This window comes from Brevundimonas sp. Leaf280, from assembly GCF_001422455.1.
Lineage (GTDB): Bacteria > Pseudomonadota > Alphaproteobacteria > Caulobacterales > Caulobacteraceae > Brevundimonas.
Window position 1 is genome coordinate 221,730 of the sequence record NZ_LMNC01000002.1, and the last position, 54,370, is coordinate 276,099.

58 protein-coding genes and 3 tRNA genes (1 of these 61 running past the window's edge) are annotated in these 54,370 nt (G+C 62.7%); 28 read left to right on the plus strand and 33 right to left on the minus strand.

Features of this window, described 5'->3' with window-relative positions:
- Together ASF31_RS04580 and ASF31_RS04585 are read left to right on the plus strand one after the other, a co-directional pair.
- Nucleotides 1-57, plus strand: partial view of an NfeD family protein gene (locus tag ASF31_RS04580; protein WP_055753552.1) — the 3' end only. It extends 402 nt beyond the left edge of the window; the window shows 57 of its 459 coding nt (coding positions 403-459); its start codon lies beyond the left edge, outside the window; the stop codon is at nt 55-57.
- A gap of 30 nt (nt 58-87) precedes the next feature.
- Nucleotides 88-1,485, plus strand: a complete 1,398-nt coding sequence (locus ASF31_RS04585) for an MFS transporter (RefSeq protein ID WP_055753553.1) — start codon at nt 88-90, stop codon at nt 1,483-1,485.
- On the opposite strand, the gene rnhA is transcribed toward ASF31_RS04585, so the two are convergent.
- Entirely contained in the window at nt 1,482-1,934 is a 453-nt protein-coding gene (gene rnhA / locus ASF31_RS04590; RefSeq protein ID WP_055753554.1) for a ribonuclease HI, read from the minus strand. The two genes, ASF31_RS04585 and rnhA, sit on opposite strands and share 4 nt — an antisense overlap.
- Nucleotides 1,935-2,044: 110 nt before the next feature.
- Here rnhA and ASF31_RS04595 point away from each other — a divergent pair, with 110 nt between their 5' ends.
- From ASF31_RS04595 to tatC, 3 genes are read left to right on the plus strand one after another with little or no spacing between them, the layout of a single operon-like run.
- Nucleotides 2,045-2,263, plus strand: a complete 219-nt coding sequence (locus tag ASF31_RS04595; RefSeq protein ID WP_017503863.1) for a twin-arginine translocase TatA/TatE family subunit — start codon at nt 2,045-2,047, stop codon at nt 2,261-2,263.
- A gap of 23 nt (nt 2,264-2,286) precedes the next feature.
- Nucleotides 2,287-2,865, plus strand: coding sequence for a Sec-independent protein translocase protein TatB (tatB, locus tag ASF31_RS04600; protein ID WP_055753555.1), 579 nt, complete (start codon nt 2,287-2,289; stop codon nt 2,863-2,865).
- Nucleotides 2,862-3,752: a twin-arginine translocase subunit TatC gene (tatC, locus tag ASF31_RS04605; RefSeq protein ID WP_055753556.1), complete on the plus strand. Its 891-nt coding sequence runs from the start codon at nt 2,862-2,864 to the stop codon at nt 3,750-3,752. The genes tatB and tatC overlap by 4 nt, the downstream gene beginning before the upstream one ends.
- Nucleotides 3,753-3,851: 99 nt before the next feature.
- Here tatC and glnA read toward each other — a convergent pair whose 3' ends face one another.
- Nucleotides 3,852-5,258, minus strand: a complete 1,407-nt coding sequence (gene glnA, locus ASF31_RS04610; protein WP_055753557.1) for a type I glutamate--ammonia ligase — start codon at nt 5,256-5,258, stop codon at nt 3,852-3,854.
- Nucleotides 5,259-5,339: 81 nt separating this feature from the next.
- A complete protein-coding gene (locus tag ASF31_RS04615; protein ID WP_008261682.1) occupies nt 5,340-5,678 on the minus strand; it encodes a P-II family nitrogen regulator in 339 nt (112 codons plus the stop codon).
- 114 nt (nt 5,679-5,792) lie between these two features.
- Here ASF31_RS04615 and ASF31_RS04620 point away from each other — a divergent pair, with 114 nt between their 5' ends.
- Nucleotides 5,793-6,626 (plus strand): NAD(P)H-hydrate dehydratase, encoded by an 834-nt coding sequence (locus ASF31_RS04620; RefSeq protein ID WP_055753558.1) that lies wholly within the window; start codon nt 5,793-5,795, stop codon nt 6,624-6,626.
- A gap of 773 nt (nt 6,627-7,399) precedes the next feature.
- Here the strand turns inward: ASF31_RS04620 and ASF31_RS04625 are convergent.
- Complete coding sequence (locus ASF31_RS04625) at nt 7,400-7,609, minus strand: dodecin family protein (protein ID WP_055753559.1); 210 nt, start codon at nt 7,607-7,609, stop codon at nt 7,400-7,402.
- A 263-nt stretch (nt 7,610-7,872) separates the two neighbouring features.
- Here ASF31_RS04625 and ASF31_RS04630 point away from each other — a divergent pair, with 263 nt between their 5' ends.
- The 3 genes from ASF31_RS04630 (at nt 7,873) to ASF31_RS04640 (ending at nt 10,091) form a co-directional block, all read left to right on the plus strand.
- Nucleotides 7,873-8,307 carry a cytochrome c gene (locus tag ASF31_RS04630; RefSeq protein WP_235551265.1) on the plus strand — a complete coding sequence of 145 codons (435 nt, stop codon included), beginning with the start codon at nt 7,873-7,875 and terminating at the stop codon, nt 8,305-8,307.
- 100 nt (nt 8,308-8,407) lie between these two features.
- Nucleotides 8,408-9,274: a universal stress protein gene (locus ASF31_RS04635; protein WP_055753561.1), complete on the plus strand. Its 867-nt coding sequence runs from the start codon at nt 8,408-8,410 to the stop codon at nt 9,272-9,274.
- A 1-nt stretch (nt 9,275) separates the two neighbouring features.
- On the plus strand, nt 9,276-10,091 hold the full coding sequence (locus tag ASF31_RS04640; RefSeq protein WP_055753562.1) for a universal stress protein: 816 nt from the start codon (nt 9,276-9,278) through the stop codon (nt 10,089-10,091).
- On the opposite strand, the gene ASF31_RS04645 is transcribed toward ASF31_RS04640, so the two are convergent.
- Nucleotides 10,039-11,412, minus strand: coding sequence for a cyclopropane-fatty-acyl-phospholipid synthase family protein (locus ASF31_RS04645; RefSeq protein ID WP_235551243.1), 1,374 nt, complete (start codon nt 11,410-11,412; stop codon nt 10,039-10,041). The genes ASF31_RS04640 and ASF31_RS04645 overlap by 53 nt on opposite strands.
- A 678-nt stretch (nt 11,413-12,090) precedes the next feature.
- On the opposite strand from ASF31_RS04645, the gene ASF31_RS04650 reads away from it, so the two are divergent.
- Together ASF31_RS04650 and ASF31_RS04655 are read left to right on the plus strand one after the other, a co-directional pair.
- Nucleotides 12,091-12,741, plus strand: coding sequence for a BON domain-containing protein (locus ASF31_RS04650; RefSeq protein WP_055753564.1), 651 nt, complete (start codon nt 12,091-12,093; stop codon nt 12,739-12,741).
- Nucleotides 12,742-12,782: 41 nt separating this feature from the next.
- Nucleotides 12,783-13,382 (plus strand): NAD(P)H-dependent oxidoreductase, encoded by a 600-nt coding sequence (locus ASF31_RS04655; RefSeq protein WP_055753565.1) that lies wholly within the window; start codon nt 12,783-12,785, stop codon nt 13,380-13,382.
- Between the two features lie 40 nt (nt 13,383-13,422).
- Here the strand turns inward: ASF31_RS04655 and ASF31_RS04660 are convergent, their stop codons facing one another.
- The 4 genes from ASF31_RS04660 to ASF31_RS04675 form a co-directional block, all read right to left on the minus strand.
- Nucleotides 13,423-14,016, minus strand: a complete 594-nt coding sequence (locus ASF31_RS04660; RefSeq protein WP_055753566.1) for a response regulator transcription factor — start codon at nt 14,014-14,016, stop codon at nt 13,423-13,425.
- The gene (locus ASF31_RS04665; RefSeq protein ID WP_235551244.1) at nt 14,006-15,502 is read right to left on the minus strand and encodes a PAS domain S-box protein; all 1,497 of its coding nucleotides are present in this window, start codon (nt 15,500-15,502) and stop codon (nt 14,006-14,008) included. Before ASF31_RS04665 ends, ASF31_RS04660 begins: the two co-directional genes overlap by 11 nt.
- A 116-nt stretch (nt 15,503-15,618) precedes the next feature.
- Complete coding sequence (locus tag ASF31_RS04670) at nt 15,619-16,266, minus strand: helix-turn-helix domain-containing protein (protein WP_055753567.1); 648 nt, start codon at nt 16,264-16,266, stop codon at nt 15,619-15,621.
- Nucleotides 16,267-16,366: 100 nt separating this feature from the next.
- The gene (locus tag ASF31_RS04675; RefSeq protein WP_156355862.1) at nt 16,367-17,197 is read right to left on the minus strand and encodes a universal stress protein; all 831 of its coding nucleotides are present in this window, start codon (nt 17,195-17,197) and stop codon (nt 16,367-16,369) included.
- Nucleotides 17,198-17,362: 165 nt separating this feature from the next.
- On the opposite strand from ASF31_RS04675, the gene ASF31_RS04680 reads away from it, so the two are divergent.
- Nucleotides 17,363-17,938, plus strand: a complete 576-nt coding sequence (locus ASF31_RS04680; protein ID WP_082465016.1) for a pyridoxamine 5'-phosphate oxidase family protein — start codon at nt 17,363-17,365, stop codon at nt 17,936-17,938.
- A gap of 123 nt (nt 17,939-18,061) precedes the next feature.
- Here ASF31_RS04680 and ASF31_RS04685 read toward each other — a convergent pair whose 3' ends face one another.
- On the minus strand, nt 18,062-19,066 hold the full coding sequence (locus ASF31_RS04685; protein WP_235551245.1) for a zinc-dependent alcohol dehydrogenase family protein: 1,005 nt from the start codon (nt 19,064-19,066) through the stop codon (nt 18,062-18,064).
- 813 nt (nt 19,067-19,879) lie between these two features.
- Between ASF31_RS04685 and ASF31_RS04690 the strand changes: the two genes are divergently transcribed.
- From ASF31_RS04690 to ASF31_RS04705, 4 genes are all read left to right on the plus strand, one after another.
- Nucleotides 19,880-21,346, plus strand: coding sequence for a CYTH and CHAD domain-containing protein (locus tag ASF31_RS04690; RefSeq protein WP_055753569.1), 1,467 nt, complete (start codon nt 19,880-19,882; stop codon nt 21,344-21,346).
- 303 nt (nt 21,347-21,649) lie between these two features.
- The gene (locus ASF31_RS14550; protein ID WP_162233931.1) at nt 21,650-22,180 is read left to right on the plus strand and encodes a hypothetical protein; all 531 of its coding nucleotides are present in this window, start codon (nt 21,650-21,652) and stop codon (nt 22,178-22,180) included.
- Nucleotides 22,181-22,479: 299 nt separating this feature from the next.
- On the plus strand, nt 22,480-22,857 hold the full coding sequence (locus ASF31_RS04700) for a hypothetical protein (protein ID WP_055753571.1): 378 nt from the start codon (nt 22,480-22,482) through the stop codon (nt 22,855-22,857).
- A gap of 478 nt (nt 22,858-23,335) precedes the next feature.
- Nucleotides 23,336-24,025 carry a LuxR C-terminal-related transcriptional regulator gene (locus tag ASF31_RS04705; protein ID WP_055753572.1) on the plus strand — a complete coding sequence of 230 codons (690 nt, stop codon included), beginning with the start codon at nt 23,336-23,338 and terminating at the stop codon, nt 24,023-24,025.
- A 113-nt stretch (nt 24,026-24,138) separates the two neighbouring features.
- On the opposite strand, the gene ASF31_RS04710 is transcribed toward ASF31_RS04705, so the two are convergent.
- The 4 genes from ASF31_RS04710 to ASF31_RS04725 form a co-directional block, all read right to left on the minus strand.
- Nucleotides 24,139-24,981 carry a hypothetical protein gene (locus tag ASF31_RS04710; protein WP_156355863.1) on the minus strand — a complete coding sequence of 281 codons (843 nt, stop codon included), beginning with the start codon at nt 24,979-24,981 and terminating at the stop codon, nt 24,139-24,141.
- Nucleotides 24,982-25,075: 94 nt separating this feature from the next.
- The gene (locus ASF31_RS04715) at nt 25,076-27,697 is read right to left on the minus strand and encodes a fimbria/pilus outer membrane usher protein (protein ID WP_156355864.1); all 2,622 of its coding nucleotides are present in this window, start codon (nt 27,695-27,697) and stop codon (nt 25,076-25,078) included.
- A gap of 9 nt (nt 27,698-27,706) precedes the next feature.
- Nucleotides 27,707-28,369, minus strand: a complete 663-nt coding sequence (locus ASF31_RS04720; RefSeq protein WP_055753575.1) for a fimbria/pilus periplasmic chaperone — start codon at nt 28,367-28,369, stop codon at nt 27,707-27,709.
- A gap of 165 nt (nt 28,370-28,534) precedes the next feature.
- The gene (locus tag ASF31_RS04725; protein WP_055753576.1) at nt 28,535-29,125 is read right to left on the minus strand and encodes a hypothetical protein; all 591 of its coding nucleotides are present in this window, start codon (nt 29,123-29,125) and stop codon (nt 28,535-28,537) included.
- A gap of 384 nt (nt 29,126-29,509) precedes the next feature.
- On the opposite strand from ASF31_RS04725, the gene ASF31_RS04730 reads away from it, so the two are divergent.
- The gene (locus ASF31_RS04730) at nt 29,510-29,824 is read left to right on the plus strand and encodes a hypothetical protein (RefSeq protein WP_156355866.1); all 315 of its coding nucleotides are present in this window, start codon (nt 29,510-29,512) and stop codon (nt 29,822-29,824) included.
- A 3-nt stretch (nt 29,825-29,827) separates the two neighbouring features.
- Here the strand turns inward: ASF31_RS04730 and ASF31_RS04735 are convergent, their stop codons facing one another.
- Nucleotides 29,828-30,382 carry a hypothetical protein gene (locus tag ASF31_RS04735; RefSeq protein ID WP_055753578.1) on the minus strand — a complete coding sequence of 185 codons (555 nt, stop codon included), beginning with the start codon at nt 30,380-30,382 and terminating at the stop codon, nt 29,828-29,830.
- A 114-nt stretch (nt 30,383-30,496) separates the two neighbouring features.
- On the opposite strand from ASF31_RS04735, the gene ASF31_RS04740 reads away from it, so the two are divergent.
- Nucleotides 30,497-31,495, plus strand: a complete 999-nt coding sequence (locus ASF31_RS04740) for a L,D-transpeptidase family protein (protein ID WP_235551246.1) — start codon at nt 30,497-30,499, stop codon at nt 31,493-31,495.
- Between the two features lie 27 nt (nt 31,496-31,522).
- Here the strand turns inward: ASF31_RS04740 and ASF31_RS04745 are convergent, their stop codons facing one another.
- The 3 genes from ASF31_RS04745 to ASF31_RS04755 all read right to left on the minus strand — a co-directional run bounded on the left by ASF31_RS04745 (nt 31,523) and on the right by ASF31_RS04755 (nt 34,227).
- Nucleotides 31,523-32,221, minus strand: coding sequence for a hypothetical protein (locus ASF31_RS04745; protein ID WP_055753580.1), 699 nt, complete (start codon nt 32,219-32,221; stop codon nt 31,523-31,525).
- Nucleotides 32,222-32,371: 150 nt separating this feature from the next.
- Nucleotides 32,372-33,151: a CPBP family intramembrane glutamic endopeptidase gene (locus ASF31_RS04750; RefSeq protein WP_055753581.1), complete on the minus strand. Its 780-nt coding sequence runs from the start codon at nt 33,149-33,151 to the stop codon at nt 32,372-32,374.
- Entirely contained in the window at nt 33,148-34,227 is a 1,080-nt protein-coding gene (locus ASF31_RS04755) for a hypothetical protein (RefSeq protein WP_055753582.1), read from the minus strand. The genes ASF31_RS04750 and ASF31_RS04755 overlap by 4 nt, the downstream gene beginning before the upstream one ends.
- A 232-nt stretch (nt 34,228-34,459) precedes the next feature.
- On the opposite strand from ASF31_RS04755, the gene ASF31_RS04760 reads away from it, so the two are divergent.
- The 5 genes from ASF31_RS04760 to ASF31_RS04780 all read left to right on the plus strand — a co-directional run bounded on the left by ASF31_RS04760 (nt 34,460) and on the right by ASF31_RS04780 (nt 38,875).
- A complete protein-coding gene (locus ASF31_RS04760) occupies nt 34,460-35,119 on the plus strand; it encodes a hypothetical protein (RefSeq protein ID WP_156355869.1) in 660 nt (219 codons plus the stop codon).
- 192 nt (nt 35,120-35,311) lie between these two features.
- Nucleotides 35,312-36,022, plus strand: a complete 711-nt coding sequence (locus ASF31_RS04765; RefSeq protein ID WP_156355870.1) for a hypothetical protein — start codon at nt 35,312-35,314, stop codon at nt 36,020-36,022.
- A gap of 101 nt (nt 36,023-36,123) precedes the next feature.
- A complete protein-coding gene (locus tag ASF31_RS04770; RefSeq protein WP_055753585.1) occupies nt 36,124-36,555 on the plus strand; it encodes a hypothetical protein in 432 nt (143 codons plus the stop codon).
- 173 nt (nt 36,556-36,728) lie between these two features.
- Nucleotides 36,729-37,355, plus strand: a complete 627-nt coding sequence (locus tag ASF31_RS04775; protein ID WP_055753586.1) for a tyrosine-type recombinase/integrase — start codon at nt 36,729-36,731, stop codon at nt 37,353-37,355.
- A 293-nt stretch (nt 37,356-37,648) separates the two neighbouring features.
- Complete coding sequence (locus ASF31_RS04780; RefSeq protein ID WP_055753587.1) at nt 37,649-38,875, plus strand: S41 family peptidase; 1,227 nt, start codon at nt 37,649-37,651, stop codon at nt 38,873-38,875.
- A gap of 741 nt (nt 38,876-39,616) precedes the next feature.
- Here ASF31_RS04780 and ASF31_RS04790 read toward each other — a convergent pair.
- A complete protein-coding gene (locus ASF31_RS04790; RefSeq protein WP_082465021.1) occupies nt 39,617-40,417 on the minus strand; it encodes a DUF1365 domain-containing protein in 801 nt (266 codons plus the stop codon).
- Nucleotides 40,414-41,751 (minus strand): NAD(P)/FAD-dependent oxidoreductase, encoded by a 1,338-nt coding sequence (locus ASF31_RS04795; protein ID WP_055753589.1) that lies wholly within the window; start codon nt 41,749-41,751, stop codon nt 40,414-40,416. The genes ASF31_RS04790 and ASF31_RS04795 overlap by 4 nt, the downstream gene beginning before the upstream one ends.
- 184 nt (nt 41,752-41,935) lie before the next feature.
- Here ASF31_RS04795 and ASF31_RS04800 point away from each other — a divergent pair, with 184 nt between their 5' ends.
- Genes ASF31_RS04800 through ASF31_RS04810 form a run of 3 tightly spaced genes read left to right on the plus strand, consistent with a single transcriptional unit; the run spans nt 41,936 to nt 43,934 of the window.
- Nucleotides 41,936-42,496, plus strand: coding sequence for a sigma-70 family RNA polymerase sigma factor (locus tag ASF31_RS04800; protein WP_235551247.1), 561 nt, complete (start codon nt 41,936-41,938; stop codon nt 42,494-42,496).
- Nucleotides 42,493-43,131 (plus strand): ChrR family anti-sigma-E factor, encoded by a 639-nt coding sequence (locus ASF31_RS04805; protein ID WP_055753591.1) that lies wholly within the window; start codon nt 42,493-42,495, stop codon nt 43,129-43,131. Before ASF31_RS04800 ends, ASF31_RS04805 begins: the two co-directional genes overlap by 4 nt.
- Nucleotides 43,132-43,181: 50 nt before the next feature.
- Nucleotides 43,182-43,934, plus strand: coding sequence for a DUF1295 domain-containing protein (locus ASF31_RS04810; RefSeq protein ID WP_055753592.1), 753 nt, complete (start codon nt 43,182-43,184; stop codon nt 43,932-43,934).
- Between the two features lie 7 nt (nt 43,935-43,941).
- Here the strand turns inward: ASF31_RS04810 and ASF31_RS04815 are convergent, their stop codons facing one another.
- From ASF31_RS04815 to ASF31_RS04855, 9 genes are all read right to left on the minus strand, one after another.
- Nucleotides 43,942-44,898, minus strand: coding sequence for a rhodanese-related sulfurtransferase (locus tag ASF31_RS04815; protein ID WP_055753593.1), 957 nt, complete (start codon nt 44,896-44,898; stop codon nt 43,942-43,944).
- A gap of 27 nt (nt 44,899-44,925) precedes the next feature.
- Nucleotides 44,926-45,002 (minus strand) — tRNA-Arg (locus ASF31_RS04820).
- A gap of 12 nt (nt 45,003-45,014) precedes the next feature.
- Nucleotides 45,015-45,320, minus strand: a complete 306-nt coding sequence (locus ASF31_RS04825; protein WP_039245189.1) for an ETC complex I subunit — start codon at nt 45,318-45,320, stop codon at nt 45,015-45,017.
- Nucleotides 45,321-45,397: 77 nt separating this feature from the next.
- Nucleotides 45,398-45,474: transfer RNA gene (locus ASF31_RS04830), tRNA-Pro, on the minus strand.
- Between the two features lie 45 nt (nt 45,475-45,519).
- Nucleotides 45,520-45,999 carry a DUF192 domain-containing protein gene (locus tag ASF31_RS04835; protein ID WP_055753594.1) on the minus strand — a complete coding sequence of 160 codons (480 nt, stop codon included), beginning with the start codon at nt 45,997-45,999 and terminating at the stop codon, nt 45,520-45,522.
- A 21-nt stretch (nt 46,000-46,020) separates the two neighbouring features.
- Complete coding sequence (locus ASF31_RS04840; RefSeq protein WP_045811719.1) at nt 46,021-46,560, minus strand: cold-shock protein; 540 nt, start codon at nt 46,558-46,560, stop codon at nt 46,021-46,023.
- Between the two features lie 219 nt (nt 46,561-46,779).
- Nucleotides 46,780-46,854 (minus strand) — tRNA-Glu (locus ASF31_RS04845).
- 78 nt (nt 46,855-46,932) lie between these two features.
- Entirely contained in the window at nt 46,933-48,744 is a 1,812-nt protein-coding gene (gene recJ / locus ASF31_RS04850; protein WP_055753595.1) for a single-stranded-DNA-specific exonuclease RecJ, read from the minus strand.
- 39 nt (nt 48,745-48,783) lie between these two features.
- Nucleotides 48,784-49,209 carry a hypothetical protein gene (locus tag ASF31_RS04855; protein ID WP_200918566.1) on the minus strand — a complete coding sequence of 142 codons (426 nt, stop codon included), beginning with the start codon at nt 49,207-49,209 and terminating at the stop codon, nt 48,784-48,786.
- Nucleotides 49,210-49,317: 108 nt separating this feature from the next.
- On the opposite strand from ASF31_RS04855, the gene phaC reads away from it, so the two are divergent.
- Both phaC and ASF31_RS04865 read left to right on the plus strand, forming a co-directional pair.
- Complete coding sequence (phaC, locus tag ASF31_RS04860; protein WP_156355872.1) at nt 49,318-51,258, plus strand: class I poly(R)-hydroxyalkanoic acid synthase; 1,941 nt, start codon at nt 49,318-49,320, stop codon at nt 51,256-51,258.
- Complete coding sequence (locus ASF31_RS04865; protein ID WP_055753598.1) at nt 51,255-51,632, plus strand: hypothetical protein; 378 nt, start codon at nt 51,255-51,257, stop codon at nt 51,630-51,632. Before phaC ends, ASF31_RS04865 begins: the two co-directional genes overlap by 4 nt.
- On the opposite strand, the gene msrB is transcribed toward ASF31_RS04865, so the two are convergent.
- The 4 genes from msrB to rplM form a co-directional block, all read right to left on the minus strand.
- Entirely contained in the window at nt 51,629-52,132 is a 504-nt protein-coding gene (gene msrB, locus ASF31_RS04870; RefSeq protein WP_055753599.1) for a peptide-methionine (R)-S-oxide reductase MsrB, read from the minus strand. The genes ASF31_RS04865 and msrB overlap by 4 nt on opposite strands.
- Before the next feature lie 39 nt (nt 52,133-52,171).
- Entirely contained in the window at nt 52,172-53,122 is a 951-nt protein-coding gene (gene argC, locus ASF31_RS04875; RefSeq protein WP_055753600.1) for an N-acetyl-gamma-glutamyl-phosphate reductase, read from the minus strand.
- 101 nt (nt 53,123-53,223) lie between these two features.
- A complete protein-coding gene (rpsI, locus tag ASF31_RS04880; RefSeq protein ID WP_017503896.1) occupies nt 53,224-53,718 on the minus strand; it encodes a 30S ribosomal protein S9 in 495 nt (164 codons plus the stop codon).
- 2 nt (nt 53,719-53,720) lie between these two features.
- Nucleotides 53,721-54,197: a 50S ribosomal protein L13 gene (gene rplM / locus ASF31_RS04885; protein WP_017503897.1), complete on the minus strand. Its 477-nt coding sequence runs from the start codon at nt 54,195-54,197 to the stop codon at nt 53,721-53,723.
- Nucleotides 54,198-54,370 lie beyond the last annotated feature (173 nt).

Sequence of the window (54,370 nt, forward strand, 5' to 3'; positions counted from 1 at the left end):
GATGTCGTCGTGATGCGCGTGAACGGCTCTTTGCTGACGGTGCAATCACCCGTCTGAACGCAACGGTAGCATCGGCGTTCGTCAGGCATGACAGACAGCCAGAACGCCGTCACAGACGGCTTGCCGACACCCAGACGCTATTGGGCCATCGTGTCCATCGGCTTGGGCATCACGCTTGCCGTCCTGGATGGCGCGATCGCCAATGTCGCCCTGCCGTCGATCGCGCAGGATTTGCAGGCGTCATCGGCCGCCTCGATCTGGATCGTCAACGCTTATCAGATCGCCATCGTGGTCGCTCTTTTGCCACTGGCGTCGCTGGGCGAGATCATCGGTTATCGCCGTGTGTCGCAGGCGGGTCTGGCCGTTTTCACACTGTCCTCCATCGCGTGTGTGTTCGCCAATTCCATCGAGACGCTCAGCCTCGCGCGCGTTGTTCAGGGTTTCGGTGCAGCGGGCATCATGAGCGTCAACGGAGCCTTGGTCCGTTACACCTATCCGCAGCGACTGCTGGGTCGTGCAGTCGGAATCAATGCGGTGATCGTTTCGCTGGCGGCGGCGGCGGGGCCGACCATCGCCAGCGCCATCTTGGCTGTCGGACACTGGCGTTGGCTGTTTGCGCTAAATGTGCCGATCGGTCTGCTGGCGGTGTCGCTGGCGGGTTTCACCCTACCGCACAACCGACTTCAGCCGCGGAAGCTGAACTGGCTCGGGGCTGCGCTGAACGCAGCGGCGTTCGGCCTGCTGATCACCGGCCTTCAATCGCTGGCGCATGGCGAAGCGGCTGTTCTGGGCTTCGGTCTGACGGGGGCAGGGCTCGCAGCCGGGGTCTTGCTGATTCGCCAAGAGCGATCCCGGACTTCGCCGCTGATCCCCCTCGACCTGCTGGCGCGACCGATGTTCAGCCTGTCGGTCGCCACATCGGTCATATCCTTCACCGCTCAGATGATGGCGTTCGTGGCCTTGCCCTTCTTTCTCCAGGGAGCGTTGGGGCTTACGGCGGTCGAGACCGGCTTGCTTATGACGCCTTGGCCACTGGCGACCATGATTGCAGCGCCGCTGGCCGGCCATCTGTCTGATCGCTATTCCGCAGGCGTGCTGGGCGCCATCGGCCTGAGCCTGTTTGCTTGCGGCCTGATGGCGCTCAGTTTTCTCAATGCCGATTCGAGCCATTTCGACATCATCTGGCGCATGGCCCTTTGCGGCGCGGGCTTCGGATTTTTCCAGTCGCCCAACAATCGCGCCATGCTGTCGGAGGCCCCGAAAGATCGCGCCGGCGCAGCGGGTGGCACCCTGGGCATGGCGCGGGTCGTCGGGCAATCCCTGGGCGCCGTGGTGGTGGCTTTCCTGCTGTCGGCCGCGCCGATCAACGGCGTCGGTCACGGGTTCCAGATCGCGGCCGTCACGGCCCTGTTTGGCGCGGTGATGAGCGGATCGCGGGTCCACCGACGTCCAGCCGAGCCGGACAAGGAGGTCGAGGCGGTCTAGCGCCGAGGCAATTCCGCGACACCGCGATTCGCCAGTTGGTCGGCGCGTTCGTTCAGTTCATGGCCGGCATGACCCTTCACCCATCGCCATTTCACGTCGTGCCGCAGACGCGCCGCGTCCAGCCGCTGCCATAGATCGGCGTTCTTCACCGGCTTCTTGTCGGCGGTCAGCCAGCCACGCGCCTTCCAACCACGCATCCATTCGGTGATTCCCTGCATCACGTACTTGCTGTCGGTATGCAGTTCGACCTTGCAGGGCCGTTTCAGGGCTTCCAGCGCCATGATCGCGGCCATCAGCTCCATGCGGTTGTTGGTCGTGTTGGCCTCGCCGCCCCACAGTTCCTTTTCGTGACCGCTGCCGGCCTGAAGCACGGCGCCCCAGCCTCCGGGCCCCGGATTGCCCTTGCAGGCGCCGTCGGTGTGGATGATGACGTGATCGGAGGGACTCATGGTCGCGCAGACCTACAGCCTCCCTTGGCGCGGGGCCATCACTGCGCCTATATGCGGGTCGAATAAGAGTGGATGGGATCGGATGACCGATCCCCGCGAGGAGATTAGCCATGGGCTCCATGAGCATCTGGCACTGGGCCATCGTCATCGTCGTCATCGCGCTGCTGTTCGGCGGCCGGGGCAAGCTGTCGGGCATCATGGGCGACGCCGCCAAGGGCATCCGCGCCTTCAAGGACGGCCTGAAGGACGAAGACAAGAAGGACGGCCCGCACGAGGGCGTCAGTTCGCTGCCGCGCACCGAGGCGGAAAAGGAAGAGCTGAAGCGCTAGTTGTCGTCTGTAAGGGCTGACGCATGGGCGGGCTCGGCCCCGGTATCGGGGGTTTCGAATTAGTGGTGATCGGTCTGGTGGCCCTGCTTGTCGTGGGGCCAAAGGACCTGCCTGTCCTGATGCGTCGCGTCGGTCAGATGGTGGCCAAGGCGCGCGCCATGGCCAACGAATTCCGATCAAGTTTCGACGAGATGGCGCGTCAGTCCGAACTGGACGACCTACGCAAGGAGGTCGAGGCGCTGCGGACGGGGCAGGGGGCTATGTATCCTCTGGGCGCCGAGGCGGACGCCGCCTTCAAGGACATAAACGCCGGATTGACCGGGCCGACTGCGGCGGCTGCCCCGCCTGCACCGGAGCCGGAGGCGCCAGTCATGACGCCTGCGGTCGACGAATGGCCGGACACGCCGGCGCCTGTTGAGCCCGTCACGGCGACGAAACCTAAACGAACAGCCCCCAAGGCAAAGACGGGGACGGCTGTCGCCGGATCTGCGACGGCCAAAACTCGCTCAGCCGCCAAACCCAAGGCCGCCGCGCCTGCGGCCAAGACCAAGCCTGTAACCGCCAAGTCCAAGACCTCGCGCAAGAAAGCCGCTGACCTGTGACGCCTTCCGATCGTGACGAGGCCGAGATCGAGGCGTCGCGCGCGCCTCTGATGGATCACCTGATCGAGCTGCGCGGGCGGCTGCTCATCTGTGTGGTGGCTTTCTTCCTGGCCTTCATCCTTTGCTTCGCCTTCGCCAATCAGATTCAGATTGCGCTGATCAAGCCGTATCAGGCCGCCGTGGCGATCCATGCCGCAGCTTTGGCGACCGGCGGCCACGCCAATCCCATCGAACTGATCGCGGTGATGACGGGAATCAGACCCTATCCGCCAGGCAGCGCCGCCGTTGTCCAGCTGATTGCCACGGCGCCGCTGGAACAGCTCTTCACCAAGATGAAGATTGCGGCTTTTGGCGCGGCGGTCCTGACCTTCCCAGTCATGGCGTGGCAGATGTACCGGTTCGTGGCGCCGGGTCTCTATCGCAACGAGCGCGGGGCGTTTCTGCCGTTTCTCATCGCCGCGCCTGTGATGTTCTGCCTGGGCGGGGCGCTGGTCTATTATGTAATGCTGCCGTTCGTGATGCTGTTCTCGCTGAGCCAGCAGGTCGCCACCGACGGCATTTCGGTGGCGCAAACCACGAAGATTTCCGACTACCTCAGCCTGGTGACCTCGCTGCTGCTCGCCTTCGGTCTTTGCTTCCAGCTTCCTGTGGTGACGACGCTGCTGGGCCTCGCCGGTCTGATCAGTTCCAAGGTCATGGCGGCCGGTCGGCGCTACGCCATCGTCGCTGTCGTCGTGGTCGCAGCCGTGGTCACGCCGCCCGATCCGATCAGCCAACTGATGCTGGCTGTGCCGCTGGTCATTCTCTACGAGATTTCTATCTGGTGCGTGCGACTGATCGAGCTGCGCCGCAAGAAGGCGGACGATCTGGAAGCCGAGATCGCTTAACGCCACGATGGCTTGTCGATCGCTGCTCGAAGCAGTCAGGCCATGCAAAAAGGGCCGGGGAGCGATCCCCGGCCCTTTGTCTTGACTGCGATCAGGTGATCAGCAGCTGTAGTACATGTCGAACTCGACAGGGTGCGGATGCAGTTGCAGACGCATCACCTCTTCCATCTTCAGTTCGATGTAGCTGTCGATGAAGTCGTCATCCATGACGCCGCCCTTCTTGAGGAAGGCGCGGTCCTTGTCGAGGTTCTCGAGCGCTTCACGCAGCGAGCCGCAGACCTCGGGGATCGAGCCGCGCTCTTCCGGCGGCAGGTCGTAGAGGTTCTTGTCGGCGGGCGCGCCCGGATCGATGCGGTTCTCGATCCCGTCCAGACCGGCCATCAGCAGGGCCACGAAGGTCAGATAAGGATTGCCCATAGGGTCGGGGAAGCGGGCTTCCAGACGCTTGGCCTTGGGCGAGGAGACGTGCGGGATGCGGATCGAGGCCGAACGGTTGCGGGCCGAATAGGCCAGCTTCACCGGGGCTTCATAGCCGGGGACCAGACGCTTGTAGCTGTTGGTGGTCGAGTTGGCGAAGGCGTTGATGGCCTTGGCGTGTTTGATGATGCCGCCGATGTACCACAGACATTCCTGCGACAGACCAGCGTACTTGTCGCCGGCGAACTGGGGCTTGCCGTCCTTCCAGATCGACATGTGAACGTGCATGCCCGAACCGTTGTCCGCAAACATCGGCTTGGCCATAAAGGTCGCCGACTTGCCGTATGCGTGGGCCACATTGTGGATCACGTACTTATAGAGTTGCAGGCGGTCGGCCATGGTCAGCAGGTCCGAGAACTTCAGGCCCAGTTCGTGCTGAGCCGGAGCCACCTCGTGGTGGTGCTTCTCGGGCTGAAGGCCCAGATCGCGCATGACGCCCAGCATTTCGCCGCGCAGGTCCTGTCCGGAATCGACCGGATTGACGGGGAAATAGCCGCCCTTGGGCCCAGGGCGATGGCCCATATTGCCTTCGGAATATTCAGCACCGGTGTTGGCGGGCAACTCGGTCGAATCGTAGCTGTAGCCGGTATCGTGCGGCTGGGTGGACCAACGCACGTCGTCGAAGATGAAGAACTCGGCTTCCGGTCCGAAGAAGACCTGGTCGCCCACGCCCGATGACTGGACGTAGGACAGCGCCTTCTTGGCCATCGAGCGGCTATCGCGGTTGTAAGGCTCGCCGGTGTCCGGGTTCAGCACGTCGCAGAACAGGAACATCGTCTTCTGCTGATAGAAGGGATCGATATAGGCGGTGGTCAGGTCCGGCTTCAGCAGCATGTCGGACTCGTTGATGGCCTTCCAGCCGGCGATCGACGAGCCGTCGAACATCGTGCCTTCGTTCAGGAAGTCCTCGTCGACCAAATCGACGTCGAAGGTGACGTGCTGCAGACGGCCGCGCGTGTCGGTGAAGCGGACGTCCACATATTGGACCTCCTCATCCTTGATCTCTTTGAGGATCTTGCTGGCGCTCATTCTCGGAAAGTCCTGTTCTTGTCGTTTGGGGAGGAGACCGGACAGCGACCCGAGGGCCGAAGGCCGGGGAGGGTAGTCAGGTCAGACGGCTTGGGCTCCGGTTTCGCCGGTGCGGATGCGGATCACCTCGGCGACATCGGACACGAAGATCTTGCCGTCGCCGATCTTGCCTGTGCGAGCCGAGGTTTGAATGGCCTCGACAACCGCGGGCGCAAGGTCGTCGGCGACGACCACCTCGATCTTGATCTTGGGCAGGAAGTCGATGACGTATTCCGCGCCTCGATACAGTTCGGAATGACCTTTCTGGCGACCATATCCCTTGGCCTCCAGCACAGTCATGCCTTGCACGCCCACGTCCTGGAGCGCCTCTTTGACGTCATCCAGCTTGAAGGGCTTGATGATGGCTTCGATTTTCTTCATGGCGACCCCGGAGCGGCGCACGGAATGCAGCGGCGCTCGGGCGCGAATGGGACACAGCAGGGCCGCTCAAAGCAAGCGATTTTCGCAGGCTGGCGAAGGATAATCGGAACGCGGATGATAGAAACCAACGACCCGGCGATCTGGCGCAATTTTCTGCCTTGGCCGAGCGCAGAAACGCACAAGCATACGCGCGGACGCTTGGCGGTCGTTTCAGGAAAGGCGCATCACACCGGCGCTGCGCGACTTGCAGCTCATGCGGGTCTCAGGATGGGCGCTGGAGTCGTGCGAATCCTCTGTCCGCCAGATGCGGCGTCGGTGATCGCGCCGGCTGTGCAAGCGGTGATGTTGAAGCCTTTTTCTTCACCCGAAAACTTAAGTCGGGAAGCCACCGGCAGTGACGCCATCGTGATCGGACCTGCCGCAGGGCTGGACGACGCGACGATCGCAAACATTCAGGCGCTTGGCTCGACCGGCGCCGTTTTGGTGATCGACGCGGATGGTCTGTCGGTCTTCAAAGGTCGGACTGCGGAACTATTCGCGGTGTTGGATCGTGACGATATCCTGACGCCGCATGAAGGTGAGTTTGAGCGACTTTTCCCAGGCCTGCTCGCCCAAGGTCGTGAAACGGCCGTTCAAGACGCGGCGCGAGAGGCACAAGCCACGATCGTCTTGAAGGGCGCCCAGACGCTGATCGCATCGCCTGATGGTCGCATCCGCCGAAATGAAAACGGCTCGCCGTGGCTGGCGACGGCCGGAACCGGCGACGTCCTGGCCGGCATGATCGGCGGATTGGCCGCCCAGCGCATGGACAGCTTCGATGCCGCTTGCGCCGCTGTTTGGCTTCATTCCGATGCTGCAGAGCGTTTTGGCCCGGGGCTGACATCGGATGATCTGTACGATGTCCTGCCGAAGTCGTTGTTCGAGCAGTGGATGGCTTCCGCCACCTAGCGCGTCCCACCGCCGGCTAATCACTATATTTCCGAGATCGCACAGGTTCGGAAACTGTTGCGGCCATAAATAGCGGAATTAACACCAAAAATAATAACAATGTAGAGCAATGACCGTTGCGCTCGCCCACAGCGCTTCTGTTGCAAATCCGAAAGTTTTCTGGCGGCTATGGAGGCGCTACGGGCACGAAAAGAGTGGGCATGGATAGGTTGTGGATAAATGCAGAAGAGAAGACGGATGTCCGGTTCTGACTCAAAGCTGATGTAGATAAGGTCCGCTTTTTTGAGAGGCGGCGATTGGTGTCGGGTGGTCAGGTCTGGCCCTCCACGGCGGTTGGCCAGATTGAATCTTGAAGGGCTGTCCAGGATGTTTTCTAGGCTGGATTCTTCAATGGCGCTCGAGAGGCGACGGCAGCCGGGTTGATCACGCAGATGGCCGTGAGCGGCTGTCCCGTATTGTCGCGAGCACGAATGCAGGGTCAGCCCATCGCGCCCTGAGTATGGTCGCCCTGCCGATCGGTGGGAGGATCATCGATTTCAAGCCGCATAGATGCGGAACTCATGGTCTTCTGCTGACGAAAGTGTCTCTAATGTCAAAGAAGACAGAGAAGCTGCGTGTATGCCGTCAATAGGACAACGAAAGTTGGCGTGCACAGTGTAGCGCCCAGCATCATGGTCGACGATGCTTCGAACAATCAGAGCCCAATGACCTACAACTCTAAGCCGGGTACGCAACGGGCGCCGCAGCGATCACTGCGCGCGGGGCGGGCCAAGTCACCGATCGTCATCGACTGCGAATGTGATGCGGGCGTTGACGCGATATCGGTCGATCAACCCGTCCACGACTGTCGCTTGAAAGTTGTCGATATTGATCGAGCGAATGTGGCGAAGTGTGATGGCCGCATCTTCCACCGCCATTTGGGCGGCGGCCTCCCAACTGTCGCGAGACTCTGAGAGGACTTCGATAACTTTGAGGATCGCCATAGGCTTTGTCTCCTTTGAAGCGCTTCATCGCAGACGAAGCGGTTCCAAGATTTGACCAGGGTCAAGTTGACGGAAACTCGCGCGATGTCCGCAGGCGGGGCCAAACCCATGCACGCCGCGACAGGCCCCCGAACATCCGTCCGACGCGTCTTGATGATCCTGGGTTGGCGATGACGACGACCCCATAGCCAATCGGGTCGTCCGGAGCATGATCGGGGGGGGCGGGTCGTCGGTGATCGCTCGCGGGGGGGGTGATTTTGATCATGATCAATTTGCGCGGCGGCCCATTGGAGCAGTTTACCCACGCCAATGGAGGGTGCGCGGTGCGTCGATTTCTTCTTGCAGGTCTCGGCCTTTCGCTCGTCGTGGCAGGGTGCAAGCCGCCGCCGATCCCGCCTAATCAATCGCTCACCAGCGCCGCCCTCGACTACGACGCTGCCCTGCGCGGTCAGAGCTTTGTCGAGGGCAGTTGCGCCAGTTGTCACGCCGTCGGCCCCACGGGGGCCAGCCCTTTCGCCGACGCCACGCCATTTCGCGATATCGTCACACGCTATCCGCTGTCGGACCTCGAAGAAGGCTTCGCTGAAGGACTGGTGACAGCCCATCCCGCCATGCCTGATTACGTCTTTAGGGCCTCTGAGATCGATGATCTCATCGCCTATCTCCAAGCTTTAAAGGACATGGAGGCTCGCCCATGACCTGTCGCAGCGGCGCTTTCACCTGTGGCAGGTCGCCTTCAACAATGCGGACTGCGCTTGATTTCGGCGTTGATAAAACACACGCCGAAGCGATGGGCTCATGACCGACCTCAAGCGCATTGTCGTCTTAGCCAGTGGCGAAGCCGGAGATTCCGAGGCGCTCAACGCCGCCGCCGCAATCGCAGCTCTACACCGTGCGGTCGTTGAGATCTTTTCGATCCATCAAGATGCGGCGGGTGATCTTATCAGCTTGGGCCTGCTTCTGGGCGCCCACAGATCGGCGGAGACTTTGAACGCCATCGCTGCGGCGGAGAAGGAGAGTCGGGATCGGATCGCTGAGGCTGCGATCCGGTGCGCAGAGGCCCACGATCTGCCTTATGGCCCCGGGCCAGACAGCCCTCGGCTTGTTCTGTTCGACCATGCGTTTCGCCCGCCGACAATAGAGGACCGGACACTGGTCCTGGCCGATCTGACAGTGATCGGGCAGGGCTATCTCTCCAAGGCGGGGCGGCTGAGCGCAGTCCTCGGCCAGGTGCTTCTGACCCAGCGGGCTCCTCTTCTGATCGCCCGGGGAAACGGCGAGCGAGTGGCTCGGTGTGCAGCCATCGCCTGGGACGGGAGCCGGGAGGCGGGTCGCGCGGTCCGAATGGCTCTGGCGCTTCTGAAAGAGGCTTCAAGTGTCGCCATACTGCAGTACCGGCCGGGATCAGCGGCCGGAGCGCCGATCCCTGATCCTGTGCGATTGAGCGCCTATCTGGAACTCCATGGCGTCCTCGACGCGACGTATGAGGCCGTTGACGGCGAGGCGGAAGGTGAAGCCTTGGTGGGCGCTGCGCATCGTCTCAACATCGACATTCTCGTTGCGGGGGCCTGGGGGCATACGCGGGTACAAGAGACCTTATTCGGCGGCGCGACCCAGTCGCTGCTGATGGATAGAGAAGGCCCTAGTCTTCTGCTGGCGCACTGAGATGAGTATGCGAAATCTCATGGTGGCGCTCGACGACGAGGGTTTGGTGGAAAGCCTCATTCCCGCCGTTGTCAAGATGGCGCAGGACCTGGGTCTCGGGAGCATCGCCTTTGTCGCTGGAGGGCAGGTCGCGCTGCCGGCGTCGGCGTCCGCGATTGGTCTACCGTTCGGTCTGATGGCAGCGAATGAAAACGAAGTCAGGCGGCGGCTGACACTGTTGGCCGCGCAGTCGAAAATGGCGGCCAATCGGCTGCGTTCGACGTGGCGCAGTGATACAGTCGACGATCCAACGCGTTTCGTGTTGTTGCAGGTGGATCGCGCGGATCTCTTGGTCGCGCCTCAGCCGAGGCGGCCGGCTCCGGGGTTCGGCGCAATCGATCTCGCACGATTGATTCTGCGCGCGGGTCGCCCCGTACTCGTCGCGCCGCGCGCTCAGGCTGCGCTGCCTATGACTCGGATTTTGGTGGCGTGGAACGATACGCGCGAAGCCCGGCTGGCCGTCGCCAGCGCAATGCCCCTGCTGCTTCAGGCGAAGCGCGTACTGATCGTGGGGGTCGGCGCGGACAGTCAATCCGAGCGCCTGCAGCAGGTCGCCGACTACTGCGGCCTTCATGGGGTCTATGCTCAAACCAAGGTCGAGAATGACGTTCGGACCGGTGACGAAGGCCAAGCCTTGCTGGACGCGGCGGATGACGACGCAAGCACGCTGATCGTTAGCGGCGCTTATGGTCATAGCCGGTTGCGCGAGCTGGTCCTGGGCGGCGTCACTCGCGATCTCCTGCAACAAGAGACGAGACCCTGTCTCTTTTCGCACTGAATGCGACAGCAGGCGAGTCCGGCATATCCGGACGGGCGATCGGCGCATCGATGGGCGCGCTCATGTAATCCCGCACGATTGGGGACGCATCGACCCGGTGCGCAAGCTGGATCTGGAAGACTGTGTGGCCGAACCTTCGGAAGGCGGACTCGCTGATCGCCAAGTAGAACTCCCAAGCCCGACAAAAGCGTTCGCCGTACTGGCTTTTGGTTTCGGGGCGCGACGCTTCGAAGCGGGCACGCCAGGCTTTGAGGGTCTCGGCGTAGTGCAACCGGAGCACTTCCACATCGGTCACGATAAGGCCTGCAGTTTCGGCTGCCGCCACGACCTCGGAAAGGGCCGGGATGTATCCCCCTGGGAAGATGCGCCGCGCAATCCACGGCTGGGTCGTCCCCGGACCCTCGGCGCGACCGATAGTGTGAACGACGGCGACGCCGTCGGGCTTCAGGAGGGTCGCAAGCTTGCGGAAATAGGCGCTGAAATGGGATCGCCCCACGTGTTCAAACATTCCGACCGAAACGATGCGGTCATAGACGCCGTCTAAGTCGCGGTAATCGACAAGGTCGATTGCAAGACGATCCGTCAGACCGTATTGCGCCGCTCTTGCCTTTCCGACGCCCGCCTGTTCGGCCGATAGGGTGGCGCCGCGGACGTGAACGCCATGATCGCGCGCCAACCTCAAGGACAGACCGCCCCAACCGCACCCGATATCCAACACCCGGTGGTGCGGCTGAAGCAGCAGCTTTGCAGCCAGACGTTCGATCTTGGCGTTTTGAGCAGCCTCCAGCGACGCTTCAGGATCGGCGAAAAAGGCGCAGGAGTACTGAAGATCCGGATCGAGAAAGCGGCTGTAGAATTCCACAGGCAGATCGTAGTGGTGAGCCACATTACGTCGGCTCGCGGGGCGTGCATTGTGACCAGACCGAAGGTCGCGCCAGACGCGCGCGAGCGCAGACGGGCGGCGCCGTCGTCGCGTCTCGGCATTGCGGCCGAAGAGGTCGGCGAGGTCCTCCAGACCGCCCTGTTCGAGCTGCAGAGCGCCTGCCACATAGGCGTCGCCGACCGCCATCGCGGGGTTTAGCGCAAGGCGAAGCATCCAGTTGTGATGCGTGATCCGCACCCGCAGAGGCGGACCCTGGCCGTCTCCGAGATGATGGCAACGACCGCCCGGCAGCTCGAGGTCCAGGCGCCCTATGCGGATGGCTCGCGATGCGGAGCGATGCAAAAGCCAGGCTGCGAAAACCATGGTTGGTCGGGCCAAACCGGCCAGGCCACCCCCCGAACCCGGGGGGCGGATGGATAAGAAAGTGGTCTGGCTCATTGATCGTGCTCCCGAGCTGGAGCCTTTGAACTAGCGCCGTCTCGCTACACCCCAATTGACTGCGATCAATCGGCGGACGGCCCGTCTTCTTCCTTGCTTATGGCCCACGAAGCTTTGCGGATGCTCGCCGTTTCTCGCCCGATCGAGGAGCCAGGCGGCGTATCATCCGTCCCTTGAGAAGTCGGCGGCGGCGGCGTGTCGTCCGCATGCGAGGTCCCACAGCCAGCAGGCGGAGACTGAAGGCGAGCCCGCCGAGGGCCAGCAGTATGCCTAAGGCTTCGCAAAGGATGTCCGCAAGTTCTCCCGGCATGATGCGCTCCGATCGTGACCAGATTGGCGCTTGGGCTCGGGTCTGGCTTTGACGCGGGTCAAGCCCCGGTTGAGCGGTTGCTTTAGGAATCTGCGCGAGGCCCCGGGCCGTATATCCCTCACTGTCATTCGCCTGTTGATGGGACGGGCTTCCGGGGCCGATCAACGGCCGGACGGCGTGCGATGATGGGCGACATCAGCGTCCTTGGTAGGCGACTGGATAGTGCGGCCCTGAGGGTTGAGGCGCGCAACTCCGCCTCGCCGACGCCGCTGATTTGACCGTGATCAAACCACAGCCCGATGAATAGCGCAGGGTTCTGGCGGATCGGTCCGTGTCGGACCGACGTCCGCCTCCAGAGGATCAACATCATGGAAAACACAGCCCTCCAATCCCGCGTTGAGGCCGAGCTTCAGTGGGAACCCAGCATTGACGCGAGTGAGATCGGCGTTGCCGTCGCCAACGGCGTCGTAACGTTGAGCGGCGCGGTGAGAACTTATGCCGAGAAGACCGCTGCGGAACGGTCCGCCCTCCGGATCAACGGGGTCCGCGGGGTCGCCCAGGAGATTGAGGTTCGGCCATTCGGCGACATCGGCGTCAAAGACGACGAGATCGCCAAACGCGCCCTGAGGGTCATGCAATGGAATACGGCGATTCCTCGTGACGCCATTCAGGTGAAGGTCGAGGATGGGCGCGTCACCCTGTCCGGCGAGGTCGACTGGAATTTCGAGCGCGAGACGGCTGAGCGTGTCGTTCAAGGGCTTTACGGCGTTCGGGCGGTCGCCAACCAGATCAAGGTCAAGCCCAAGGTCCAGGCAGACAATGTGCACAGGCGGATCGAGGACGCGCTGGAGCGGCAATCGCGTGTCGACGCCGGCAAGATCCGGGTCTTTGTAGACGGCCACAAGGTCAGGTTGGAGGGAAAGGTCGCGGCCTGGTCCGATCGCTCGACGATCGAACATGCGGCGTGGTCGGCGCCTGGCGTGACGATGGTGGAGGATCGGGTCACGATCGCCGGTTGAGCGCTGTGAAGGGCCGCGATGATCACGGGATTTGAACACTCATGAGTTTCGCCATCATCACTGCGCATCCGCGAAGACGCAGTTTCACCCATAGCGTCGCCCAAGTGATCGCTGACGGGGCGCGCTCCAAAGGCGCGCAGGCCGTCATACGCGACCTGTATCGGATGCGCTTCGACCCCCGCCTTCACGCCGGAGAACTCCCTGACCACCATGGTTTTCAGGTCCGTCCGGACGTCGTCGCTGAACGCGCCGCGCTTTCTGACGTGAAAGTGTTCGTCCTTGTCTATCCGCTATGGTTCAATGCACCGCCCGCCATCTTGAAAGGGTATGTGGATCGCGTGTTCGGCATGGGATTCGGCTATTCGCCCATCCGTCAAGGCGGCAACCAACCGCTCCTGACGGGTAAGAAGCTTCTCAGCCTCACCAGTTCCGGCGCCCCTCAAGCTTGGATCGAGCGTTCCGGCGCCTGGGTCGCGATGCGTCGTCATTTTGACGATCACCTGGCTGCTGTGACGGGCCTTGAACAAATCGGTCACCACAATATCGGCGGCATCCATCCGGATATGGAACGCGAGAAGATCAAGACCTTGCTTGAGGAGCTGCGAACGCACGGCGAACGCCTCGCAGCCGCATACGGCTGAACACATCCGGGGCGCCGAAACGATGCCGCCGATCGCCCTATCAGAACCCGGCTGCGACGGCGAAGCGCATAAGCTCCGCCATGGTATGGACGCCGGCCTTCGCCATCAGCTTGGCCCTGTAAACTTCCACTGTGCGCGGACTGATGCCGAGCTCCAGCGCTGTCGTCTTGTTGGACTTTCCAGCGGCGATCCCATGCAGCACGTCTCGCTCCCTGCCCGACAGGCTCGCGATCCGTTCCTGTCCAGCTCTCGCCGTATCGGTCACGCCGGGCGCGAGCGCCAGCGCCAGGGCTTCAAAGAGACGCGTCTTGTCGAAGGGTTTCTCGAGAACGTCCAAGGCGCCCGCGCGTAGCGCTTGGACAGCCAGCGGCACGTCGGCGTGCGCCGTCATTATGATCACCGGTGGAGCAGGTCGCTGGTCTGACATGAGCCGCATCAGCTCGAGGCCATCGATTCCCGGCATGCGAACGTCCGTAAGCACGCAACTGCCCGAGCAGACCCAGGGACTGTCGAGGAAGGCCTCGCCGGACATATGCAGCTGAGCATCATATCCTTGGGTTTCCAGCAGAAAGGCGAGCGACGCGCGCAATGCGGCATCATCGTCGACGATATGGACAGTCAGTTTAGGCGGCATGATCACCCTCAGGGATGAAGGGAAGGGTGAAACAGAACATCGCGCCGCCGTGAGCACGATTGCGGGCCGTGAGACGTCCGCCATGCGCTTCTATGATGGTGCGGCAGATCGACAGGCCGAGCCCCAGGCCCTCGCCGCCGCCCGAAACGAAGGGTTCAAACAGGTGTCCGACCGTGGCGGCCGGCAAACCGCTCCCGCGGTCGGCGACCGTGATCGCCACATGCCGGCGCTTCAGGTCTTGACGACTGCGGATCGTGAGCATCGGTATTGGGGGGGCTGGCATGGCGTCGAGCGCATTGCGCACCAGATTGACTATGACTTGCTGGATCTGGATCGGGTCGACCAAAACCTTCGGAAGGTCGGCCTCGAGATCGAGTTTAAGCCGGAGTTGATGTTCGCTGACGCCCATCAGAGCTAAAGTCAAAGCCTCCTGAACGAGCACCTCTGTGGCGATCAGCGTTCTCGGCGCCTGCTCCTTGTCTACAAAGGCGCGCAGATGGCGAATGATCTCGCCTGCGCGAAGCGCCTGGTCGGCGGCGGCGTCGAGGGCTGTCTTCAATCGGCGAAGGTCTGGATCGCCGCTTTCGACCAGGGCCGAGGCCCCTTGCATATAGTTGGCGACGGCGGTCAGGGGCTGATTGATCTCATGCGCCAAGGTCGACGCCATTTCGCCCATGGCGGTGATACGGCCCGCATGGGCGAGCTGCGCCTGAAGGCTCTGCGTTTTCGTCTCTTGGGTCCGACGCTCCGTCAGGTCGCGCATAAATCCAGTGAAGTAGCGTCCCGCATCACCGCCTGTCGCGCCGACTGACAGTTCGAGCGGAAAGACCGATCCGTCTTTTCTCAAGCCTGTTACGACGCGGCCAACGCCAATAATCCGGTGTTCGCCAGTCGTTCGAAACGCGTTGAGGTATCCGTCATGTTTAGAACGGTCGGGTTCCGGCATCAGCAGGGTTATGTTTCGTCCGACAACCTCTTCGGCGGACCACCCGAAGGTGCGAATGGCGGCCGCGCTGAACGAGATGATGACCCCCCGTTCATCGATCACGACCATCGCGTCGGGAACGGTTCTCAGGATGGATTCCAAATGAAGTCTGCGGTTTGCGGCTTCGCGCGCTTGGCGTCGTAAATGCCCCCCCGCAAAGGCGATCAGCAGACTCAATAGAATGAAAGTCGCCAGATCAATGCGATTGGCGGGGTCATCTATGACGCGTCCGTCGAGCGCCAAGGCCCCAAGGCCGATGCAAAGTCCAGCCGCGAGAAGCGCGGGATAGCGTCCGCCCAAGGTGGCCGAAACGAGAACCACAGGGACATAAAACAAGAGAAACGTCCGGCTGCCGAAGTAGGGCGTTACCGTCTCTCTTAAGCCGACCGCACAGACCGCGCCGATGAGCGCGATGACATAGCCGGGGCGCGCGGCATAATCCGGGGGCGGGGGTCTCGGCGAGCGCACGTTGGAGCCTGTGGCGTCGAAGCTGCTGAGCAATCAAGCACCATAGCACGCCTCGCCCCTCAATCCCAAGCTGTATACCGGGGTTATCGGGAACGGCGATCGCCCCTAAGGCGCCCGTGCCTTTCAGTGGGCTGCGGCCGACGCGGCGCTTAAGAGGCGGCCAGGCGGTTGAGGGCGGCGCCGCGCACGATCTGGAAGTCCCTGCAGGAGACGAACACCACAAGGCCCTGGATTTGAAACTGACCCAACACACGGGACACGGTCTCGATGGCGAGGCCTAGATAGTCGGCCATGTCCTGGCGACTCATCGGAAGACTGGCGACGTCCGACCCGTCGCGACGCGCCATATCAACCAGAAAGCTCGCGACCTTGTCGCTGGCCGACCGTCGTCCGAGCAGCGACAGGTGGTGTTGCGTCCGGCTAAGCTCTGCAATGGCTGCGCAATAGTCTGTGCGATCGGAGCGTTCCTCAGCCGGAGCCTTCTGACGACACACGACAACCTCGGTCGCACACATAGCCTCCGCGGAGTAGGCGTGACCTTCCTCGCCGTCGAGGCCGAACAGATCGCCGGGGTAGTAAAAGCCGCCGATTTGTCTTCGGCCGTCGATCGAATGACGGACCGTACGGACGGCGCCGCAAACGATCCTGTAAAGGGAATGCGGAGCGTCTCCTTCAACATAGATGGGCTCTCCAGGCGAATAGGTGAGAGTAAACACGCCACGATCTCTCAAACGCACCGGCACGGCCGGCGCGCGGGGGATCGCGGGAGAGGTGGGCGATAAGGTTTGAACCTGCATGATGGCCTCGTTCCGAAGACGTAAGACCGTTATGCCCATGCTGCGGGCCCGGGGGTAATCGGCGCGAACGCCTAGGGGAGTCTACATAAGGACTCCCGATTCAATGCGCCGTCAGGACGCAGATGTGGCTGTCCGACATAAGCGATCGCGTCACCCCTCCCAGAACCCATTCCGTCAATCGCGTATGGCCATAGGCACCCGCCACGATCAGGCCGGCGCCCATTGGGGCGGCGTAGTCCAGCAGGCGCTGCGCGGCCGGGACCTGGTTCTTGACGATGGTCGACAGGGTCGCCCGAACGCTGTGGCGCGACAGCCAGGCGATCACGGCTTCGCGTCCGATTTCAGACGCGGCGACATCCGCCTTCTCGCAAACGGAGACCACCTGCACCTCGCTTGCCTTCTTGAGCAGCGGAAGGGCCGCCGCCGCCGCAAGGCGGCTTTCCCGGCTGTCCTTCCAGGCCACGATGGCGGGGCGATCAAGCGGGGATTGGAAGGGCGTCTTGGGGACGACTAAAACCGGGCGCCCGCAGCCAGTCACGACATCGACTGCGCGAGGCGCGCGTGAGGGGGCGCCGACGCCATGAGCGGCGACCAGAACCAAGTCCGCCGCCTTCGCCGCCGTGTTGATGACAGTCGCAGGGTTGTCGATCGCCTGGAGCCAAATCGATTGCGGCGCGCGCCTGCCCACGATTTCGGAGAACCGAGCCTTGCTTGTGCGAATGTCAGTTTCCGCCATCTCGCGATAAAGCTGCTGCAACTGTCCCGACATGGCGTTCACGCCATAAGGATCGATCGGCAGAGACACGAGTGCGCTCGCGCCAATGCCTAGGATGTGGGCGTCGAAGGCTGACGCCAGGTCGCACGCCAGGTTCCGGCGAGCGTCCCGACCGGGATCGCCGCTGGCGCTGACCAGAAGACTTTTGATTGCCATGACGGTGCTCCAGACCAGATCCAATGACATCCAGCGGCGCGTCAGCGCCTTGACGACGGTCAAGGATCGAGACGCACGTCCGACCTAGGGTCCGGGCTTCGCGGAGACGTCAGTCATGCGACCCTCGCAACTCTGACGGTTTGCTTCCGCTGACAAGGCGCGATCATGATCGACAATTCGAATCCTTCGACGGCGCCGCATCCGGGCGAAAGCGAACTCCCGCTGCCGGGCCTGCACTCTTCCGCTACGGCCGCCATCCTGGATCTTCTCGACAGCCAACGCGAAATGACCTTGGCCGTGATCGGTCCCGATGGCTGGCCGCGCGCCACCACAGTGGGCTATCTCAATGCGGGTCTGAATCTCTATTTCATTACCGGCCGGGACAGCGGCAAGCTGGCCGCCATCACCCGAGACCCCCGTGTCGGCGTGGCCATTCGGCGGCATATGGGCGATCACGGCGATGCGGTGGGGCTGTCGATCACTGGACGCGCCGCAGAAATCTTCGACCCCCTTGAGATCGAGAATATCAACCAGGCTCTGTGGCGACGGTATCCCGAGCTGCATCTCTTTTGTCCGCAGCAGGATGCGGTCGCGATCGTCAAGGTGCGGCCCGTCACTATCGCATCGATCGCGGTCGTGGAGGGTCGCAGTCACACCCATGCCTTCGCGATCGGCCCCGCTCATGCGAACGCAGCATTTGGCCGCGGGCTTGAAAGCGTCGTAGATCCTTCGGCGACCTAAGAAATCGATCGTGCCCGCGGCCCCAGGTTTTACGGCCATGGCGAAGGGCATGCGATGCGTGAAAGGCATGCGTAACAGGACGCTATCGCGCGCATCACGTCGCCCGCGGGCTTGGTGGACGGATCACGGGCTGATGATGACTTTGAGCGCCTTGGTCTCAGCGGCGCGACCAAACGTTTCATACGCGCTCAAAATATCGTCCAGCGAGAAGTGGTGAGTGATGAGCGGCGACGGATCGATCTTTCCCGACCGGACTGTGTTCAGCAGCATCTGTGTGGAGACCGCGTCCACCAAACGGGTCGTGATGGCAATATTCTGAGACCAGAGACGTTCCAGGTGTAGCTGGACCGGCGTGCCGTGAACGCCGATATTGGCGATCACCCCGCCGCTCGCCACCAAGTCTTCGCAGAGCTCAAAGGTCGCCGGCGTTCCCACGGCCTCTATGGCGGTATCGACCCCGCAAGCGCCCGTGAGCGCCATAACCGCCTCCGCGGCCTTGCCGTCTCCGCTGTTGATAGTGCGGGTTGCGCCGAACTGGCGGGCCACTTCCAGACGATGATCGTCCAGATCGATCATGATGATCTCGGCGGGAGAATAGAGTTGGGCGGTGAGGAGGGCGGCCAAGCCGATCGGTCCTGACCCGACGATCGCCACAGTCGAGCCTGGAGAAACCTTCCCGTTGAGCACGCCACATTCGAATCCGGTCGGCAGTATGTCGCTGAGCATGACCATCGCCTCCTCATCCACGCCCGCCGGGATGGGATAGAGGCTGGTCTCGGCATGAGGAATGCGGACATAATCCGCCTGGGCGCCATCGATCGTATTGCCGAGGATCCAGCCGCCGGTCGCGCAGTGAGACCACAGGCCCCGGCGGCAGTCTTGGCACCTTCCGCAAGACGATATGCAGGAGATCAGGACCCGATCCCCGGCCTTGAAGGTGGTTACGGCGCTACCGACGTCTTCGATGACGCCGACGCCCTCGTGTCCCAAAACCCGGCCGGGCAGGCACGTCGCGACGTCCCCTTTCAGGATATGAAGGTCTGTGCCGCAGATCGTTGTTTTCGTGACCCTGACGATCGCGTCGCCGGGCGCCTCGATGTCGGGCCTGGGTCGGTCTTCCAACGCCATCTGTCGGGGGCCGCCATAAACGAGAGCTCTCATCATCTTGCGCCTGTCGCGCCGTGTTCGATCATCGACGCCGGCTTGATGCCGACGGCGATACTCTGCCCTCGTTCGCTCCACATGTTTTGACGGTTATCAAAATGACGGACCATAGCGTCGGAGCCCGGGCAAGCCTGGCGCCGGTAGCCTTCTGAGTTCGACGGAGGGGATGTTCCGGCCCGGGATTGAATTCGGGTCAGACCGGCATCCCAACAACGCGTCCCGCGCGCTCAGGAATTGAGCACGGTCAAGACGGCGATCATCGCCCTGTCGCAGGGTCGCCGCGGTTATCGGAGCGATTCCAATGCAAACATCCGCCGTTCGAACCGACCTGACCGGTGCTGGGCCGAGAGCGACGCCCAGTCAGTATCGTCCTACCTCGTCCGCTACCGCCAGGTTCCACGCCGGACCTATCTCGGCCGGACTGGGCGCGTTTCTGTCCAGTGGACGCCTGGTGTATCGCGGCACGGCGTGCTCTTTCGACATCGGGTTCCTCAAACCTTTCGGAATAAGCCCTCGGTCGATCCAGAGGGCTGCCGACGTCTATCCTCTCGGGTCGGCTGAAGCTTTTCCCGGGCGTCTCTGTCTCAGTCGGAATCGAGGCGCGCGGGGGAGGACCAACCGATTTGCGAAACAGCCAGCGAGTGAAGACCCAGATCCACACACGCGCGCAAGGCTTCCACCTAACGATCGCCGCTCAAGGGCTGGACCTGTCTTGGAATGCCGAACCGCAAGAGCGGTGATCTTCGCCGCGTCCGGCCAAGCTCTCGCCTGATCGACATGTCCATCATGATCGAAACAGAGCTTAAGTTGGACCTCGACGGCTTGAGCGTGTCGGACGCCAGAACCCTGCTGATGTCCCGTTACGGTTTGCCGCTCGACGAGCGCCGGCTCGTGTCGACCTACTTTGATACGGATGATCGACGACTTTGGCAGGCCGGCGTCACTCTACGAATCCGAGAGGACGGTTCGCGACGCCTGCAGACTCTGAAGGTCGAGCGTAGCGGGGGGAATGGGCTCTTCAAACGACCGGAGATAGAGCGCGAAGTTCACGACGACATCCCCTTACTGGATGCCTCGATGTTGACGCTTGGGGGCGGGCTCTTGGGGGCGGACATTGTCGGAGCCCCGCTTCGCGCCCAATTCACGACCGACATCAACCGCCAGCGCTGGCGGATCTTAGAAGGGAACGCTGAGCTCGAACTGGTGTTCGACCAGGGGGCGATTCTGGGCGGTGGTCTCCAGTCCGCCGTGAGGGAACTTGAGATTGAACTCAAATCAGGCTGCGTCGCCGGGCTGTTCGATCTGGCGAAGGCTCTTAGCCTGAGGCTCCCCGTTCGCGTTGGTTTTCAGAGCAAGGCTGAGCGGGGATACGATTTGACGAATCCGGTCTCTGCAGGGGCCGTGAAGGCCCAAGGACTGGCGATTACGGACGCGCTCACCGCAGCCGAAACGCTGCAGACGATGGGGCGCGCCTGCCTGCGCCATTACCGGCTCAACGAAGCGAACCTTCTCCAGAGGCCTGACGCCGAAACGCTGCATCAGTGCCGCGTAGCCCTGCGGCGCTTTAAATCTGGACTATCAGTCTTCAAGCCTCTGATCGACGACCCGGAGTCACACGCAATCATAAAGCGCCTGAAGGCGGCGATCCGATTGTTCGGCGAAGCCCGCAATCTCGACGTTTTGATCCAGGGGACTGAGGATTCGGATCTGGCGGCGCGGTTGGAAGCGCGCCGCAGACCTCTGTACGATGCTGTCCGGTCGCGCCTGATCGCCGAGACGTCGCGCGACCTCCTTCTGGATCTAATCATCTGGCTTGAGAACGGATACTGGTCGTGGAAACCCGATACGGCAGAGGCAAGGCGTCAGCCCATCAAACCCTTCGCCACCCTGCGCCTTCGTCATTGTCGACGCCGTCTGAAACGACGCGGCGCACATCTCAGCCATCTGGACGCGGCTGACCGCCACGCGGTCCGCATCTCCGCCAAGACATTGCGATATGCGACAGAAGTCTTCGCCCCTTTATTTGATAGCGCAGAAGCGCGAGGCGAGATCGGAGCGTCGCTGATGACATTGGAACGTCTTCAGACGGCGCTCGGCGAGTTGACGGATCGCGAAAGCGGCGTGGCCTTGCTCAAGCAGATCAATGAGCCGGGAGAGACGTCGTTTCCCGGTCGCCGCAAGACGACGAAGGCGGCTGTCCGCGCCTACAAGGCGGTTTTCGCGCAACGGCCCGCCTGGGCTTAGCAGCGAGTGCGTCGCTGTGCGATCGGGACCGGGCTCAGGGCTCGCGAATTCCGCCGCGGCCGGCTTCGATTTTTTCGTTGGGAATGAGCTCTTGGGGCGAGTGGGGACACCGCCTCCGATAGGGCCTAGTCAGTGGCGCTGCGGTTGCGCCGTGGGTCAAATGAACGCCCGAGCTCATCCGGGAGCTTTGATCGTGGCCTCGTTTCCGGGCGTCGGTTTGACCGTGGTCAAGGCCGATGGACCACGATTGGCGTCTAGCGCATTTCTCAAACGGAGCGCTGGCGATGAGTTATCGAAACCTACTTGTCTACGTTGATCGGTGTGGAAAGCGATGAGCGCGTATCCCTGGCCATCGATCTGGCCTGCCGTCTGGACGCGCGCCTTATCGGCCTGTCTGGAAGCGTGCCCGAGGCTGATCTCAGCGGCGCGGATGCAGGCGGCGCCATGGTCGGCGAAGCTCTGACCTTGCTGCGAGACTGCGCCTTTAGCGATGTGAAGGCGGCGCGGACGCGATTCAGCGAACTCACGAACTTCTGTGCGGACCGAACCGAATGGCGCGGCGAAGTGGGTTTCCCGGCCGATCTGATCGCTCGCGCGGCCCGGGCCGCCGACCTGGTCATCGTCGGGCGCAACCACGAGCGCTCTCCCTATCATAATCTGGATCCCGCCGACGCCTTGATGGCGATCGATCGGTCGGCCGGTGCTGGTGCTACCGCCCGGCCCACCTCCAGCACCGGACGGCGGCGTCGCCGTCGTGGCTTGGAAGGATACGGCTCAGGCCCAGCGCGCAGTGATCGCCGCCCTGCCGTTGTTAAAACGAGCGGACGCGGTTGAGGTCCTTTGCCTATGTTTGGAGGAGGGGAAGGCTGAAGCGAAAATTGGAGCTGCAGACGTGGTCGAGCATTTGCGACGACATGACGTCTCGGCGTCGGCCGAGGTCCGCGTCAGAGCGCTTCGATCCACCGCCACGCAAATCCTGGAGTTCGCTTTAGCGAAGTCGGCGCATCTCGTAGTGGCTGGAGGATACGGTCACGCGCGGCTTAGGGAATGGGCGCTCGGCGGCGTGACCCGCTCCCTTATGACCCATAGCCCTGTCTGCCTGTTGTTGACCCATTGATCCAAAAGGAACGGCGATGAGCCCGACGCTCGCGCACATCCGATTGACGCTCGCCCGTGAACCGGGCCACCCCGTCGGCGACCCCGAAACGGGGTACGATCTGATTGCGGTCGTTGATCATGACGGCCGGCTCGACGCCGCAGGATGCAAGGCTGCTGGAGAGCATTGTCGCATTCGACGTTTCGAAGGCGGCCAGACGGTCGCTTTCGGCCATCTGCGCCCTATCTCGAACCATCGATGGATACTGGATTTTGACCCCGGCGAAAAGGATGACCAAATCGGCTTCCGCTTCGACGACGCGTCCTTCCTTCCGGGCGCCTATGTCAGTTTGACCGGAGGGGCGGGCGAGCAGCACACCTATTGCGTGTCGATGTTCGGCCCAGTGGTCATCTGACCCACGCCATTCCCCAGCCCCGCATCGTCTGGAACGGGCCCCGACTCGAACCGGCGCGCGTCCGCCACCCGTTCACGCGCGCCGAGCCAGACATGCGATTAAGGGAAACCTCGGGTCTGACTGATCCGGTGACCTGCCCTGAGGGCGGAGGCGGACCACGATTGTCGCGTCGATGCTTTTACATGGGATCGACAATCGACGGGATCGGATCGGGTAGACCCGTCTGCTCGCCCTCGGTGAAATCGCGCTGCCTGACAGGCGATGTCGATGATTTCGTTTGGGGAGATTAGGGTCGCTCGGCCTGTCTCCTGGTCGATGGCAGGGTGCTCGAGCTGCCGGAGGGGGCCGGTTTCGCCCGGCGTCCAGTGTGCGGTCTCGCGCCTTGGGATTGGTGATCGGATGATGCCCAGACCGGCCTGCGAGGCGGTCAGGTTCTTGCGCTGAAGGATCGAGCTCTACACGGCGGACAAGAAAAAATTTGATCACCGTCAAGCGCCAGCCCGCAATGCTGGGTCATCTAACGCCGGTTCGTCTTGGCGCGGGCGTGGAGGGTCAAATGGCGCAATTGGATAGAAGGCCGCCGGTTGAACCGCCCGCCGTACTCTCTTTGCCCCAGCGTCGCGAAGACTACGGCCTGGGAATCTGGTTTGAGGTCGATCAAGATCCGGGTGTCGTCCTGGATCTGATGGGGCGATTCAAATGCGCGAATATCCGCGGTGCAGCGCTCATCGCCGATGGTCGGTTGAACCTGTCGCCGGCAGGGGAGCTCAGATTGGGCGATTGTCAGAGCGACCAGGAACTAGAGCGCCTGATCGTTTGCGTTAAGACAAAGCCTGAAACGGTGCTCCGTCTGATCGTGAGGCTTCGTGATGGGGAGCTGAGCGCCGCTTGCATCAGGAGGATGGGCGGGGTCTTGGTGATGTCGTTCCATCTTCGCGTAACGGCGAGCCCCCAAACGCTTCAGACCTTGGCCCACCAATTCAGTCTGACGCGGACGGAATCCAAAATCCTCGGTGAGATCTGCGACCACCAATGTCCAAAGCAGATCGCGAGAGAGAGTGAGGCCTCTGAGCATACGATACGGTCGCATCTGCGCAGCATTTACGCCAAGCTTGGAACGCGCAGCCTGACGGCCTCCGCCATCACCGCCATCCAACTCATGCGATGACGGCGGAGACGTCCCAATCCTTGAAGGTCGGAGCAAGGCGCAGCAACCTATAGCTGCAAGGGTGGAGCTGTGATGTCTTGGACGGTGTGACTCTGACGTCCTGGCTCCCAGCCTCAATGCGGCGATATGTCGATGGCGAGCACATCCTGATAGCGACCGGCCATTTGATCCTTGATCTTGCCCAAGGTGAACAGCATCGGCAGCGATATGCCGGCGAGGGTGCGGGGCGGATCGACCTCCTTCGTCCAGGGCGCCTGTAGATCGACCGGCGTCCCGTCCAGCTCGACGGCGTAGGCGACGCTGGACGTGGTCTCCGCGTCGCCCTGACGCTGCATCAGGCCGCGATGTTCGGACGTGATCGCAATGACCGACGGCGCATTGGCGCGGACCTGGATGAAGATGCGCCGCGTCAGGCCGGTAGAGGCGTCACCGAAATCGACCACCTCCACACTGGAACCCGAACCAAAGGCGCCGGCGGCGCCAGCCACATTCAGTTGTGCTCGGGGCGTGGAGACCAACTGCATACGGACCGGGATTGGGGCAAGCAAAGCCGTTCCATCGGCGTCCTTGATCAGCAGCTTTAAGTCGCTGGCGTAGGTTCCGGCGTCGGGCACGGCGTCCACGACGATGGCGGCGTCCAGCTGCGCCTGACCTGTCGCCTTGCCTGCGAGAGTGTAGCGGAAGACGCCAGGCTCGACGTCAGATGTCTGAAGCCCCGACGCCTCTCGCGGGCGGAACTGCACCCCTACGCCCCCAAGGGCCAGCCCGGACACAATCGCCCCGCCGTCGTCCACGACGGACAACCGCAGCTCGCAGACCTCGTCTGCCTGGTTCTTCAGGCCCAGATCGATGGCGCCGCTCGACGGTCCCGCAGCGAAGGGATTGTAGTTGATGACGACAGTGCTGGGGCTCTGGCTCAGGGCAAGGTCGCAGGCTCTCGCTTTTGAGGCGGTCACGGTCAGGATCGCCGCCAGAACCAGCGAGACGGCCAGTGTCGCCGCGTCGGACCAGGTCAGGTGTGGTCTCTTGTGTTTCCCTCGCCCCCCGCGGTTAAGGCGGCGGGGGAGACGTGCGGATTTCGCCGACATCGACTGTTCCTTCCACTTTCTCGGGAATGACGAATTCTCCCACCACGGCGCCCTGGATCACGAGGCGATAGCGACCTGGAGCCAGGCCATCGGCGACGAAACGCCCGGAGCGGTTGGTGAAGAAGGGCTTGCTCTCGGCATCGGCCGGAGCGCCTGCCGCCTGGATGACGCCGCCGGCCAGAGCGACCGGCCCATTGGCGGACATCAGGACGCCTCGCGCGGTGCGCGACGCGTCGCTACCCACCACGAAGCGGTACCCGTTGCCGTAGCCCGGGAAGATGTTGATGACGCCACTACCCAGGTCATAGCCCTGCGGCAACGGATCGGCCTCGATCTCGTAGCGATTGACGCCATAGCCGCGATCCAACCCGACCAGAGCCGGACCCAGCCATCCGCTGTGCGCGACCGTATTGCCGCTGGAATCCGTCAGCTTGATGCGCGAACGGGACAGGGTAGGGTGGGGCGTTGCGATGACGAAGCCCTCGCGCGCCGAACGTCCGACGCCAAAGGCGCCGCCGGCGTAACCGATCATCGTCGATAGTCGCCACAGCGACTCCTGGCGCGTGACCCCGCCGGGCTCGGACGAAACCAGCCGGTTCGATACGAGTTCGGCGTCGAACCGATTATTGATGTAGCGCAGGTCCGCCGTGATCGCTTGGTTGGTTCGATCTTGCGACAGCCGCAGGTCGCCGCTCAAGTCGTTGAGGCGGCCCGAAGATGCGCGTGACACCCCAACCTCACGCAGGTCGTTGTCGGTGTCGTAGCGCGCGGTGGTGCTCCAGCGCCCGCCGAAGCGCGACGTCAGCGTCAGTCCGAACCGGTCCTCGTCGCGGCCATCTTCGGTGGACCCGCGCTGCCAGGCCAGATTGACCGCGAAACGACGGAAAGTGCGGCCCAGGCCCAGGCTGAAATCGGTGCGATCTTTTTGTTCGCGACCCTTTACGAAGGCGACGCCGCCGCTGATCGAATAATCACGAAAACGGACAAGCAGCCGCGCGGCGGCGCGCCATTTCTCGTTGTTGAAGGCGGACGGGTCGAAGGCGCTCTGAAAATAGCGGCTGGTCGCTTGGGCCGACGCCACAAGGCGCGCATCAGCGGTCTTGCCCAAAGTCCTTTCGAGGAGATAGTCGACAGAGGCGACGAGGCCGTTTCTTCCGGTGTCGCCGTTGTGGCTGGCGGCGCTGCTCAGCTGGATCAGACCCAGTTTGGAACCCCATGTCGCTATCGCGCCGGCTTGCCCCTTTCGGTCGGCGATTTGAGCGTTGACGCCGACGGTCAGAACATCGGACAGGCCCTTGCGAACAAAGCCGCTCGCGGCCAGCGTCGAGCCGTATTGTAGATCTCCGCCTTCTTCCAGCAGTCCGGCCGACACGCCAAAATCCAACACGCCGCGATCCAGCAGCCCGGCGCCGCCGAACAGGTCAAACACAGCGATCTCGCGCCGACCGCTGTCGTCCTCGACGAGCAGGCGAACCGTGTTGGCGCCTTGCGCAAAGGGAAAGTCGCCAATGGAGTAGGGGCCGGCGTCCAGGCGAATCCGTTCCGCCACCACGCCGTTGACCTCGACGACGACCAAGGCCGGACGGTCTAGGATGAACTGGCGGCGCCCTGCGGGACGCACGTTCTGGAATGGTCGAATGGTTGAATACGCGCGTGCGGCCGATAGCCCCAAAAATCTTTGGGAGCCCTGAAAACTGTCGATGGGGGGCGCAAACTCGCCAGCGGTCAGACGCACGGCGGATTTGAAGATGTCCTTGGTCAGACGGATTTCGCGGCGCTGCCAGCGGCCTTGCTCGTTGTTTCCGTCGTAATCGACGCCGGTGGTCAGCGTGACGCCGTCAAACCCGCCGAGGTTAGCGAAAAAGTCGACGCCGCCCTGCAGCGGCGAAAAACGAGTGTCGGTGTGGGAGTAGAGTTGGGCCAGGGTGATATTCGCGCCAGCCGAAAAGTCCGCCGGTTGATCGAAGGCGGCAGGGTCGATCACCGCGGTCTGGGAGAAGCCGACATCGCGCCGTGCTCGGCTTTCCGGCGTGGATGTCGCCACGAAGGTCAGGGAAAGGGGATCGAAGGTTAGAGAGAAGGTGTCGGTGACAAGGTCCGCCATATTGACCTTCGTCTGTGTCGCGATCCGGCCTGACAAGACGGTGAAGAGTTCGGACCCGATCTGAGGCTTCAACAGATCCAGCAGGGCTGTCGCATCCACTAATCCTTGGCCCTGGGCGTCGACCGAGCCGCTGATGTCGCCAAGATATTTGCCGTCGAGCGTTAGCGGCCCCTGGATCGGCGTAAAGATCGAAGACGGCCTGACTGACGGAGACTGGTCCTGGCCGTCGGATGCTGCGGATAGAAGCGAGGTTGGGGCCGAGACTGAGCGGTCCGAAGCACCGTCGGAGCCTTCGTTTCGTTCGATCGCGACGACGGCGGAATAGTAATGGGGGGCCGTGCGCATGACCTCATCGGTCAATTGGATCGGCCCGGCGTGCGCCACGGTGGCCACGCCGCCGCCCATGCAGGCGACGGCCCCGATGCGGCGGAATGCGGCTCGCGCTCCGGACCGCCCGCCCTTAAAGGACTTGCGGGCCATCGCCGGCCCTCACAGCAGCACGATGGAAGCGGTGAGGTCGCCGGATGCCGATGCGGCCAGGGCCGCCGGTATCTTCACCTGCCGCGTGGCGCCGCCGGCGATCACGCTGACCTGTCCGACATCCACTTCGGCGGCCGGCACCTCATGCGACTGTCCGTCCACCGTCTTCAGGATGATCCTGGACTCACGGATATAGGCGAAGCCGGTCCCAGAATTATGGGCGGTCAGGATGACGTCGCCGTTCGGCTCGCGCGACACCGCAGTGACCTGCACTTCGGCGCGCGCTCTGGGCGGGGCCACGAACACATAGGTATTGATCGTGAAGGCGACCTGAATGTCAGCGCCGACGCCGCCGTCGCTGGGCGTTGTCTGCATATTGATCGGCAACTGAGCTGCGCGGACCAGATACATACGGCCTTCTTCGGTCGCGTCACCTGTGTAGCGGACCTGGATCACCTGTTCGCGATTGGCCGGGATGACGGACTGGACAGGAAACACTGTGATGTCCTTGTCGTCTTCGACCAGAGACCGGGCGCCGGTCTCATCGACCTGCATGCGATAGGTCTCGATCTCGACCGTCGCCGGTGTGGCGCTGTCGTTCCTGACGGTCATCCGATAGCTGGATCCGCCGCCGGACGGCGTGATCTTGGACACCATGGGCGACACGTCCATGGCCCTGGCCGGCATCGTCGTCCCTGTTATCAGAACTGTCGTTAAGGCCGTTGCGGCCATCAGCGTAGCGAATGCACGACGTGTCATTGGTTGCCCCGTATCTTGTCAGAATTCCTCAAAAAGAAGCCGGGGGCCAACCGAAGTCGGCCCCCTTTTTCGCTGCAATCAGGCGGGATCGAGCGAGAAGGTGAAGATTTCCGTATAGGTGCCGGCCGGAGCCGAGGCGGCGCCGGGACCCGAGGGGGAGGCAGCGCAACCCGAAGAGCCGGGGTTGCTCGGATCGCCCTGCGTTCCGCCCACACCGCTGCCGCCGGGGACGTTGTAGCAGAGGTTCAGGAACAGATCGCCGAAGACGCCGTCAGCCAGTTTTTGGCTGTAGCCGCCAGAGTTGGTGACTTGGGCAGGTTCGCCGGGATAGGTGTCGTTGGCCGCAAAGCCCAGGCTGGGGATTTCCGGCACGGACAGATCCCAATCGTAGTTGATCAGCTTGCCTGCCGCCGACTTGAAGTCGCCGTTGGCGGCGCTTGATGTCAGTTTGGCGCCGGTGGCGGCGTTGCACGACATCCGCAATGTGGTGACCTTCTGACGTACGCCGTTGGCGACCGCGACGTTTCCGCCTGCAACATTGGCCAGGCCGATGCCGCAGAAGTTGGTCACCGTGGTCGAGACGGTCACATTGGTCTGTGCGCTCGACACAGCCGGCATCGCCAGCAAGGCCGCAGCGGCAGTCGCCGCCGCAATAATATAGGTCCGCATAATATCCTCCAGCTTTTCAATATTTTCCCGCCCAATGAGATTGGGAGGGCGCCACAATGTCGTGGCGTCATCATCTATTCACCGCTGGAGGCGGCGTCGCATCGTCAAGGACGGCGTCCTTAATGCACTAGCAAAATTGAAGGATAGGGATTCGCTTACGCCCACGTCAGCGCGTGGTCGGCTGCGTCGATGTCCGCCCCTGGCGTTTCTCAGAAATCGCTTCCAAGCGCCGGTTTTGACTCATAGCTGACATTCGGAGTGTCGGGTCTGGGCCATGACACCAGGTTGCGGAGGGCGGGACGAACAGTCGGCAGGTTGCGCTTGCGGCCGCCAACATGACATGCACTGTTTGCTCCACGACCTTCCAGTTTTTAGGGATTTTCCATGCGCGCATTCATTCTCGCTGGCGCTGCCGCAGCACTCCTCGGCGCGTGCGCTTCGACGACGGACATGGCATCCGACGAGTTTGTATTCCCAGAAGGACTGAAAGTTATGGAAGGCGGCTACCCCTACGTAGGTGGGCCGTGCCGGCTTCTCGGCGAAACCTTCGCCACGTCAGAGCTTCTGGATGATAGCGCCGATCTGCTTGGCTGTCCGCGCAACGCGATGCAGGACCCGCGGGTCAGAGCGGCAGGCCGGGTGGTCGGCGAATACGAAGGGGTCGTTCTGGTGTCTGTAGCAAAGCGTCCGGCGCAGTAGACGTCAGCGGGTAAATCGACACGAAATCCGCACGCCATCCTGTCGCTGGATCATCATATTGCGGCCTGAAATGATGCGGTTGAAGGGGGACCATCCGGCGGTCTTCGGGCCCGCCACCCAGGCGAGCCCTTCGTCTCCATAGGCCGCAAAAGCGCCGCCACGCGTATCGAGCCGAAGCGTCTGGCGGCGTCCATCGCCAACGCATCGGGCTGCTCTCAGCGCCCCATCGGCGGGATCGAGAAGTGCGCGGAAGAGTTGTTCGCGCTCAGAATTTGCGTCCCGAAGACACGCGCCCTGATCTTCCTGAAAGGCGCACATCGCACGTCGTTTGAACCAAGCCGATTGGCGTTCGATCCAAGGGCTTTCGGGCAAAGCTGCTTCGGCCGCTTGCCAGCGGCGGGCGATGTCTTGCTCTTGCCGGGACAAATCTGGATCGGCGCAGATGAAGCGATCAGAGGCATAGACCGGCCGATCGCAGTCTGCGGTCGTCTGTTCCATCGGCGGCGGAACGGCCTGCGCCGTCATCCAGAGGCTCGTGACTGCGACGATGATGCTCATGCGCTTCTCCAAAGCGCCGTTGTGACAGGACGTCGGCGCGCATAGGCTTTCACGGGACTAGCACCAAAGCCCGGGGGATCGGACATGAGTATGTCGGGACACAGCCGTCGCGCAATGGCATCGGCCGTCCTCGCGATGCTCGCCGCCCTTGTCGCCGTCGAGCCTGCGATGGCGCAGGGTCGTCCTGCCAGTTCCGCCGTTGATCTCGCACGGGCGGCAGAACGCCTTCAACCCGGTGAGTGGGTCTGGGCGCCAGAGATCGCAACGGCCGGGCCGATCCTGATCTATGTGAACCTGTCGGATCAGAGGGCCACCGTCTATCGCAACGGTGTGCGGATCGGTGTCAGCACGATCTCCTCGGGACGACCCGGGCACGAGACCCCGACGGGTGTCTTCACAATTCTCCAGAAGGACGCGCGGCACCATTCGACGACCTATGACAATGCGCCGATGTTCTACATGGAGCGGCTCACCTGGGACGGCGTCGCGCTTCATGCGGGCGGCCTGCCAGGATTTCCAGAAAGCCATGGCTGCGTGCATCTCCCGCTGCAGTTTGCGCGCCTGCTCTATGGAGCGACAGATTTCAGCGTGACGGTCGTGATAGCAGGCGACGCGGCGCGGCATGTGGGCGCTGTTCCCGCCGGGGTTTTGGCGCCCTTCGCGGCAGACGGGCGGCTTTCCGAGCCGCTTGCCTCTGATGCGCTATGGCGATGGACGCCCGAACGGCAACAAACGGGGCCGACCACAGTGATTGTGTCAAAGGCTGACCAGGTCGCCGTTGTCCTGCGAAACGGCGTGGAAATCGGGCGGAGCGCCGTCAGTCTCGATGATCATGACGGAGAGGTGCACGTCCTGACTCTGGCTTCGAACCCGGGTGGCGGGGAACGATGGCTCTACGCAGGTCCGCCGGGACGCGAGGCCGAAGCGGGGTCAGAGTTGACCGCCGCTGTGGTTGGCAGGCTGCGCGCGCCGCACGACTTCTATCGTCGCCTTCGGTCGAGCCTGCGACAAGGCGATACGGTCGTGATCACACCGGCGCCGATCGGGCATGGTTCGGTCGGCCGATCTCTGACGATAATGGACGCCATTGACGAACCGACCGAAGCTCCGTGACGCGGGGTGCCTGCTGCTTCTCTGACCTCAGCGGCCCGCGCCGACGTTCAACGTATAGTTGGCGCGCTCGCCACGACGCGCGGCATTGCGCATCAGATAGACCTCGATCTTGTAAGTGCCGCTCACGGCTGTGCGTCCCTGATACCGGTTGCCGCTGGTCGAGCCGATGAACAGCACCTGGTTTGCGCGGGGCGCCGTGACGTTGAAATAGCTCGAGGGGTTCGAAGTTCGCAGGTTTACTGTGAACGTTTGACCGGCGCGTAGGTCGATTAGATAGGTCACGGTCTCATAGCCGGACACCGTGCCCTGACGCGTTGCTGACGAGGCGCCGCGGTCGAAGCGGATCGTCTCCGTTCTTCCGCTGGCGACCGGGCCGCCGACCGGTCCCGGCAGTGTGGTGGGACGTCCGTCCACCGGTCCGCCTACAGGGCCGGGAAGGGTCGTGGGACGGCCACGACGGCAATCCGGCGCAGGCGTGGAGACAATCGAGTCGTAGCGGCCGTTCATCGTCGCGACTGACAAGCAGACACCTCGGCGCTGGTTCCACCAGTAAGTCCAGCTTCTGTCGTCGCCGGCTTCTGAGCCGACGTTGACGTAACCGCGCGACGTCAGGGCGCTTTCGCCGCTGCTTCCACGCGCGCCGACGAGGTCGCGCACGTCAGAAGGCGTGGTTTGAGCCGAAGCTGAGAAGGGGACGGCGAGCGGCGCGATCAGGGCCAGGCTCATGATAAAGGCTGAAGGTCGCATATCTAGTCTCCGCAAGGTCGCGCTGTGGCGACGGCTAATGCTGAAAATCACCTGCACCTGAAGCTCGGAGACGAACGGCCATCCGCGCCTGGAACGAGAGCGGACAACACGCTCGTGAGTTCCGCACGCCTAGGTCGGCTCCGTACCGATCGGGAGATGTCCGCCTATGAAGGACATCAGGAACAGCGACCAGTCGTTGGCGACATGCGCCGTCGCGGAGACCCAAAGATTGCGGGTGAACATGTAAGCAAGTGTCAGCACGATGCGGGCGGTTCCTATGGTCGCCAGACATTGGACCACGTTCCAATCGTATGTCGGCAGATGCAATCCGGCGAAAAGCAATGTCGATCCGATGAAGGCGATGACCAGCGCCCGGCGTCTCGGCAGGCCCAGGCGGGAAACACACAGCCACAAGATGGCGAGCAGCGGCAGGACGGTGATGAGTTCTTCGCCGATCAACTGGATGAAGGTTCGGGCTAGAAACAGCACGAGATCCATTGAACCGGCAGCGGCGAGATTCGCCACGGATGTATTCGGCGCCAGGTCAATAAACTGCGAGACGACCAGCCCAACGATCATGGAGCTGGCGATCGTCAGAAGCGCAAACCCTAGACCGGCGAAAAGGCCTTTCAGTCCGAACCGACGAAACAAGGCCGGCATGCGCCGGCCCGTAACCGCCATCAGAGCCACGAGCGGCAGGCCGGTGAAGATCAGGGCGGGGATGAAATTGAGCGGGAAGGTTTCAAACGGCAGCAGCGTCAACTGCGCGAAAGCGGCCGCGAGGGCGATCATGAGAACCAGCCAACCCTTGCCGTTGATCTGGACTGGATCGCCCGCGAAGTAAGGAAAGTCGCGCGTCGGTGGGGCAGGCCTCTTTCGCCGACCTGGTGTGAAGTGCACCACGTTCATTTCAGCTTTCCACTCAAGGTTTCGGGTGCGTCGATGGTCCGCTCCCATTTGATAGACTTGATCTCCCAAGCCGGATCCATCGCTTTCAAATCCCGCAGCAGACCCGGCAGATGCCCCGCGCCATAGGTCACGTAAATCTTGTCTGAAGGGCTCTGAGCGATCCGCCTTGCAAGTTCGCGATTTCGATAGTCGATGACGACCTTGTTGATCGGATCGCTTTCGTCGTCGTGCGCTGTGATCATGTTCAAGACACCGCGGCAGGCTGTGCCGATCAGAACCTGCTGACCGGGGGTCGTCTGATCCAGCCACGCCAAAGCCCTGGCGACATTGGTCCCGGACGTCTGGTCCTTCTGAACGTCAGCCGAGCGGGCATAGGCGGCGAAGGCGGGGTCGGTGCTGACAAGGCGTTCGTACTCGCGCTTCATGTCGCCCGTGGTGACATCGGCGGCGATGTGGCGCTCGGGATGCGCGGCCTTATCCACGTCCAACAGAGTGAAATAGTTCATCTGGAAATCGAGGCCGCAGGCGCGTCCCAACGCCGTATAGTTCGCGGAAAGATCACCGCCGCCGGCAAGCGTTTTGCTGAACCACGCTTCCGCGCTGGGGTCGGGAAGCACGCCCTCGTAGAAGATGACGTAGCCCTCAGTCAGGGCGCGTTCCAGATCATAGACCACACCTTTGTAGAAGCTCTCCGTCCCGATGTGCATCATGCCCTGGAAGACAACGGTCTTCTTGCCATTCGAGAGCGTGGCCAAGGGCACGGTCACCGGGCGCAGGCTGGCGTTGAACGCCAGAAAATAGATCGGTGTCGCAGCTAGGATCGACAGCAGGCCGAAGGTTGCGAGTGCACTTTCGATCAGCGACACCCGCCAGGCCTCGCTCCGCTGCCGCGCACTCAGACGGCGCATGATCCAGGCGATCGGCAAAGCGAGCACGATCGCGATAGCCGCCAGGATCAGCACCGCCCACCAGCCGACATCGAAGAGCAGTGGCAAGCTTAACAGCGTTCCGACGATAAGCAGGAACCAGAGGATCGCCGAAATCCGTATGCGCCACAGCTCGCTCGAAGCTTTCATCGCAACGCTCCCGAACGACGCAGGGGAAGTTCACCCGGCGCCGGTCGGTCCAACGCCCATGAGATGCAACCGTTCGGTGAGAAGTAGCTCTCATATGCCGAGAGGCGTCAACCGCATGATTGCGCGACATGGGTTAATGCGTGTCAGCTGTGGATTGTGCGGCGCCCCATGTCCTGCGACTGTGCCGACAAGGCCTATCAACCGATCGCTCAGCAAGGCTGTCATGGACTTTATGAAGCTTCTGAAGAGCTTCGAAGACTTTATCTTCGAAGCGGCCAGTTGGTTGATCTTCTATCCGCTGACGCTCGGCCGGATCATGCTTCATCCCCTGCAAGCGATGGAATACTCAGATCGCGAGCAGAGCGATGACAACGAGCATCGGTACGACGACGCGCTCAGCCCGCCACTGCTGCTGATGGTCACGATCCTGCTGTCAAACCTGATCTCGGCCGCTGTCCATATCCCGCCGCCAGACGCAACGACTTCGATGCTGAAGACGATCACCGCGACTCAGCAGAATCTGACCCTGTTCCGAACGCTGCTTTTCAGCTTGATCCCGTTGATTGCGGCATCCAGCCTTGTGCGCAGACAAGGCAAGAAGCTCAGCCGGCAAACGCTGCGGGCGCCCTTCTACGCGCAATGCTATCTCGCGGCCTTTTGCGCTGCCTTCGTGGCGGCCGGCGATGTCTTCCTGCGTCGACCTGAACTCAACAATATGATCGGCGCCGCCATCATCTGCGGTGGCGTCGCCTGGTTCGTGTTTGTCCAGTCGGCCTGGTTCGCGAGGAAACTTAATATCTCGCGATTGAAGGCGTTCGGGATCGCCGTTTGGGCCACCTTGAGAGCGATCGTCTATATGCTGCTGGTGATCATACCGATCGGCTACATCTGATCAGTGTCGACGGTGGCGGGTACCATTGTCCATTAACGATCAATGTTTGATTGCGGCGGAACTTGGGCTTACCTGACGCGGTTTCTTGTCGGAGTTTCAACCTGCGTTTGAGCCAACAGAACTGGCGAGATCATCCTCGTCGGCTTCATTCACCGAGGACCGCCGATGAAATCGCATCTGATCCAGACTGTCATGATCGCCTGCCTGGCGGCGACGCCTGTTCTCGCACAGACCCCTTCGCGACTGAATGACCTCGTCGGCGCCAGAGCAGGTCAGGCTGAAGGCGAGCTTCAACGACGGGGCTATCAAGCAACTGATCGCGGCGAGTCCATGGGCGACGGTCGTCTCAGCTATTGGCGGCGTGGCGATGAGTGCGTGTCAATCATGACGCGAGACGGCCGCTATGAATCCATCAATCAGGCGGGCCGTGACGAATGTGGAGGGCGATCCTCGTCGTCCAATACAGACGCCGTCATCGCTGGCGTCGCGATCGTCGGCTTGGCTGCAGCCCTCGCTGCTCACAACAGCCATCACAATGACCGCGACGACAATCATGATCGCGAATACCAGCGCGGCTATCAGGCGGCGCTCTACGGCGCTGACTACGATGATCGGCACGAGAGCGAAGGTTATCACGAAGGCTACCTTGCCGGGGAACGTGAGGGCTCCAATCGCCGCCATGCGACCAGCGGATGGATGCGGGGCGTTCCGGATGCGGCTCAGCGGGCCTGCGGGGCTCGCGCCGACAGACAGGCTGATCGGCCAGCGGGATCAAGCGTGGCGGTGAGCATGCGCGAACTGGGCACCAACGAGTATGAGCTGACGATGGCGGCAGGCTGGATGCGTTACAACTGCCGCGTCAGCGGATCGGGCGAAGTGTTGTGGCTGGAGCCGGTTAGATAAGAGGCCGTTCTGGGGAGTTGACCAGAGGCGTGAATGATCTTGCATAGAGGGAGGGGGCTAACTGCTCGGCCTCTCCCTGGATTCCAAAACCGGGCGTAGGGATGACCCGCATGAAGACGCCGTCGTGCTTGCCACTCATCTTTCTCGGCGTCGCGATGTCAGCCTGCCAGCCCGCTTCCTTGCCTGCTGGCAGGACAATCGTCAGCGCGCCTCAGGTGCCGACAGAGCAAGATGCATACGTCAAAGAGACGACTTACAACGCCGCTGCCGAGATTCGCTGCAGTGGCCTGGCCGATCCAAACCAAACAGCCTGCCCCGCAGGCGTCATCCGTCGCCAGGACGGCGCCTCTGAGGTGCATGTGACCGGTTCGTCGGGGGCGCGGACCCTGTATTTCGACGCCTCACAACGCGGCTTACGCGCTGATCCATCGGTCGGAACTTTCCGCTTCTCCATCGACCGCGAAAATATCATCACGATCGGTGTGGGCGAGGAGTCCTATACGTTTCCTGTCGAGTTCTTGCGCGGCGATTAGAAGGCAGTCCTGAACGGCGGGACCTCATACTCTCGGCTCAAACTTGTTTGGACATGATTCGTAGATTTCGCGAGCGATCCGCTGATCGCCAGCGGGGCAATGTCCGTTGCTGGCGCATCTAGGTTGTTTGGAGCGTATCTTGAGGAGGGGGGTGTTGATCGTGGGAGGTGGCCATGAGTCAGCCCGATCTGTTTCGTTTACCCCGCAAACCCTGGAACGCTGGTCGAATGACCGGTGCGAAGGCGCCACTCAAGCCAAAGCACATCTGGGCGATCCGTCAGCACCTGAAGTCCGTTGGATCGACACGGGATCTTGCGATGTTCAACATCGCATTGGACGCCAAGCTGCGGGGCTGTGATCTGGTAAAACTCCGTCTCGGCGATATTGCTCAAGGCGGCGTCATTCGGCAGCGGTCGACAATCATCCAGCAGAAGACCGGTCGGCCCGTGCCGTTCGAGATCACGGAGGCCGCGAGGGAAGCTTTGGCTTACTGGTTGGAGCGCCGAGGACGACGGCGTGACGACTGGCTGTTCCCTAGCCGCAGCCGGGATGGAGAGCACATAGGCACCAGGCAGTACGCCCGACTGGTCGAAACCTGGGTGAGAATGATCGACCTGAACCCCAGCGCCTATGGCACCCACAGCCTCAGACGGACCAAGGTGGCGTTGATCTATAAGAAGATCGGAAACCTACGCGCCTGCCAGCTCCTTCTCGGGCACGGAAAGCTCGAGAGCACCGTCAGGTATCTCGGAATCGAAGTCGACGACGCGCTGGAGATTTCAGAGCAGATCGATCTCTGAGCAGGCTTGGGGCGGCCCGCCGTTAAGCGGACTGCCCCCATGTCTCAGAAGGGTGGAAAGCGGAGATGACATTTTTAGGCGAGAACCACGCAACGGCCGCTGCGGGAACCGATGGTTGGCTAGCTTCAGCTAATGCGTGAGTTCGCGAAGGGCTGTCGTCTGTGGCCCCTACCTTCGCGCGACACGAGAATGTCTATCGACCGCAATGCGCCAGCAGCATAGCGTTCCGTTTCGGTCGGGATGTGGAGGGGCTGTTGAGAAGTTCGTGGCTACAAGGGGCGTGCGTCCTCTTGATGGCGACCGTCATTGGACTGGCGGGGGCGTGCAGCCCGCTGCCTTACGAGAATCCAGACAGCATTCCGGAGGTCGTATCGCTGCCCTACGGTTCGCCCGAACGGCTGGCGATGAACGCCCGCCTCTACGACGCCGTCATTCGCACCGTGGAGCTCACCTTCTACGACGGAACCTTCAATGGCGTTGATTTTAGAGCCGAGGCCGCAGCCCGCCGCGCAAACGCGGTCGCACAGCCGGACGAGGCGGGGTTCTATGAGGCGCTGAACACCACGTTGAGCCTTCTGGGAGACGGGCATACACGCGCCATCCGTCCGACCGACAATCTTCTGAACAAACGCTGGCGGCTGCAAACTGCGCCGACGTTCGGGTTTTCGGACAACGTGGTGAGGTCGAAGGCGACCGGCGAGGCGCAATCTTTCATAGCCCGAGTGCGCGCGGGCGGCGCGGCGCAGGCCGCCGGCGTGCAGCCTGGTTGGAGAATTCTGAGTGTCGACGGTCGTCCTTGGGACGGAAGAGACAGTCGGGGTGACCGCGAAGGCAAGACCTACGTGTTCAAGTTTGATGACGCCGCCGGCCATGTGCACACCCGCACCCTTGAGGCGCAGTTGATGCCCCGCGAAGTGGGCACGGCGACGCGAACGGCGGATGGGGTGCTCGTGCTCCGCTTCATGTCCTTTGATGCGCCGACCGCCGACTGGCTCGAGAACCGGCTTGCAGAGGCGGAGACTGATAGGCCGCGAGCGGTGGTCCTGGATATCCGCGGCAATGGCGGAGGAGAGACCCGGGCCGGCGCCAGGATCATCGGCAGTTTCTTCGGCGAATCCATCGTCATTGGGTACGTGCGCACGGTCCTTGGCCAGCATCCGGACAAATCCCGCCCGGGTCGCGTCAACTGGGACGGCCCTCTGGCTGTTGTCCAGTCCAGCCTATCAGCGAGTATGTCGGAGGTGCTTTCGGCGACAATCAAGGAACAGGGACGCGGGCGGATCGTAGGACAGACGTCTGGTGGTCGCGTGGTCGATGCGGTCGCCTTCGCCCTGCCTGACGGAGGTCAACTTCTCGTTGGAGAGAACGAATTTCGCACCGCGCGAGGGGTCGTGCTCGAAGGTCGAGGCGTGTCGCCGGACATCGTCGTAGTCCCGACGTATGACGACCTCCGCCAGGGGCGCGATCCGATGCTGGACACCGCGGTTCGCGCGGCGCTGAAAATCTCGATGACCCGCTAAAGGCGAAGGATGCGGCGCCCGCGCGACGCCTGATTGATGGTCGGCGCGCGTCCGCTATGGGTGGTTGTCCTCTAGGGCGAGCGCAGGGATGGCTCGGGCTCTAGCAGAAGGTCTCCTGACACGGACGCTTAGCTGGGCAAATCTTTGGCGCATGAAGCGCAGGCGTTGCGTCATGTCTGCGGTGTCAGATCCGACGATGTTCTGCAGAATGGAGAACACGAAGTTACAGGCCAGTTTCCACCGCCTGACATCTTGGTCTGCCTGCCGCGCCAAGAGGCTCGCCGAAAGAACTGCTTCGACCTTGAGAAGGTCGGGGGCCAACAGCGCGGCATCGAGGTCGATGGGCGGGACCATGCTTTCAGCGTGCTGGTAAAGGCTGTCGGCCGCGCTCGCATACATGTAGCGCGTCGATGGCGCGAGATGGCCCTTCAGTACGTCAATCCAGATGTTGGAGCAGTACCGTGGGAAGCCGGCCCGGTCGGCGCAGTAGGGTCCTGTAAGAGAGGCGGGAATTTTAAAAAGGCATCAGCGGTCGCATGTCATGGTCGACCGGGCATCTCATGCGCAGCAAAGTTTGATCAATTACAAAGATCGCACTGCGGACCGCCCAAAGCGCCACTGCTGCGCACTTTGAAAGCTGCGCATCGGCGCTTTGAGCTCCGTCGAGCTCCAGCTATGCAACAGAATGAACTGGTGTTTTCTTCATATAATATATCTTAGGCGATAACGTGATCGCGCTGTTCAGTGCTGCAAACGGCTGTCTTTAGCTTGGCGTTGAATGGTCACTGGCGTGCCCGCCGGTTTGGGCTGCCGTGTCAGACCGACGCCTTTGACCCACAGCTTCAGCGCCTCCCAATGGATCGCCGCGACCACCTTGAACGTCATCAGCGGGATCGCTGCTGTCGCGGCGGCGATATTGCGATCCTCCAGGCGTTCCCGCTTTGCCGCCATAGCGGCCGTGATCAGCACGCCTTCGGCATCTAGCCCATCGATCGTCATGTCGAGGCGATCGCCCGGCGTATGACCACGGAACTGGTAATCCATCTCCATGCCCATAAATGGCGACACATAGAGCGCCTTGGCCGCGCCCTGACGAATGACGCCTGCGGCCTGATCTTCGATCGGGATCGGAATGACATAGGCGTGGCGGATGCCGAAGGTGCTGGTCACCTCGTACACCATGGCGGCCAACCGTCCGTCGGGCCAATGGCAATAGTAGATGCTGATCGGGTTGAAAACGTATCCGAGGACGCGTGGCATGGTTAACAGGCGGACAGTTCCGCCCTTTAAGTCGATGCCGGCTTGAGCCATCCACGCATCCACCTGAGGACGCAGCGCGCCAGAACCGTCTCCGTAATCCTTGTCATGAAAGGACAACAGATTGAATCGATTGCGCGAAAACAGGCGCAGGCGCGCGTCCACATCATCGATTTCCGACAGGTCGAGCAGGAGCCAGAAGACGCGATAGTTCAGCTTATGGATCTTGGGGCGAAGGCGTCGGTGCATGACCCGGCCGCGATAAAGGGCCGAGCTGAGTGTCACGCGGCACGTTCCAGCTGCGCGCCCATAGGCGTCGTCAAATGAATGCGCCCGCTTTCGTTCGCGACGGACCAAGGGCGACGCACGCCGCCGAGTTGTTCGGCGACGGCGAGGCCGGATTGCAGGCCATCCTCGTGGAAGCCCGCGCCGAAGTGGGCCCCGCAGAACCAGACGCCCCCCTGCCCTTGCAGGCTCCACAACTGCTTTTGAGCCTCTATGGCGGCGGGATCGAAGATGGGGTGCTCGTACAGTTCGCTGCGTAAAATCGTGTCGGCCCGCGGCGGACGTGGCGGGTTGAGCGTCACGAAAAGGTCGTTGCCCGGCAGACCTTGCAAGCGGTTCATCCAATAGGTGACGCAGAGGCCGTCGTCCGCGCCGATATAGTTCCAGCTGGCCCAGGCGCGACGACGATGCGGCATCAGGTCGGCGTCGGTATGCAGGACGGTCAGATTTCGGCTGTACCGGAAGGCGCCGAGCAGCGCCTTCTCGCGCGCCGTTGGTTCGGCCAGCATCGCCAGAGCCTGGTCCGCATGGGACCCGATCACGACCTGGTCGTAGCACTCGACCCCGCCTTGGCTGTCGTGAACGAAGACGCCATGGTCGCTACGCCGCACGGACGTGACGCTGTGGTCCAGCCGAATGTCCTGGATGGCACGAGAAAGATGTTCGACATAGACGCGGCTGCCACCCTCGACGGTGCGCCACAGCGGCCGCCCCACCAGTTTCAGCAGGCCGTGATTACCGCAGAAACGGATGAAGGACTCGGCCGGATAGTCCATCAGCGTGTGCGCCGGCGATGACCAGATCGCGGCGGCCATAGGCAACAGGTGATCGTCGCGGAACGCCTCGCTGAAGCCTTCCCGCTTTAGATAGTCACCGAGCGTCAGCGAGGAATCGGACATTGCAGCCAAATCCTTTGGCGCGTCGCGATAAAAGCGCAGGATTTCGCTCAGCATCGACCAGAAGCGAGGACGCAGGGCATTGCGACGCTGAGCAAACAAGCCTGGCGCGGCATATTCGAACTGTCCGTCATCCAGTGAGACAGCGAACGACATATCCGTCGCGCGTGTCGGGATCCCCAAATGCTCGAACAGGGCGATCAGATTGGGATAGGTCGCGTCATTGAAGCAGATGAAGCCAGTGTCGACCGCAATGTCGCCGGAAGGCACGCTGGCCATCACCGTATTCGAATGCCCGCCCAGGCGGTCGCCCTTTTCGTAAAGCGTCACGTCATGGCGTTTCGACAGAAGCCAAGCCGAAGACAGCGCGGCGACGCCAGATCCGACCACAGCGATCTTTTGACGTTCGGCAGAGGGCGTCGCGGACGACAGAGGCATGAAAACTCCGAAAGATACGCCGCAGCGCAGTCGCTAAGGCATGAACGGATTACGGGTCGCCGTCATGTTCGGATCGCGATTGATCCAGACATTTCCGCTGAGCGTATTAGTGTTCATGCATGCCGAGCCGTTATCCTTCGCATCAACGCCATGTCGGTCCAACCGCGTGAAGGCGCTCGACAGCTTGCCTGATCCGCTGCTGCACGATCGGCTGATCGAACAGATCGCACTGAGGCGCGATCGTGACGCCTTCGCTGCGCTCTTCGCCTATTTCGCACCGCGGCTGAAGGCCTGGCTGATCAAGTCGGGCGCGACGCCCGGAGCGGCCGAAGACTTCGCGCAGGACGCCATGCTGACCGTCTGGCGCAAGGCTGATCTATTTGATTCCTCTAAGGCGCGCGCCGCCACGTGGATTTTCACCATTGCTCGCAACCGTCGGCTGGACATGCTTCGTCGTGACGCGCGACCCCTGCCGACGCCCGAAATCGAGCTGGCGGGGGACGACGTCCGCCGGCCCGATGAACTGCTGTCGATGTCGCAAGACGCGGACCGCGTCCGTGACGCCTTGGCGCGGCTCAGCGCCGACCATGTCGAGGTCCTGCGTCTGGCCTTCTTCATGGACAACTCTCATTCAGAGATCGCCAAACATCTCGGCCTGCCGCTCGGCACCGTCAAATCCCGTATTCGTAACGCCATGACCAAGCTTCGTTTGATCCTCGCGCCGTCCGAGGACGCTGCGCGATGAAACCTCAGCGCAATCCCTCCGAAGAACGTTTGCTGGCCTATGCGGCCGGCACGCTCAGCCCGCCCGAGGCTGTTGTGATGGCGGCGCATCTGGCGATGCGGCCGGCCAATGACGCCTGGGTGCGCGACCTGCAGTCGGTCGGCGGCGAGTTCCTGGACGAGACTCCCCCCTCCCCCTTGTCGAATGATGCGCTCGCCTTGGCGATGGCGCGGATCGAGACGGATGCCGGCAAAGCCAATCACAGCGCGCCCCTGAACGACATGCCCGAGCTGCCCGAGCCGCTGCGGCGGTATGCGCTGGGCCCATGGCGCTGGGTCGGGCCCGGCATGCGCGTGCGCGATGTCCATGCGCCCCGGGATGGTGATTGTCGTGTCATTCTTCTGAAGATCGAATCCGGTCGAGAGACGCCAAAACACACGCATGGCGGCGTCGAGCTGACCTGCGTCATCTCCGGCGCTTACGCGACCGAAACCGAGCGTTTCAACGTGGGCGATTTCGAAGAGGCGGACCCGGATGTGCTGCACCAACCCCGTGTGGTGTCGGACGAGCCGTGCCTGTGCGTCGTCGCGCTCGACGGTCAGATTCAGCTGGATGGGTGGGTCGGCAAGCTGATCCAGCCCTTCGTTCGCCTGTGACGGCTCTCGCGACCATTTGGGGTGTCGCCGCACTATTTCTCGTTGGCGTCATGTCTACGGCCTGGCTGGTTCAGAAACGAACGGGCCAGGGCGGTTGGGCGGACGCCTTCTGGTCGCTTGGCTTAGGTGCAGCTGGCGTCGGCGTCGCGCTCTTCCCGATCGACGGCGCCGCTCCGTCATTGCGCCAGTATCTCGCAGCGCTGCTGATCGGCCTTTGGGGCTTGAGGCTGGGGTCCCACATCGCTGTTCGCGCCGCCCACGAGGAGCGCGAGGACGCTCGCTACGCGCGTCTGCGAGAGGACTGGGGCGCAGGTTTTCAGGTCAAGATGTTCGGCTTCCTTATGTTGCAAGCCGGAGCCGCGGCATTCCTGGCGCTCAGCGTGATGGCGGCGGCGCGCAACCCGGCGCCCGGCCTGACGCGTCAGGATGCCGTAGCGACACTGATCTTTGTCGCAGCCCTGGTTGGAGAAGCCGTTTCGGATCGCCAGCTGGCGGCCTTCAAACGCAACCCGGCCAACAAGGGTGGAATCTGCGATGTCGGTCTTTGGGCCTGGTCACGCCACCCGAACTATTTCTTCGAATGGGTGAGTTGGTGCGCTTGGCCTGTGTTCGCCATCAATCTGAGCCGTGAATGGCCCTGGGGTTGGCTGGCGCTGACCGGACCAGCCTATATGTACTGGCTTCTGACCCAGGTGTCCGGCGTACCCTTGCTGGAAGAGCATATGCGACAATCGCGACCCAAGGCGTTCGAGGCCTATGCCGCCCGCACAAGCGCCTTCTTCCCTCGCCCGCCCCGTCGATGAGGCGATCTCAGTCCTTCTGGGCTGATCCCAGATGCGTCTCGCCGCGTTCGCGGGCGATTTCCATCTGCCTGTGACGCTCGACATATCGCCGACGCTGGACCTCGTCGCGGGCGTTGTGACAGCGCTCGCAGCATACGCCTTCGACATAGTGAGGCGAAGCACGACCCGCCTCGTCCACTGGCAGACGACATGCCCGGCACAAGGTATGAGGACCTTGGCTTAGGCCGTGCCCGACCGAGACGCGTTCGTCAAAGACGAAACACGCTCCATGCCATAGGCTCTGATCCTCATCCACCGTCTCAAGATAGCGAAGGATGCCGCCCTCCAGATGGTGGACGTTCTCCACACCCTCAGCCTTCAGGAAGGCCGTCGATTTCTCACAGCGAATGCCGCCGGTGCAGTACATGGCCACGCGCTTGGCGCCGGTCTGCTCAATCAGCGCGCGACCTTCGCTCCGGAACCAGTCGGGAAAATCGCGAAAGCTGCGGGTGTTGGGTTGGACGGCCCGTTCGAACGCGCCGATCTCGCCTTCGTAGTCGTTGCGCGTATCGATCACCAAGGTCTCGGGATCGGCGATCAGCGCGTTCCAGTCCGTGGGCGTAACGTAGACGCCCGCCTGATTGGGAGGGTCCAGATCCGGCTGTCCCATGGTGACGATCTCGCGTTTGACGCGAACCTTCATCCGGTGGAAAGGCACGGCGTCTGTCCAGGCGTATTTGAGCTCCAGCGTCTCGAAGCCTGGCATGGCGTGGATCGTGGAAAGCACCGCTGCGATGGCCGCCTCCGATCCGGCGATGGTGCCGTTCAGACCCTCCGGCGCGACGAGCAGGGTTCCCCTCACCTGCCCAGCGTCGCAGACCGCCTGAAGCGTCTTGCATACGGCTTCGGGGTTGGCCACCGGCGCGAACCGGTAGAGCGCGGCGACACGGACGGCTTGATCGGACGAGGTAAGATGGTCGGTCATGGATCAGCCCCTCGAAGGCGCCGGAGATGGCGCGCCCAGCAGGACTCGAACCTGCAACATCCCGCTTAGAAGGCGGGTGCTCTATCCGGTTGAGCTATGGGCGCTCTGGCAAGACGTCAGTGCGTCCAGGACTGTTTGCGGTTGGTGGCGAAATTGTCGGCATAGGCCTTGATGATCACCGGCGGATCGTTCGGCTCGTGCAGACGGAAGGCGATGCCGTGACGCTCGGCATATTCGATCGCCTCTTCCTTCGATTCGAAACTCAGACGGACCTGGCCGTTCATGTCGGTGGAGCTGGTCCAGCCCATCAGCGGATCGATGGTGCGCGCCGAAGCGGGTTCGAATTCCAGCCGCCAGTCGCGGCTCTTGGCCTTGCCCGACTGCATCGCAGTTTTGGCCGGGCGGTAGATGCGAGCCAACATGGCGAAATCCTCAGTAACGGCGGGGTCTGTGACCCTGCCATAACGCGCGCTGGACATATGATCCAGCGGCCTTCCGTTGGTCGGGGCGAGAGGATTCGAACCTCCGACCCTCTGGTCCCAAACCAGATGCGCTACCAGGCTGCGCTACACCCCGGACCGAACGGAGCGCTCTATTGGCACTTCGTGACGCGATCTGCAATCAAGGCTTGAAATAAGGATGTAAAACTTTGTCGCCCGGCTTGGCGTTGATTTCGGCCGCCCGCCCTGCCCGCAGTTCCAAGACGCCGTTGGCGGCGCCGTTGGACGGTATCGGCGCCTCGGAGAAGGGCGTGGCGTGCGAAGCGATCGAGACGATCCGGCCTTGTGGATCGATATACAGAATATCCAGGGAGCTCGGCGTGTTGCGCATCCAGAAGCTTTGCTCGCGCGGCGCTTCGCCCGGCCACTGGAACAGCATGCCGCGGTCGGCTTCGAGCGGCGGACGAAACATCAGTCCCCGTTGACGTTCGGGCTCTTCGTCAGCGATCTCGACCCAGAACTGATGCTCGCCTGACGTGGTCACGACGGCCAGCTTCTGCAGCGGCTCGCCATTGGGGCCGACCGGCGCCTTGGCCGCGCATCCGGCGAGAGCGAGCATAACAAGGCCCGCCATTGCAAAACGTCTCGTCGCCTTGATCATACGCCTCTCCTGGGCGCTCGATCAGTCGCCCGTTCTGATGTCTGCAACCACCAGACCTTTGGGCCCGTTGGCGAATCGCACCCGCACCGCATCGCCAGGAATCAGATCATCCAGGCCGCAGCGACGCAGGGTTTCGATGTGGACGAAGATATCGCCCGGCTCACGATCACGCACGACGAATCCGTAGCCCTTGGTCCGATTGAACCACTTGACCAGGGCGGTCTCCAGCTGTTCGTCACTTTCGGCGACCGGGCGCGGTGGCGGCGAAGTCACGGGTCGACGCACGGCGGGCGTCGCTTCGCCCTCGCCCAGGTCATGGATCTCGATCGTCTGCCAACCCTTGGCGCGTTTGACGCAGTCGCAGGTGATGGTCGCACCTTCGTCGGCCGCATCACGGCCGAGATCCCGCAGGCTGCTGATATGCAGCAGGACATCTCTCGTTTCGGTCAGGGTCGGATCGTCAGGGACGATGAAACCGTAGCCCTTGACGGCGTCGAACCACTTCACGCGCCCAGTGACGCGAACGGTCTGCGCCGTTTCCGTCTCTCTAAAGTCAGACACTTAAAAACCCCCGCCCGCGCCTCCAGCGGACTCGTTTTATATTTAACACCGTTCCGCGAAATTTTGAAAAGCGGAAAATGCGCGCCTATGCAGAAGCTTGCGTTTGGGAGAGTGCAGACGCGCATCGCAGGCGCTGGCGAATGACCGCCAGTCTCTCGTGCTATCTGGGCTATGCTGCTTGCCGGGAGCCTCAAAGGCTCAACCATAATACTGCCCGCGTGGCAGTCCCTAGGGGAGTCGAACCCCTCTTTTCAGGTTGAAAACCTGACGTCCTAACCGATAGACGAAGGGACCGCTGCGCGGGAGAGCCGGCGATATAGCCGCGCCCTCGGAGCGGTGCAAGCGTGGATTTTCAGTTTTTTGGAGCCGCCGTCAGATCATTCGAGGATCGGCGACATCCTCGATCTCGAACTGCACGCCCTTGCGCCCATTCCAGTCGTCAGCCTTCAGCCGGCCCACGATGCTCAGCCCGCCCTGCCCCGACAGCAAGGCTTGGCCCGTTGGCAGATCGGCGCAGCGCCAGGCGATGGCCTTGACCGACGCGCCATCTGGACCGACCAGCCGGCACCGCACATGACCGCCATTCATGGCGACGGGTTCGCGGGCTTGAACCCCGCTCAGGGCGAAGCTGGGTTCCGGGTTGGCAGGGCCGAATGGGGCCAGACGCTCGAACGATTCGAACAGATCGCGCGTCGCCGCCGCGGGGTCGATCAGGACGTCGATCTCCAGCACGTCCTGTGCGACAGCTTCGACCCTTTCGGTAGCGAGTCTCTCGTTCAGGAAGGCCGTCAGCTCGGGCACGCGCGCACCGTCCATCGTCAGGCCTGCCGCCATGGCATGACCGCCGCCAGCGAGCAGGATCCCGCTCTCCCAGGCCGCCTGGATCGCGCGTCCCAGGTTCATGCCTGGCTGTGACCGGCCCGAGCCCTTCCCGAGACCGGTGACGGGATCGACGCCAATGACGATCACCGGCTTGCGCCAGCGCTCGCGCAAACGGCCGGCGACGATCCCGACGACGCCCGGATGCCAGTCCTCGCCCGCGACCACGACGACGGCGCTCTCGTCGGCATGGGCGCCGGTCGCCTCGACTCGACGAACGGCGGCGTCGGTGACGGCTCGCTCGACATCGCGCCGTGACACGTTCAGCGCATCAAGCTCGATCGCCAGGGCCTCGGCCTCGGCCGGATCATCCGTCGACAGCAGCCTTGCCCCGAGGTCGGAGCGACCGATGCGTCCTCCCGCATTGATGCGCGGTCCCAGGATGAAACCGGCATGATTGCTCTTGGCCGGTCCCGGTTCCGCGCCGGCCGCCGCCAGCAGCGCGCGCAGTCCCGGATTGCGCCAGTCGCTCATGACCTTCAGACCAAGGCCGGTCAGGGCGCGATTGAAGCCCGTGAGGCCGGTCACGTCGCAGATGGCGCCCAGGGCCGCCAGATCCAGCCACTGACGAATATCCGGCTCGATCCTCTCGGCGAACAGGCCCCGACGCCGCCCCTCCCTGTTCAGCGCCGCCAGAAGCACGAACACGACGCCCGCTGCCGCCAGATTTCCCTGACCCGAGTTGCAGCCCGGTCGGTTAGGATTGACCACTGCCAGCGCCGTCGGCGGCTCGCTGCGCATCAGGTGGTGATCGATAACGACGACGTTCAGGGCGATGGCGGCCGCATGGGCAAGGGCTTCGTTCGCCGCCGCCCCGCAATCCACCGTAATGACCAAGTCCGCACCCGACGCCTTCAGCGTATCGAAGGCCTTGGCGCTGGGACCGTAACCTTCGGTCATCCGGTCCGGAACATAGATCGAAAGCGTATGGCCCATCGCCCGGAACCAACGCACCAGCAGCGCCGCGCTTGAGGCGCCATCCACGTCATAGTCGGCGAACACATGAATGTTCGCCTTGGCCTGAAGCGCGTTCAAAATCGCGTCGGCCGCTACGTCCATATCCATGAAGCTGGAGGGGTCGGGAAACAGAGCGCGCAGGGTCGGAGTGAGGAAATCTTGTCCCTGGTCTGCGCGTACACCCCGCGAGGCCAATGCCCGGGCCAGCGGTTCTTCCAGGTTCAGGGTCTGCATGTGCGCGCGCGTCGTGGCGGCATCGGCCGGACGTTGCCGCCAGGCGCGCCCGGACAGGGACCGAGACACGCCGAGAAATGCGTTCAGTGTCTTTGCGCCGCCGTCGTCTGCCATCAGCGCATTATCGCGGGATTCTGCATCCCGCGCGACCGGTCATCGCGTCGGGCGGCGGTCGAGCGGCGGCGGAGCCTTGGCCCTGTCACGCAGGCTTTGAGCAAAGGCCTCGATATCCGCCTGGGTTCGGACGGCGTCGGGCGACACCGGAACGGCGTTCACGGCCGCGCGTGTTTCGGCGGCGAGCGCCTCGGCGTCGCCGAGCGTCCAGTCGATGCGTGCGATCTCGCTGGTCAGCGTCGCGCTGTCGCCTTGGAGACGCTGCACATTCGACGCGACCTGAGTGACCGGCGGCAGATCGGTCGGCGCTGCCGGAAAGTCTTCCCAGCGCGGATAGCGCCGATTGGCGTCGACCAGTTCCTGGATACGCGGCGCCAGCGGCGAGACAGCCTCCGTCTTGGAGGCGGATGCGCCAATACAGCCGCTCAATGGCGTCGCGATCGCGGCTGCAGCGATCAGGATCATCTTTTTCGAGTGCGACGCGTTCATTTCCTTGATGGTCTTATGCCATCATCGCGGTGCGCGGAAGGGCGGATGAACCGCCCTCTGGCGCAGGACGCGCGAAGGACGATCATGGCCAACACTCCCAGAACGCCGACAGACGCCCCCGATCGCCCCGCACGCAAGGCCGGACGTCCGACGTCCGCCAAGCCCCGCCCGCCTCGCCAGTCTAGGTCGAAACCTGCCGAAACGCGGCAAGCCGCCTCTGAAACCCATGCACAGCCGACTCCTGAACCGACCGCAGCGACGCCCAATCAGGCCGAGTTGATTGAAACCCTGTCGATGAATCTGGCCAAGGCTGCCATGATGGCTCAGAGCGCGATCGCCGAGGCGGCGCTGACCCAGGCCGATCGGCCGGCCGCCCTTTCCGCCGATCCCTTCAACGTCGCGCCAGCCATGACGTCAGTCATGACCAGCCTGGCCGCCCAGCCCGACAAGATGATTCAGGCCCAGGCCGACCTGTTTGGGCGCTATATGCAGCTCTGGTCATCGACGGCGCGTCAGGCGGCCGGCGAGGCGCCCGATCCCGCTCCGGTCGACAAGCGATTCAAGGATCCGGCCTGGTCCGAAAACCCGATGTTCGACATGATGCGGCGATCCTATCTGCTGACTTCGGATTGGATGAACGGCCTGATCGCCGGGGTCGAGGACGTCGACCCGACGCTGAAACGTCGCGCCCAATTCTTCACCCGCCTGCTGACCGACGCCTTCTCGCCGTCCAACTTTTTGGCCTCCAACCCCGTCGCGCTGAAGGCCTTGGCGGAGACAAGCGGCGAATCGCTGGTGAAGGGCATGCAGAACTTCGCCGCGGATCTTGAACGTGGCGGCGGATCGCTGCGCATCAGCCAGGCCGACTATGGCAAGTTCATCGTCGGCGAGAATGTCGCCACGGCGCCGGGCCAGGTCGTCTGGCGCGATGAGTTGTTCGAGCTGATCCAGTACGCGCCGACGACCGAGACGCAGCACGAAATCCCCCTGCTGATTTTCCCGCCCTGGATCAACAAATTCTACATCATGGACCTACAGCCGGCGAACTCGCTGATCCGCTGGCTGTCGGCTCAGGGCTTCACGGTCTTCGTCTGTTCCTGGGTCAATCCAGATAAGGACAAGGCCGGCTTCGGCTTCGACGACTATCTGGAAAAGGGCATCTACCGCGCGGTCGAGAAGACGCTGGAGCAGGCGGGAACCAAGCAACTGAACTCCGTGGGATATTGCATCGGCGGCACCCTGCTTGGCTCTGGTCTGGCGCATATGGCGGCCAAGGGCGACAAGCGCATCGCCGCCGCCACCTTCTTCGCCGCTCAACATGACTTCGCCGAGGCCGGCGACCTGCTGCTATTCACCGACGAACACTGGATCGCCGAGATCGAGCGTCAGATGGATGCGGCGGGCGGCGTCCTGCCGGGCGCAGCCATGGCCGAAACGTTCAACGCCCTGCGGTCCAGCGACCTGATCTGGTCCTTCTTCATCAGCAACTATCTGCTGGGCAAGGATCCGCCCGCCTTCGACCTGCTGTTCTGGAACGCCGACCAGACCCGCATGCCCAAGGCGCTGCATCTGGACTATCTGCGTCAGATGTATGGGGCCAATGCCCTGGCCAAGGGGCAGTTCGAGATCGGCGGCCTGACGGCTGACCTGTCGAAGGTCGAGATCCCGCTCTATTTTCAGGCCAGCCGAGAGGATCACATCGCGCCGATGAACTCGGTCTATCGGTCCGCCAAACTGTTCGGCGGCAAGGATGTGACCTTCACCCTAGCCGGGTCAGGTCACATCGCCGGCGTCATCAACGCCCCGGCCGCAAAGAAGTATCAGCACTGGACCAACCCTGCCCTGCCCGCGACCTTGGCTGAATGGCAGGCGGGAGCCATCGAACATCCTGGCAGCTGGTGGGAGCATTGGTCGGCCTGGCTCGGCGCGCGATCCGGTAAGCAAATCCCCGCCCGCGACCCCGCCAAGGGCCCGCTCAAGCCCATCGAGACGGCGCCGGGCAGCTATGTGAAAGTGAAGTCTTGAACCGTCTCGAACCCAACGCCTTGCTCGCCCTCAGCACAGGCGTCGCCTTGATCCTGCTGATCATGACGGCCAGCCTGTTCGGAGAACCGGGCAACACGGTCAAATACGTGATCTCGGCCGTCATCTGCGCGGCCGCTTTCGTCCTGCTTAACGAACGGATGGCGCGCGCGATGAAGCGACCGGTCGCTCAGCCGCTGATCCACGTCAGCACGCCGGGCACGGCGGTGTGGGCCGGACTGTTTCCACTGATCGTAATCGCCATGGCCTGCGCGCCCGTATTCTTCGCCGGTCACGACTATGGGCTGCTGGTGATCATCGCCTCGGTCATCTTCGGCCTAACCGTCGATTCAGCCGTGCGCGCGCGTCGCGCCTAGACCGAGACGAACTTCAGCGCCACGCCGTTGTTGCAGTAGCGCAGCCCCGTCGGGCGCGGACCGTCGTCGAAGACATGCCCCTGGTGTCCCAGGCAGCGTGCGCAATGGTATTCGGTGCGTGGAATGCCGATGGCCAGGTCACGCTTCTTGCCGATATTGGCGGCGATGACGTCATAGAAGCTGGGCCAACCGGTGTGGGAATCGAACTTCCACTGCGATCGGAAGAGCGGCAGATCGCAGCCCTTGCAGACGAAGGTCCCGCGAGCGTGCTGATCGTTCAGCGGGCTGGAATAGGGACGCTCCGTCCCCTCGTGCCGCATGACGCGCCAGGAGGCGTCGCCCAAGCGTCGTCGCCAATCCGCATCGGACACCCGACGATAGGGCGAGGCTGCGTACTGCCCCTCCCCGGCTTCGGATGTCTCAGGCGAGCAGGCGGACAGGGCGAGCGCGCCGGCGCCCATCAGAAGGCCCCGGCGATGCAGGATCAGGGACTGGGTCATGTCCCTGATACGACGAACGCCGCCGAATGGTTTCAGACCTCAGATCAGACCGGTCGCCTCATCCAGGCCCAGCATGATGTTCAGGTTCTGCACCGCCGCGCCCGACGCGCCCTTGCCCAGATTGTCGAGCAAAGCGACCAGCCGCGCCTGCTCGCCATTGCGATCGCCGAAGACATGCAAGCGCAGGCGATTGGTGCCGTTCAGGCCTTCGGGCTCGATTCCGGTCATGGCTTCGGTCTCCTCCAGGTCGGCGACCTCGACGAACCGCTGGCCGTCATAGGCCTCGACCAGGGCGCCGTGCAGCCGTTCGACAGAGGGGGTTTCCGGCAGGGCCGCCAGATGCAGCGGAACCTCGACCAGCATGCCCTGGCGATAGTTTCCGACCGCCGGCGTGAACAGCACGTCTCGGCTCAGACTTGTGTGTTTGGTCATTTCGGGCACATGCTTGTGCCTCAGCGTCAGACCATAGGCCCGGTAGGCGGTCGCGGCGGCCCCGCCATCTTTTGGGGCGGCTTCAAACTCGGCGATCATGGCTTTGCCGCCGCCGGAATAGCCAGACACCGCATTGACCGTGACCGGATAGTTGGCGGGCACCAGACCCGCCTTCACCAGCGGCCGCACCAAAGCGATGAAACCGGTCGGATAGCAACCGGGGTTCGACACGAACTGAGAGCGCGCGATCAGCGCACGCTGCCCGGCATCCATTTCAGGAAAGCCATAGGCCCAGCCCGGCGCGACCCGGTAGGCGGTCGAGGCGTCGATCACCTTAACCGACGGGTTGGCGATCATGGACACGGCTTCCCGCGCGGCATCGTCGGGCAGACACAGGATAACCGCATCGGCGCCGTTCAGAGCCTCGCGCCGTGCATCCGCATCCCGACGTCTATCGCCCAGCAACAGCAGATTTAGATCCGGGCGCGCTTCCAGCCGCTCGCGGATTTCCAGCCCCGTGGTGCCGGCCTCGCCGTCGATGAAGATGGTATGGGTCATTTGTCTCTCCCGTCCCTTCTCCGCTTAAGGAGCAAAGGCGCAAGAAAAAGGGCGCTTCGGGTCTCCCCGAAGCGCCCCAAATCCAAACCGCGTAAACGCGATTAGCGCTTCGAGAACTGGAAGCTGCGGCGAGCCTTGGCGCGGCCGTACTTCTTGCGCTCGACGACGCGGCTGTCGCGGGTCAGGAAGCCGTGCGGCTTCAGGACCTTGCGCAGTTCCGGTTCGAAGTGCGTCAGGGCGTGCGACAGGCCGTGGCGGATGGCGCCGGCCTGGCCCGACAGACCCGAACCTTCGACGGTGCAGATCACGTCATATTGCGTGGCGCGGTCCGAGACGGTCAGCGGCTGAGCGATCATCATGCGCAGCACGGGACGAGCGAAATACTGCTCTTGGTCCTTGCCGTTGATGGTGATCTTGCCGGTGCCGGGCTTCACCCAGACGCGAGCGATGGCGTTCTTGCGTTTGCCGGTCGAATAGGCGCGGCCCTGTGCGTCCAGCTTCTGGACATAGACGGGCGCGTCGTTCTCGACCGAAGAGCTCAGGCCCTTCAGAGCGTCGAAGCCGGTTGCGGTTTCGGTGTTGGTCACGTCGGTCATGCTCAGACGCTCCGGGTGTTCTTGGGCGACGCCGACTTGAAGTCGATCGTTTCCGGTTGCTGGGCTTCGTGGTCGTGCGCGGCGCCGGCGAACAGGCGCAGGTGCGTCATCTGCTTGCGGGCCAAGGGGCTTTCCTTGGGCAGCATGCGCTCGACGGCCTTTTCAAGCACGCGCTCGGGGAAGCGGCCGCCCAGAACCTTCTCAGGCGTGGTCGACTTGACGCCGCCCGGGTGACCGGTGTGGCGATAGTAGATCTTGTCGGTGTTCTTCTTGCCCGTGAACACCACCTTGTCGACGTTGGTGACGACGACATAGTCGCCGCAATCGACGTGCGGGGTGTAGTCGCCGCGGTGCTTGCCGCGCAGACGGTTGGCGATGAAGGTCGCAAGGCGGCCCACCACGACGCCTTCGGCGTCGATGTGGATCCACTTCTTCTCGACCTCGGCCGGCTTCAACGAAGCCGTAGTGCTCTTCAGCATGAGGGGGTTCCTGGAGACGAAAATCGGGTCCGGTCCCCGAGGGAACCGAATGAAGGCGCGCTGATACAGGAGACGATTGGTCGCGTCAACGCACGCCAAAACACTGCATTTGCCACAACGTATTGTTCAAACACACGTTTTCAAATACGGTATTAAAATACCCAGCGTAATTG

Bases quoted from the DNA above. Each gene is read 5' to 3' on its own strand.
- ASF31_RS04675 (WP_156355862.1), bottom strand. From the start codon at position 17,197: ATGGCAATCAAAAGTCTTCTGGTCAGCGCCAGCGGCGATCCCGGTCGG.
- glnA (WP_055753557.1), bottom strand. From the start codon at position 5,258: ATGAGCGCCAGCAAGATCCTCAAAGAGATCAAGGATGAGGAGGTCCAA.
- ASF31_RS04825 (WP_039245189.1), bottom strand. From the start codon at position 45,320: ATGTTGGCTCGCATCTACCGCCCGGCCAAAACTGCGATGCAGTCGGGC.
- ASF31_RS04640 (WP_055753562.1), top strand. From the start codon at position 9,276: ATGAGTATGCGAAATCTCATGGTGGCGCTCGACGACGAGGGTTTGGTG.
- ASF31_RS04770 (WP_055753585.1), top strand. From the start codon at position 36,124: ATGACCCGCATGAAGACGCCGTCGTGCTTGCCACTCATCTTTCTCGGC.
- rnhA (WP_055753554.1), bottom strand. From the start codon at position 1,934: ATGAGTCCCTCCGATCACGTCATCATCCACACCGACGGCGCCTGCAAG.
- phaC (WP_156355872.1), top strand. From the start codon at position 49,318: ATGGCCAACACTCCCAGAACGCCGACAGACGCCCCCGATCGCCCCGCA.
- ASF31_RS04615 (WP_008261682.1), bottom strand. From the start codon at position 5,678: ATGAAGAAAATCGAAGCCATCATCAAGCCCTTCAAGCTGGATGACGTC.
- ASF31_RS04795 (WP_055753589.1), bottom strand. From the start codon at position 41,751: ATGCCTCTGTCGTCCGCGACGCCCTCTGCCGAACGTCAAAAGATCGCT.
- ASF31_RS04645 (WP_235551243.1), bottom strand. From the start codon at position 11,412: ATGAGCCAGACCACTTTCTTATCCATCCGCCCCCCGGGTTCGGGGGGT.
- ASF31_RS04720 (WP_055753575.1), bottom strand. From the start codon at position 28,369: ATGGACGTGTCGCCCATGGTGTCCAAGATCACGCCGTCCGGCGGCGGA.
- ASF31_RS04815 (WP_055753593.1), bottom strand. From the start codon at position 44,898: ATGACCGACCATCTTACCTCGTCCGATCAAGCCGTCCGTGTCGCCGCG.
- ASF31_RS04625 (WP_055753559.1), bottom strand. From the start codon at position 7,609: ATGGCGATCCTCAAAGTTATCGAAGTCCTCTCAGAGTCTCGCGACAGT.
- argC (WP_055753600.1), bottom strand. From the start codon at position 53,122: ATGACCCATACCATCTTCATCGACGGCGAGGCCGGCACCACGGGGCTG.
- ASF31_RS04855 (WP_200918566.1), bottom strand. From the start codon at position 49,209: ATGATCCTGATCGCTGCAGCCGCGATCGCGACGCCATTGAGCGGCTGT.
- ASF31_RS04735 (WP_055753578.1), bottom strand. From the start codon at position 30,382: ATGAGCATCATCGTCGCAGTCACGAGCCTCTGGATGACGGCGCAGGCC.
- ASF31_RS04585 (WP_055753553.1), top strand. From the start codon at position 88: ATGACAGACAGCCAGAACGCCGTCACAGACGGCTTGCCGACACCCAGA.
- recJ (WP_055753595.1), bottom strand. From the start codon at position 48,744: ATGGCAGACGACGGCGGCGCAAAGACACTGAACGCATTTCTCGGCGTG.
- ASF31_RS04760 (WP_156355869.1), top strand. From the start codon at position 34,460: ATGAAGCTTCTGAAGAGCTTCGAAGACTTTATCTTCGAAGCGGCCAGT.
- rpsI (WP_017503896.1), bottom strand. From the start codon at position 53,718: ATGACCGACGTGACCAACACCGAAACCGCAACCGGCTTCGACGCTCTG.
- ASF31_RS04780 (WP_055753587.1), top strand. From the start codon at position 37,649: ATGGCGACCGTCATTGGACTGGCGGGGGCGTGCAGCCCGCTGCCTTAC.
- ASF31_RS04755 (WP_055753582.1), bottom strand. From the start codon at position 34,227: ATGAAAGCTTCGAGCGAGCTGTGGCGCATACGGATTTCGGCGATCCTC.
- ASF31_RS04595 (WP_017503863.1), top strand. From the start codon at position 2,045: ATGGGCTCCATGAGCATCTGGCACTGGGCCATCGTCATCGTCGTCATC.
- ASF31_RS04835 (WP_055753594.1), bottom strand. From the start codon at position 45,999: ATGATCAAGGCGACGAGACGTTTTGCAATGGCGGGCCTTGTTATGCTC.
- ASF31_RS04685 (WP_235551245.1), bottom strand. From the start codon at position 19,066: ATGGCGTTGGAAGACCGACCCAGGCCCGACATCGAGGCGCCCGGCGAC.
- ASF31_RS04660 (WP_055753566.1), bottom strand. From the start codon at position 14,016: ATGCCGCCTAAACTGACTGTCCATATCGTCGACGATGATGCCGCATTG.
- ASF31_RS04750 (WP_055753581.1), bottom strand. From the start codon at position 33,151: ATGAACGTGGTGCACTTCACACCAGGTCGGCGAAAGAGGCCTGCCCCA.
- rplM (WP_017503897.1), bottom strand. From the start codon at position 54,197: ATGCTGAAGAGCACTACGGCTTCGTTGAAGCCGGCCGAGGTCGAGAAG.
- ASF31_RS04690 (WP_055753569.1), top strand. From the start codon at position 19,880: ATGTCCATCATGATCGAAACAGAGCTTAAGTTGGACCTCGACGGCTTG.
- msrB (WP_055753599.1), bottom strand. From the start codon at position 52,132: ATGACCCAGTCCCTGATCCTGCATCGCCGGGGCCTTCTGATGGGCGCC.
- ASF31_RS04655 (WP_055753565.1), top strand. From the start codon at position 12,783: ATGAGTTTCGCCATCATCACTGCGCATCCGCGAAGACGCAGTTTCACC.
- ASF31_RS04630 (WP_235551265.1), top strand. From the start codon at position 7,873: ATGATCAATTTGCGCGGCGGCCCATTGGAGCAGTTTACCCACGCCAAT.
- ASF31_RS04765 (WP_156355870.1), top strand. From the start codon at position 35,312: ATGATCGCCTGCCTGGCGGCGACGCCTGTTCTCGCACAGACCCCTTCG.
- ASF31_RS04805 (WP_055753591.1), top strand. From the start codon at position 42,493: ATGAAACCTCAGCGCAATCCCTCCGAAGAACGTTTGCTGGCCTATGCG.
- ASF31_RS04725 (WP_055753576.1), bottom strand. From the start codon at position 29,125: ATGCGGACCTATATTATTGCGGCGGCGACTGCCGCTGCGGCCTTGCTG.
- ASF31_RS04650 (WP_055753564.1), top strand. From the start codon at position 12,091: ATGGAAAACACAGCCCTCCAATCCCGCGTTGAGGCCGAGCTTCAGTGG.
- ASF31_RS04740 (WP_235551246.1), top strand. From the start codon at position 30,497: ATGGCATCGGCCGTCCTCGCGATGCTCGCCGCCCTTGTCGCCGTCGAG.
- ASF31_RS04680 (WP_082465016.1), top strand. From the start codon at position 17,363: ATGATCGACAATTCGAATCCTTCGACGGCGCCGCATCCGGGCGAAAGC.
- tatB (WP_055753555.1), top strand. From the start codon at position 2,287: ATGGGCGGGCTCGGCCCCGGTATCGGGGGTTTCGAATTAGTGGTGATC.
- ASF31_RS04670 (WP_055753567.1), bottom strand. From the start codon at position 16,266: ATGCAGGTTCAAACCTTATCGCCCACCTCTCCCGCGATCCCCCGCGCG.
- ASF31_RS04700 (WP_055753571.1), top strand. From the start codon at position 22,480: ATGAGCCCGACGCTCGCGCACATCCGATTGACGCTCGCCCGTGAACCG.
- ASF31_RS04775 (WP_055753586.1), top strand. From the start codon at position 36,729: ATGAGTCAGCCCGATCTGTTTCGTTTACCCCGCAAACCCTGGAACGCT.
- ASF31_RS04715 (WP_156355864.1), bottom strand. From the start codon at position 27,697: ATGGCCCGCAAGTCCTTTAAGGGCGGGCGGTCCGGAGCGCGAGCCGCA.
- ASF31_RS04810 (WP_055753592.1), top strand. From the start codon at position 43,182: ATGTCTACGGCCTGGCTGGTTCAGAAACGAACGGGCCAGGGCGGTTGG.
- ASF31_RS04745 (WP_055753580.1), bottom strand. From the start codon at position 32,221: ATGAGCCTGGCCCTGATCGCGCCGCTCGCCGTCCCCTTCTCAGCTTCG.
- ASF31_RS04730 (WP_156355866.1), top strand. From the start codon at position 29,510: ATGCGCGCATTCATTCTCGCTGGCGCTGCCGCAGCACTCCTCGGCGCG.
- ASF31_RS04635 (WP_055753561.1), top strand. From the start codon at position 8,408: ATGACCGACCTCAAGCGCATTGTCGTCTTAGCCAGTGGCGAAGCCGGA.
- ASF31_RS04620 (WP_055753558.1), top strand. From the start codon at position 5,793: ATGATAGAAACCAACGACCCGGCGATCTGGCGCAATTTTCTGCCTTGG.